This is a genomic window from Mesorhizobium sp. M0077, assembly GCF_040322955.1.
In the GTDB taxonomy this organism is placed as follows: domain Bacteria; phylum Pseudomonadota; class Alphaproteobacteria; order Rhizobiales; family Rhizobiaceae; genus Mesorhizobium.
Genome location: NZ_JAMYUL010000005.1, coordinates 1 through 57267, shown reverse-complemented (window position 1 = coordinate 57267; position 57267 = coordinate 1). Strand labels below are relative to the sequence as shown.

Genomic DNA, 57267 nt, shown 5'->3' with positions numbered 1-57267 from the left:
ATCCGCCGATCGGCAATGCCGATCCTGGCGATCGCGATCGCCGCCTCGCTTGCCGGTTGCGCTAAGCGCGACAGCATCACGGTTGGGGCGATTCCCGATGATTATCGCACCACGCATCCGATCGTAATTGCTGAGAAGAACCAGAAGCTCGACCTCCCGGTCGGCGCCGGCGATCGCGGCATGACCGGCTCGCAGCGCGACACGCTTCTGGGCTTCCTCGACGGTTACGACAAGAGCGCTGCCCCGGCGCTGACGATCGCAACCCCGATCGGCTCGGCTAATGAGGTCGCGGCGACTGCCGCGGCGCGCGATTTCGCAAGGCTGGCGGTTGCCAGCGGCATCAAGCTAAACCGGATCGTGGTGACCTCCTACCAGTCGGTTTCCCCGGAAGCGTCGGCGCCTATCCGCGTTTCCTATATTTCGGTGAGAGCCCAGACCGACAAATGCGGGCGCTGGCCCGAAGACATCCTCGAAACCTCCGAAAACAAGCACTACGCCGATTACGGCTGCTCGTCTCAAAACAACCTCGCCGCGCAACTCGCCAATCCGACCGATCTGCTCGGGCCAAGAAAGTCGTCCGACATCGACGCCGAGAACCGCGGCGCGGTGATCGACGTCTACCGCGGCAGAGGTATTTCGGACGAGTTCCTCGGCAATTCGGAAGTGACGTACTAGGAGCGCCGGTCCCGCGTAGAGACCGGAAGAGAAGTCACGGAAAAGAGCATGACAATGAGCAATCTTGCCTACGATACGCCCGTAGACGGCGGCGACAGCTCGCAATTGGATATTGCCGCGATGCAGGCGCTGCGGCCGGTTCCGCGTATTTCCATCCAGGCATTTTGCGAGACGGAAGGTGTCGCGCATCCGGTGGAGCGGGCCGGCGAGGATCGCCGCATGGCCAAGGCGCATCTGAAAGTGCATATGGGCGGCATCGCCACGGCGATCGAATTCTACCAATCCGCGCCGACGCCGAACCTCATCCTTCTGGAGTCGCGCAGCGAACCGAAGCAGTTGCTGGAGCAGCTTGCCCAGCTTTCAGAATATTGCGATCCCTCCTCTAAAGTCGTGGTGATCGGCCACTACAACGATGTCGGTCTTTACCGCGAACTCATCCGCTTCGGTATTTCCGAATACGTCATCGCGCCCGTGTCGATGGCCGATATTGTCTCGGTGGTTTCGTCGATCTTCGTCGATCCGGAAGCCGAGCCGATCGGCCGCTCGATCGCCTTCGTCGGCGCCAAGGGTGGCGTCGGCTCCTCGACCATCGCCCACAATGTGGCGTGGGCGATGTCATCGCTGTTCAAGTCGGAAGTGGTCGTAGCCGATCTCGACCTGGCTTTCGGGACGGCCAACATAAACTTCGACCAGGACCCTGCGCAAGGCATCGCCGAGGCCGTGTTTTCGCCCGAACGCGTCGACGAGGTTTATCTCGACCGTCTGCTTGCCCAGTGCGCCGAACATCTGTCGCTGCTCGCCGCGCCCTCCACCCTCGAACGTGTCTATGATTTCGATCCCGATGCCTTCACGCAACTCATCGATACCGCCCAGCGCAGCGTGCCGCTGCTGGTGCTCGACGTCCCCCATATCTGGACGGGCTGGACCAAGAACACACTGATCAAGGCCGACGAGATCGTCATCACTGCGACGCCGGAATTGGCCAATCTGCGCAACACCAAGAATCTGGTCGATATGCTGACGCGGCTTCGCCCGAACGATCCGCCGCCGAAACTGATCATCAATCAGGCCGGCGTGCCGAAACGGCCCGAGATTTCCGCTTCCGACTTCGCCGAGCCGCTCAGCCTCACGCCGATGTCGGTCATCGCCTTCGACCCGTTGTTGTTTGGAAATGCCGCGAACAACGGCCGCATGCTGGGCGAGATGGATCCCAAGAGCCCGGTCGTCGGCATGATCAACGAAATCGCGCACGTGCTGACCGGTCGCAGCGAAATCAAGGCCAGGAAGAAGGCAGGCCTTGGCGGCCTCCTCGGCAAGCTCTCGCGTAACAAGAAATGACGCTTCTCAAGCGAAATTGGTAGTCGATCATGTTTGGAAAAAGAGGCTCCGACGACGGCGGCCGGTTCACCCCGGAGTTCCGTCAGCCAGCGTCAGCGGCGCCGGCTGCTGCAACGCCTGCGGACATGGCAGTACTTGCCCGACCCCCGGCAGCGCCGCCGCCGGGAGCGCTGGCAACGCCGCCAACTCGCCGTGCCGTTGAGGCGCCGTCGATGGCGCCGGAGCCGCCAAAAAAGATCCAGCGCGAAAAAAGCGAAACCTACTACGACACCAAGAGCCAGGTCTTCTCCGCGCTCATCGACACCATTGACCTGTCGCAACTTGCGAAACTCGATCCCGAGAGCGCGCGCGAGGAAATCCGCGATATCGTCAACGACATCATCGCCATCAAAAATTTCGCAATGTCGATCGCCGAGCAGGAAGAGTTGCTCGACGACATCTGCAACGATGTGCTAGGCTACGGGCCGCTGGAGCCGCTGCTCGCCCGCGACGATATCGCCGACATCATGGTCAACGGCTCCAAGAACGTCTACATCGAAGTCAACGGCAAGGTCGAACAGACCGGCATCCGCTTCCGCGACAATCAGCAGCTGCTCAACATCTGCCAGCGCATCGTCAGCCAGGTTGGCCGCCGCGTCGACGAATCGAGCCCGATCTGTGACGCCCGTCTTCCTGACGGGTCTCGCGTCAACGTGATCGCGCCGCCGCTCTCCATCGACGGCACCGCGCTCACCATCCGCAAGTTCAAGAAGGACAAGCTGACGCTCGATCAGCTGGTCAAGTTCGGCGCCATCTCGCCGCAGGGCGCCGAGATACTCAAGATTATCGGCCGCGTCCGCTGCAACATCGTCATCTCCGGCGGTACCGGCTCCGGCAAGACGACGCTGCTCAACTGCTTGACCAACTATATCGACCGCGAGGAACGCGTCATCACCTGCGAGGACTCGGCCGAACTGCAACTGCAGCAGCCGCACGTGGTACGTCTCGAAACCCGCCCGCCCAATCTCGAGGGCGAAGGCGAGGTGACCATGCGCGACCTGGTCAAGAACTGCTTGCGCATGCGGCCCGAACGCATCATCGTCGGCGAAGTGCGCGGACCGGAGGTTTTCGACCTGCTGCAGGCGATGAACACCGGCCATGACGGGTCGATGGGAACGATCCACTCCAACAGCCCGCGCGAATGCCTGAACCGTATCGAATCGATGATCGCCATGGGCGGCTATTCGCTGCCGCAGAAGACCGTGCGTGAAATCGTCGTCGGCTCCGTCGATGTCATCATCCAGGCAGCACGCCTTCGCGACGGCTCGCGCCGCATTACCCACATCACCGAGGTGATCGGCATGGAAGGTGACGTCATCATCACGCAGGACATCGTGCTCTACAACATCAAGGGCGAGGACTCGAACGGAAGGCTGCTTGGCGAGCATGTGTCGACCGGCATCGGCCGTCCGCATTTCTGGGATCGCGCCCGCTACTATGGCGAGGAACAGCGCCTCGCCAATGCTCTGGAATCGATGGAGAAACGCGCTGACTAACGCATATCCAGGCTTGGGGACTGAGGTCGATGTTCGGAATTGATACCACCGTACTGGCCTTCATCGTGCTCGCCGGCTTCAGCGCCGGTGCGGTCGCCTATGCCTTCCTGTTCACCAAGATGAGCAACGAGAAGCAGGCCGGCAAGCGGCTCGAGACGATCAAGGCCGCCGAGACCGATCGTTCGGTCGTCAAGGCTTCGCGCGACCGTGTCGCGGAGGCGGTCAAGCGGCGTAAATCTGTCCAGGACACGCTGAAACAGCTCGACGAAAAGCAGAAAACCAACGAACTCGCCGTCAAGAAGCCGCCGTTGAAGGCCCAGATTCGTCAGGCCGGCATGCAGGTCTCGATCGAGCGTTTCTATATCTACTCCGTCATTTGCGGCATCGCGCTGACGGTGCTCGCCTATCTCGCCGGCGCGCCGCTACTTGTCCTGCCGGGTACGCTTCTGGCCGGCGCGCTCGGCCTGCCGCGCTGGTTCGTCTCGTTTCGCCGCGCGCGCCGGGTCAAGGCGTTCCTCAACGAATTTCCCAACTCCCTCGACATCATCGTGCGCGCCGTCAAATCCGGCCTGCCGCTCAACGACGCCATTCGCCTGATCGCCAATGAATCGCCGGAGCCGGTCAAGACCGAGTTCCGCCGGATCGTCGATTCGCAGCAGGTTGGCATGTCCATCCCCGACGCCACCTTGCGCATGGCTGAGACCATGCCGTGCAGCGAGGCAAGTTTCTTCGGAATCGTTATCCAGATCCAGTCACAGGCCGGCGGTAATCTCTCCGAGGCGCTAGGCAACCTTTCGCGCGTGCTTCGCGATCGCAAGAAAATGAAGGCCAAGGTCCAGGCGCTGTCCATGGAAGCGAAGGCGTCGGCCGTCATCATCGGCGCGCTGCCTATTGTCGTCGCCCTTCTCGTCTATCTGTCGAGCCCGAACTACATCATGCCGCTGTTCACCACCAGCACCGGCAATCTGATCCTTGGCTGTTCCGGCGTGTGGATGTCGATCGGCATTCTGGTGATGCGCAAGATGATGAACTTTGAAGTTTAGGCCCACCTTGGAAAGCTCGAACGAAAAGACTGAAAACGGATGACCGACCAAGTCGTAAAATCGCTGACCGATCCTGCCTTCCTGATCGCATTGCTGGTCGGCGTTGCGGTGTTCGCGACCGTCTTCACGTTGCTGCCGGCGCTTGGCGGCAATCAGCTCAAGGCGCGCATGAAATCGGTGGCGCTGGAGCGTGACGAATTGCGCGCCAAGCAGCGCTCGCGGCTTGCCAACGAAGCCGATCGCCGCCGCAAGGGGCTGCGCGAAGAGCAGTCGATCGGCATGCGCAACATCGTCGACAGGCTCGACCTGCGGCGTGCGTTGGCCGATGAAGGCACGTTGCAGAAGCTCAAGGTGGCGGGCTTTCGTGGCCAAAACCCGCTGACGCGCTTCCTGTTTTTCCGCCTGATCCTGCCGTTTGTGGGTTTCGCGCTGGCAGCGATCTATCTGTTCGTGCTCGGCGGACTGCCTGACCGGCCGGCCTTCGCGAAACTGTTCGTCTGCATTCTCGTCGCCTACGCCGGCTTCTACGCGCCGATCCTTTACGTCAACAATCGTGCCGCCAAGCGCAAGCAGTCGATCCAGGCGGCGTGGCCGGATGCGCTCGACCTGATGCTGATCTGCGTAGAGTCGGGCATGTCGGTCGAGGCTGCCTTGCGCAAGGTCTCCGAGGAGATCGGTTCGCAATCGGTGGCGCTGGCGGAGGAATTCGTGCTGACCAATGCCGAACTCTCTTACCTGCAGGAACGCAAGCAGGCTTATGAAAACCTGTCGGCTCGTACCGGCCTGGAATCGGTGAAGTCAGTGTCCCAGGCACTGGTCCAGGCGGAACGCTACGGCACACCCGTGGCGCACGCATTGCGCGTGCTGGCCGCGGAAAGCCGCGACATGCGCATGAATGCAGCCGAGAAGAAGGCCGCCGCCCTGCCGCCGAAGCTTACCGTGCCGATGATCCTGTTCTTCCTGCCGGTTTTGTTCGCCATCATTCTGGGCCCAGCCGGCATTCAGGTCAGCCAGCGCGGCATCTTCGGCGACCAGCACAATTCCTCAAGCCAGTAGGCCTCGTTGCAGCCATACAAAGAGCCGCACTGCCAATGCAGTGCGGCTCTTGGTTTTCAGCGTTGATGCGTGGACGGATTTTGCGCTGTGCGGAGCCGGCGCCCATGCGGCGCTCAGTTGGTCGCCGCCTTTGCCTTGTCCTGATCCTTGAGCTGGCTCCAGGCGTTCTGCTGGGCAAGCATCTGGCGAAGATAGGCTACATTGGCTTGCGCCTGTTCCGGCGAAAGCTCCTGCGAGGCGATCTTCTCGGCCTCGTCGAAGCGGCCCTGCAGTCCCACGACCAGCGCAAGGTTCTGGCGCACCCGGCTGTCGGCATTCGGTTGCTGGGCTGCCGAGCGCATATAGGTCTCGGCGGTGCGCAGATCGCCTTCCAGCACATAGGACATGCCGAGATTGGAAAGGATCGAGGGTTCGTTCGGCTTGAGGTCCAGCGCCTTGCGGTAGTTCTGGCGCGCTTCATCCTTCTGGCCAAGCTGGTCGAGAATGGCGGCCTCGGCCGACATCAGCCGCCAGTCCGGATATTCCGGCGTCTGCGCCCGGCGCACGGCGTCGAGCGCCGGCTCGAACTGGCCGTTGGCGGCCAGCGCCTTGCCGTAGGCGGCAAGCACGTCGCGATCCTTGGGGTAGGCGATCGCCAGCTTGCGCATCACGGCAAGCGACTGGTCGGCATCGCCGTCCATCTGGAGCGCCGCCGCAAAATTTGTCGCCAGCCGCTTGTCGTTGGGGTTCTTTGCGTAGGATTCGCCGAGCCGCCCGGTCGCCCCGTGCAACTCGCTGGCCGACATGGTTTCCAGCGGTTTGCCGCTGGTGCGCCCGATCGAGCCGGTCGTGAGCTTGCTGGTTCCGCACCCCGCAGCACCGGCCGCCAGCGCCATCAGCAGCGCTGTGGTGACCAACCGTTTGCCCGTGACGTTCATCCTTCGGCTGGTGGGCATCGGCACGGGGCTCTCCATTCTGGGCGTGGCCATTCACGTGGCCATCTTCATCCCTGCAGAAATATTCTGTTAACCCTAACGGACAGTTAAAAAGCGAGCCGTCGGATCGGTGAACGGCCCGCCGAAAGCCACTGACCTGGCACGTCCCATGCCCGGCTCTGTGTATAGATGTTGAAATCATTCGACGTCCCTGTCACTTGACTGAGGACGATCTGCAAGCCTCCCGGAGACCATCGAATGCCCGTCGAACTCGTCGAGACACTAAACACTGCCTTGCCGATCCATCTGGTCGCGAGGGATGGACTGGAGGCCTTGGGGCTTTCGCCTTCCACGATCGCATGGGCGGCCGCCAACGGCTTTTCCGGCGAAGCCGGCAGGACGCTCGCCGTCCCGGGCGACAACGGTTCCCTTGCTGGCGCCTTGTTCGGCGTCGGTGACGGCGAGGGCGCGCTGGCCGTCGGCATGCTGGCGAGAGCCTTGCCGGAAGGCGACTGGCATTTTGCCGCCGCTCCAGCCGAGCCGGAACTCGCGGTCATAGCCTTGGTGCTCGGTGGTTACGTCTTCACTCGCTACGGCAAGAAATCAGGCAAGGCGCTGCGTTTCGCGCTGCCGCTCGGCGTAGATCCAGGACGTGTCCGGGGCATCGCCGACGGCGTCTTCCTGGCGCGCGACCTGGTCAACACGCCGACCAGCGACATGGGACCGGACGAGTTGGAGAAGGCGGTTCGGACCCTGGCGGCCACTCACAAGGCCGAGGTGTCGGTGATCAAGGGCGATGATCTCCTGAAGCAGAATTTCCCGATGATCCATGCGGTCGGCCGCGCCTCGGTCGGAGCGCCGCGACTGATCGACATGGTTTGGGGACCGGAAGGCGCGCCGAAGGTGACGCTGGTCGGCAAGGGTGTCTGTTTCGACACTGGCGGCCTCGACATCAAACCGTCGTCGGGCATGCTCTTGATGAAGAAGGATATGGGCGGCGCCGCCAATGTGCTGGGCCTGGCCTCGATGATCATGGCTGCCGGGCTGAAGATCCGGCTGCGCGTCCTGATCCCGGCGGTCGAGAATTCGATTGCCGGCAACGCCTTCCGGCCTGGAGATGTACTGACCAGCCGCAAGGGCCTCACCGTCGAGATCGGCAACACCGACGCCGAAGGGCGGCTGGTGCTGGCCGATGCGCTGGCGCTGGCCGATGACGAGGAGCCGGAACTGCTGATCGACATGGCGACGCTGACCGGGGCAGCGCGTGTCGCGCTCGGTCCCGATCTGCCGCCTTTCTACACTGGCGACGAAGCGCTGGCGTCCGAACTGGCTGCGGCCTCGGTGGCCGTCGAGGATCCGTTGTGGCGCATGCCGTTGTGGCGGCCCTATGACGCCAGGCTGGCGTCGAAGATCGCCGACATCAACAACGTCACCACCGACGGCTTCGCCGGTTCGGTCACCGCGGCGCTTTTCCTCAAGCGCTTTGTCGAACGGACAACGGGCTGGGCGCACTTCGACATCTTCGCCTGGAACCCGTCCGATCGCCCCTACGGACCCGCCGGCGGAGAGGCGCAAGGCATCCGTGCACTGGAGCGGGTCATTTCGAGGCGCTATGCCTGACGCCCTGAGACGGCCACCAAAACTGAAACGGAACCGAAACAATTTGCCGTCATGCTCGGGCGATGTCGATTTCGATGCGTCCGAGCCAGGCGATGCGGCTGTGGCAGCAGGTGATGCTGTCGCAGGTGCGCGCCGGCGCGCCAGATCTCACCATGCGCCAGACGGCGATCCTGTTCACCATCTATCTCGACCCGCCGCCGCACACGGTGCGCGGTCTAGCCGCCCGCCTCAATGTCACCAAGCCGGTTATCACCCGCGCGCTCGACACGATGGGTGCGCTGAAACTGGTGTCACGCCATCGCGACGAGCTCGACAAGCGCAATGTGCTGATCCGGCGCACGGTCGAAGGCGCGCTCTTTGTCGAGCGCTTCGGGGATGGTATCGTTGCCAGGGCTCATGAACTGCCCATCTGATCAATCCATGAATTAGAGCGAGTACCGATTTGACTGCCAGGGATGCCCGCCTCCACGCCTTCCGTTCCGACCTCGCCGATGCAAGGCTGAAAGGGGAGGTTTCGGCCGACCGCTTCGTCACCGGCCGTCCGGCTCGGATCACGGCCTCCGTGGCTGACGTGCGCAAGGCACCGCGCCCGGATGCCGGCGTCAACACGCAGGTACTGTTCGGCGACGATGTGCTTGTCTTCGAGGAAGCCGAGGGCTGGGCCTGGGTCCAGGCCGAACGCGACGGCTATGTCGGCTATGTCGGCGCCACCATGCTGGGCGCACGCGAGCATGCGCCAACCCACATCGTCACGGCGCCGCGCACCTTCCTCTATCCTGGCCCGGATCTGCGCTTCCCGATCAGCGGCCAATTGTCGATGGGCTCGACGGTGACGGTAACCGGTGCCGCCGAAACGCGCGGCACGCACTATGCGCTGTTGCCCTCCAGCGAGGCGCTGATCGCCGGCCATATTTGCCCGGTCAGTGACATCGCCGCCGACTATGTCTCGGTCGCCGAGATGTTTCTCGGCACGCCCTATCTCTGGGGCGGCACCTCCGGCTTCGGCATCGACTGTTCGGGCCTCGTGCAACTGGCCATGCGCATGGCCGGCCGCAATGTGCTGCGTGATTCCGACATGCAAGCGGCAGGCCTCGGCGAGCCGCTCGATCCGGGATTCGATTATGCCGGACTGAAACGCGGCGACCTGGTGTTCTGGAAGGGCCATGTCGCGATCATGACCGACGCCGAGACAATGATCCACGCCAACGGCCACACCATGCTGGTCTCGCGCGAAGGGCTGAAGGATGCGGTTGATCGGATTGGGTATCTGTATGGCGGGCCGACTGGGTTTCGGCGGCCCTAGCGCCTCTTCCTCGCCCGTTCACGGGGAAAGGTGCCCGAAGACGGATGAGGGGCGACGCCAGCGACTGAAAGGTCGCGCTGCGCCTCACCTGCCTGCCGGCATCCTCTCCCCGTAAACGCGGCGAGGGATAGCTCACCCGATCACCTTTTGTTCCGATTTTCCTTGGCGATCGCGCGCCATCGCGCTAACTCTTTCGCGTGACCGAGCAGCCGCGCCTTGCCAAACAGAATGCCGCCGTCCTTCTGCCCGAGCCATTCATCAGATGGTTTGGCGAAAAAGGCTGGTCGCCGCGCGCTCACCAGATCGAGCTGCTGGCGAAGGCTCAAGCCGGGCAATCGGTGCTCTTGATCGCACCGACCGGCGCCGGCAAGACGCTGGCCGGCTTCTTGCCATCGTTGACCGAACTGGCCAACCGCCCCAGACGCAAAGCCGGTATGGCACGGCGCGGCATCCATACGCTCTACATCTCGCCGCTGAAGGCGCTGGCCGTCGACATCGAGCGCAACCTCGGCAAGCCGGTGGAGGAGATCGGCCTGCCCGTCACCATCGAGACGCGCACCGGCGACACGCCTTCCCACAAGCGACAGCGCCAGAAGCTGGCGCCGCCCGATATCCTGCTCACCACGCCCGAGCAATTGGCGCTGCTGATTGCGGCGGGCGATGCCGGGCGCTTCTTCGAGGATCTGCGCTATGTCGTGCTCGACGAGCTGCATTCGCTGGTGACATCGAAACGCGGCCATCTGCTGGCGCTCGGGCTGGCGCGGCTGCGCAGCATCGTGCCCGGCCTGCAGACGATCGGTCTGTCGGCAACGGTGGCCGAGCCCGACGAATTGCGGCGCTGGCTGGTCAGCCAGAATCCACCGGGAGACATGGCTGAACTCATCGTCGTCACCGGCGGCGCGAAGCCCGAAATCTCGATCCTCGATTCGGAAGAGCGCGTGCCATGGGCCGGCCATTCGGCGCGCTATGCGACGCCGGAAATCTATCGCGAGATCAAGCGCCACAAGACCACCCTGCTGTTCGTCAACACTCGCAGCCAGGCCGAGCTGCTGTTTCAGGAATTGTGGCGGGTCAACGAGGATACCTTGCCGATCGCGCTGCATCACGGCTCGCTCGATGTCGCCCAGCGCCGACGCGTCGAGAAGGCGATGGGGGAAAACGCGCTCCGTGCCATCGTCGCCACCTCGACGCTCGACCTTGGCATCGATTGGGGCGATGTCGATCTGGTCGTCCATGTCGGCGCGCCCAAGGGCGCCAGCCGGCTGGCGCAGCGCATCGGCCGCGCCAATCACCGCATGGACGAGCCGTCGAAGGCGATCCTGATCCCGGCCAATCGTTTCGAGGTGCTGGAGTGCCGGGCAGCGCTGGACGCCAACTACCTCGGCGCCCAGGATACGCCGCCGCTGGTCGATGGCGGGCTGGACGTGCTGGCGCAGCATGTGCTGGGCTGCGCCTGCGGGGCGCCGTTTCGCGCCGACGATCTCTACGAGGAAGTGCTGACAGCAGCGCCCTATGCCAGCCTCGACCGGCCGACATTCGACCGCGTCATCGATTTCGTCGCCACCGGCGGTTACGCACTGAAGAACTACGAGCGCTACGCCCGCATCCGCCTCAACAAGGACGGCATGTGGCGGGTCTCCAATCCCCGCGTCGCGCAGCAATATCGGCTGAACGTCGGCACCATCATCGAGGTGCCGGCGCTCAATGTGCGTTACGTCAAGGCCGGCAGCAAAGGCTCGGCTTCGCACGGCGGCCGGGCTCTGGGCAAGATCGAGGAGGCCTTCCTCGAAACGCTGACGCATGGCGACACCTTCATGTTTGCCGGCAAAGTCCTGCGCTTCGAAGGCATCCGCGAGAACGAATGCTTCGTCTCGAATGCGCCGGGAAGCGACGCCAAGGTGCCTTACTATGGCGGCGGCAAATTTCCGCTTTCGACTTACCTCGCCGAGCAGGTGCGCGCCATGCTGGACGACCCACAGCGCTGGAAGAAGCTGCCCGAGCAGGTGTCGGATTGGCTGCGTTACCAAGCCGACAAATCGGTATTGCCCAAACGCGACGACCTCTTGATCGAGACCTTTCCGCGCGGCAACCGTCACTATCTCGTCGCTTATCCTTTCGAGGGCAGGCTGGCGCACCAGACGCTGGGCATGCTGCTCACCCGCCGCCTGGACAGGGCCGGTGCCAGGCCGCTTGGCTTCGTCGCCACCGACTACGCATTGGCCATCTGGTCGCTGGGCGATATGGGCGCGATGTTCAAATCGCGGAAACCTTCGCTTGGCGCGCTGTTCGACCAGGACATGCTGGGCGACGACCTCGAGGCTTGGCTGGCCGACAGCTGGCTGCTCAAGCGCACCTTCCGCAACTGCGCGCTGATTTCAGGCCTGATCGAGAAGCGCCACCCGGGACAGGAGAAAAGCGGCCGTCAGGTCACCGTCTCGACCGATCTGATCTATGACGTGCTGCGCAGCCATGAACCCGACCACATCCTGCTGCAGGCGACGCGCGCCGACGCGGCGACCGGTCTGCTCGATGTCAGCAGACTTGCCGACATGCTCTCGCGTATCCAGGGTCGAATCGTGCATAAGGCACTCGAACAGATATCGCCGCTGGCCGTGCCGATCATGCTCGAAATCGGCAAGATGCCGGTGAATGGCGAGGCCGACGAAACGCTGCTGATGGATGCCGCGACTTTGGTCGAGGAAGCCATGGGTCCTGGGATGGTTGAGGAATGAATTTTTCGCTGGCGCGGGCATCGCTGATCGCCGAGGCCGATTTTGTCGGCATCGCGGGCGAGCGCGCGGTCTGTGATTCGCGCGGCGTGCTCTATTTCCCCGATCTCAGGCTGCTCGCGGTCTCCGACCTGCATCTGGAAAAGGGCTCGTCCTTCGCCAGGCGCGGCGCACTGATCCCGCCCTACGATACCGGCGCCACTCTGCTCCGGCTGCAGGCGGTAATCGCGGACTACCAGCCGGCCATCGTCATCAGCCTGGGCGACTCCTTCCACGACGGCGGCGGCGCCGAGCGCATGCATCAAACCTTCCGCGATCGGCTGGAAGCATTGATGGCCGGCCGCGACTGGTTCTGGGTCGCCGGCAACCATGACCCGGAAGCGCCGGCGGATTTGCCAGGCGAGACGGTGCGCGAACTCGCCATCGGCTCGCTGCTGTTCCGCCACGAGCCGTCGAAGGTAAGAACCGAGGGCGAAGTTGCCGGCCATCTTCACCCTTGCGCCCGCATCGTCCAGCAGGGCCGCTCGGTGCGGCGGCGCTGCTTTGCCGGCGATGGCGGCCGCATGATCATGCCGGCCTTCGGCGCTTATACCGGCTCGCTCAACGTGCTCGACCGCGCCTATGCCGGCCTGTTCCGCCGCGAGACGTTGATAGCCTATATGATGGGCGCCGCGCGCATCTTCGCCATTTCCGGTTCGATGCTGCGGCCGGGCTAAGTTTCTACGGTATAAGCACGGTTGCGCCTGTCGTCTGCCGTGCTTCGAGCCGGCGATGCGCCTCCGCCACTTCGGCAAGCGGCATGCTTGTGTGCACCGGGATTTTCACTGCGCCGCTGAGGACGACGCTGAACAGATCCTCGCTCATGGCGACGACGTCCTCACGCCTGGCGAGATGATGGAACAGCAACTGCCAGGTGGCGAACAGCGATCCTTTCTGCATCAACAGCATGATATCGAAGGGTGGGATCGATCCCGATGCCGTGCCGTAGCTGACGAAGGTGCCGAACGGCCGCAGGCAGTCGAGCGAGCCCGGGAAGGTCGCGTTGCCGACGCCGTCATAGACGACGTGGCAGCCTTCGCCGTTGGTGACCTCTTTCACCCGTGCGGCGAAATTCTCTTTGCTGTATTCGATGACATGGTCGCAGCCATTGGCGCGCGCAAGTTCGGCCTTTTCGGGTGAACCGACCGTGCCGGTGACGGTCGCGCCGAGATGTTTGGCCCATTGCGTCAGGATGAGGCCGACGCCGCCCGCCGCGGCATGCACCAGGATGGTATGGCCCGCCTCGACGCGAAACGTGCGGCGCAGCAGATATTGCGCCGTCAGCCCTTTCAGCATCATCGCCGCACCCGTCTCGAAATCGATGGCGTCGGGCAGATGCACGACGAAATGCGCCGGCACGATGCGTTCTTCGGCATAGGCGCCGAGCGTCTCGACATAGGCGACTCGGTCGCCAGGCGCGAAGCCGCTGACGCCTTCACCGACGGCGACGATTTCGCCGGCGCCTTCATTGCCGGGAATGAATGGCAGAGCGGGCGGCGCGTATTCGCCGGTGCGAAAATAGATGTCGACGAAGTTGAGGCCGACCGCCCGGTTGCGCACGCGCACCTCGCCCGGTCCGGGCTGGCCGATGTCGACATCTTCGTAGGCGAGCACATCTGGCCCGCCATGGCGGTGAACACGGATCGCTTTCATGGTTTTCTTCCCTGCGCTGTTCTCTTGAGTGTGAGATAGCGCGTGGCGGGATATCATTGTAGACCGATACCGATGACATCAGAGTTCAAACAAGATGATATCTGAACAGATCGGCCTCGACCTTCTCCGCACCTATGTCGCGGTCTGCCGGCAAGGTAGCCTGAGCAGGGTCGCCGCGCAGACCGGCAAGACCCAATCGGCGCTGAGCATGCAGATGCGACGGCTGGAGGGCCTGCTCCAACGGCATCTGTTCCAGCGCACCGGCCGCGGTGTCGTACCAACTGCGGAGGGAGAGCTCTTTCTGGGATACGCGACCCGCATCCTCGCTCTCGGCGATGAAGCGGTGGCGCGTCTGCAGCAGGCTGGCATTGGCGGCGGCGTGCGTATTGGTCTTGCCGAAGAGGTCACCACGGCCGCGCTTTCGGCCGCGCTTGGGCGGCTGCATCGCACATATCCCGACATCAGCCTCGACGCGATGGTCGAGCACAGCGTCGCGCTGGGACGGCTGTGGAGCGAGGATGCGCTGGATGTCATGATTGCCCCGACATCCGTCGTCGCGGCCGATGCAGTGACGACATGGAACGTCGAACTGCAGTGGGTCTGCGCCCAGGACTATGTGCTGGACCATGACCGGCCACTCGATCTCGCCGCCTTCGGCGCAACCTGCCCTTGGCGCAGGCGTATGATCGAGGCGCTGGTCGCCGCCGGCCGGCAGTATAGGATCGTCCTGTCGTGCCAGAGCGTCACCGGCCTGCAGGCGGCGATCGAGAACGGGCTCGGCGTCGGGCTGCTTCCGCCGGAATCCGTGCGCGCCGGCTCAATGCGCGTCCTGAAGACATCGGTGCCCGAGCCCCTGATCGTCCAATACGGTCTCTACGTGCATGACCGCAGGACAGCCGTCGTCGATGCCGCGATCGAAATCCTGCTTAAGGATTTGCCGGCGGCGCCACGAGCACGGACCGCCTGACGGCGGGACGCTCTACCGGCCGTAATAGAGGGTGACGGTGTGCTTGGCCTCGGCGAAGAACAGCCAGCGCTCGACCAGCATGCCGGCGAACTGGACGATTGCGGCAAGCACCGACAGCGCCGCTGCGAACGGCCAGGGCAAAGCGAATGCAACAGCTAGCAGCAGGGCAGGCAAGGCGAAAGCCAGCACCTGCGTGATACGACGCAGCCTGGCGCCGTGCTTGCGCGCGATGCGAAAGCCCATTTCCTTGAGCAGGTAGTTCTCTTCGGTGTGCGGCCATTCCAGTGAGCGCACTGTACCCCCGGCGAGCCCCGTTGCCGTGTTGGCGGTGCTCGCAATCTCTAGCGCGTCATTGTATCGCCACGTCGCCAGCTTCCAGCCCCAGCCGAGCAAGGTCAGCAGCAGAGCGGCTACCGCAACGGCGGTCGAGCCGATGGCGAAAGCCTGCAGCAGCGCGTTCAACAGCACGCTGCCGGACATCGCCGAAAAGATGAGATAGCCCGGCAGCGTATACGGGCTATGCCACTGCGCGATCGGCTTCAGCGAGGCATAGATCATGCCGGTGGTGCAGACGGTGACGATTGCGCCGATAGTTGCGAGAAGCCCGGCGATGGCCATCCAGCCTCCGGTGCGGCCAAAAAACACCCAGCCGATGCCGAACAGCCCGGCTGGAATGAAGGTTGCGACCGACGATACACCCTCGCGTGACAGCCAGGAGCTACGCCATTGCGAAAAGGCGCGCCAGGCGCGTTCGGGCCGGCCGAGATGGCCGGTCGACGACAAAAGGCCGGCGGCAATCAGGCCAAGCGCCAGCCCCATGCCGATAAGGCCGAGCCAGAAATGGGCCGGGATAAAACCCAGTCCGCCAAGCACGCCGAGCAGCGCCAGCAGTCCATAGCCCGCTCCTGTGGCAGTGGTGAAGAAAACGACGGAAAAGGCTGGATGCATTGGTCAGCTCGAAAGCATGCGGTCGATCCAGCCAAGAAAACCGCCTTCGACCGTGACTGGCTCGAGCCTTGGCGCCGGCACCGATGCGGCGCGCTGGGCGCGCGGCGGCAGATATTTGTTGGTCGGCTTGTAACCCATCTCCGGCATCAGGTCGACGCCGCCACGCTCCGCCACCAGTTGCGACACCGCCGAGGTGGGATCGCCGAGGTCGCCGAAATGCCGGGCGCTGGTCGGGCAGGCGGCAACGCAGGCCGGCACGCGGTCTTCCTCGGCCAGATTGTCGTTGTAGATGCGGTCGACGCACAGCGTGCATTTCTTCATCACGCCGACGTCGGTATCGAATTCGCGCGCGCCATAGGGGCAGGCCCAGCTGCACAGTTTGCAGCCGATGCATTTGCTTTCGTCGATCAGCACGATGCCGTCCGACGCCCGCTTGTAGGACGCGCCGGTCGGGCAGACAGTGACGCAGGCAGGCGTCTCGCAATGCAGGCAGGAGCGCGGAAAGTTGACCGTGCGCCCGCCCGCCTCGGTCGTGTGCTCGTAGCTGTGCACGCGGTTGAACCAGACGCCGTCGACATGGCCGCCATAGGGGTCGATGTCGGTCAGCGGCGCCATGTGGCCGCCGGTGTTCCACTCCTTGCAGGCGGTGACGCAGGCCTGGCAGCCGACGCAGGTGTCGAGGTCGATGACCAGGCCAAGCTTCTTGTCTGTATGGGCGGGAAGGCAGGTCATTCCACAGCTTCCCTATGGACGCGGAACTCGGCGCCGAAGCGAAGGATGTCGGGCGATGGCTCGACATTTGGCGGCTGGCTGAAGCGCTCGAATTGCGGCTCGGTGAAGCCGGCTTCTTCGGAGGCGCATTTGACGATGCGAACCCTGAGATCGAACCACGCCGCCTGGCCGGTGACCGGATCGGAATTCGAATAGCGTTTACCGTTCGCATCGGCCGAGGTCTGGTCGCCGATGATGTGGTTGAGCAGGAAGCCGCGATTGCTCTCGGCGGCGTTGTCCTTCAGCCCCCAGGCGCCGCGCCTTTTGCCGATGGCGTTCCATGTCCAGACCGTATCCGCATTGACGCCGTCGACCAGCTTGATCTGCCCCTTCACCCGGCCGTTGATGCTTTCGATCCACACCCAGTCGTCGTCGGCCAGGTCGAGAACTGCCGCGGTCTTGTGGTGCACGAACAGGCGGTTCTGGCTGGTGATTTGCCGCAGCCACGCATTCTGCGAGCCCCAGGAATGATACATGTGCATAGGCCGCTGCGTCAGCGCATGCAGCGGGTATTTCTGCGGATCGACCGCGGCCTCTTCGAACGGCGTAAACCAGAACGGCAGCGGATCCATATAGGTCTCGATGCGCTGGCGTTCGCTCTCGGGCGGCTGGACGCGACCATGACCGCGCGCGGCGAGGCGAAAGCGCTGCATCGGTTCGCAATAGAGCTGGAACACGATCGGCTCGGCCTTGGGGATGAACCCCATCTGCTCCGCGAAGTCGAGATAGGAGCGGTTGGCCATCTTGTAATAGCGCTGGTCCTCAGCAAAGTCCTGGTGCCAGAAGCCGCCATTGTCGATGTAGCGCTGCAGCTGGTTTGGGTTGACCTCGCCCTTGCCTGCAGACGTGCCGTCCTTGCCGCGCCAGCCTGCGAGCGGGCCGATGCCGGGCGTGCGCTCGTGATTGACGATGTAGTCGGCATAGTCGAGGTATTTCGCCACCCCATCGTCGTTGACGAAGCAGGGCAGGCCGAGCCGGGCGCCGAGTTCGATCAATACTGACTGGAACGGCCTGACGTCGCGGTTGGGTTCGACGACGGGATGGCGGATGGCATCGCCTGGTCCGTCGGCATGGCTGATCGGCCGGTCGAGCAGGCTGATGCAGTCGTGACGTTCGAGATAGGTGGTGTCGGGCAGCACCAGGTCGGCGAACGGCACCGTCTCGGAATAATAGGCGTCGGAATAGATGATGAAGGGGATCTTGTAGTTGCCCGCTTCGTCATGGTCGGTGAGCATGGCAATGGTCTCGACGGTGTTCATCGAGGAATTCCACGCCATGTTCGACATGTACATCATCAGCGTGTCGATCGGGTATGGGTCGCCGGCCCACGCATTGCGGATGACCGTATGCATCAGCCCATGCGCGGCGAGCGGCGCATCCCAGGAATAAGCCTTGTCGATGCGGAGCGGCGTTCCGGCCTCGTCGACCAGGAGATCGTCCGGCCCGCAGACGAAGCCGAGCGGCATGCCGTCGAGCGGCGTCATCGGCTTGACCACCTTGCCGGTCGGCTTCGGTCCCGGCGGCGCCGAGCGCGGGTAGGGCGGCTTGAAACGGAAGCCGCCGGGCACGTCCACCGTGCCGAGCAGCACCTGCAGCAGGTGGATGGCGCGGCAGGAGTGAAAGCCGTTGGAGTGGGCCGAGATGCCGCGCATGGCATGCATCGACACCGGCCGTCCCTTGATCGTCTCGTGCCGCCGTCCGGCCCAGTCGGTCCACGCAACCGGCAGTTCGATCGTCTGTTCGAAGGCGACGTGGGCGAGTTCGGCAGCGATCCGGCGGATGGTGTCGGCCGGAACGCCGCATCGCGCCGCGACCGCATCGGGTGCGTAGCTGTCGTCCATGTAGCGGTCGGCGATAAGCTGGAACACCGGCACGCAACGGCGGCCGGCGAACGTGAAGCTGCCGGTCAGCGCCGGTTTCGCATCCGCATCGGCTGCGTTGACGGTTGTCTTCGCCACTCTGTCCCAGGCGAGAAGATTGTTGTCGCTGTCGCGCAGGAACAGCCCGTCGTCCGCCGCACCCGGCTCCTGGACGACTAGCACATGGGCGTTGGTGTAGCGCAGCAAATAATCGAGATCGGCGCGGCCTGCCTTCAGCAGTTCATGGATTAGGGCTAAGACGAAGAGGCCGTCGGTGCCGGGCCGGATCCCGATCCAGTCGTCGGCAATGGCGTTGTAGCCGGTGCGACAGGGGTTGATCGACACCACCTTGGCGCCGCGCGCCTTGAGTTTACCCAAGCCGATCTTGATCGGGTTGGAATCATGGTCCTCGGCGACGCCGAACAGCATGAAGTATTTCGTGTTGTTCCAGTCCGGCTCGCCGAACTCCCAGAACGAGCCACCGATTGTGTAGAGTCCGCCGGCCGCCATGTTGACCGAGCAGAAGCCGCCGTGGGCGGCGAAGTTCGGCGTGCCGAACTGGCTCGCCCACCAGCCGGTCAGCGATTGTGACTGGTCGCGCCCGGTGAAGAAGGCAAGCTTTTTGGGATCGGTCCGGCGGATATGCGATAGCCGCCCGGTCGCAATCGAAAGGGCTTCCTCCCATTCGATCTCACGGAATTCGCCCGAGCCGCGCGGGCCGCTGCGCAGCAGCGGCTTCTTCAGCCGCGCCGGGCTGTAGTGCTGCATGATGCCGGAGCTGCCCTTGCCGCAGATCACGCCGCGATTGACCGGGTGGGCCTTGTTGCCGTTGATGTAGCGGACCTTGCCGTTCTTGATATGGACGTCGATGCCGCAGCGGCAGGCGCACATATAGCAGGTGGTCTTGGCGATGCTGTCGGAGACATCGGGCGAGGTGTCGACGCCGTCGCCTTCATCCGGCGCGCGCGTGTCGGCAAGCGACCGTTGCGACGGTGCGGAATTGGCCCCGCGCGGCGCAGCTGGGTTCATGATGCCGGCGTGCTTTTGCTACCTGCGAATTTGGCCCGCGTCTTCGGTCCGGGGCCACGCATATAGTGTTCTTCAGGATGATAGCGGTCGCCGGCCAGCCGCCGCCTGAGGCCACGGGTCCAATGCGCAAACAGGGATCTGAACCGCCCGATCATTTTGTTGGATGCGATTTGTTGGCGAATTTTTTCTAACTTTGGCAGAAAAAGTAGAATAAAGCTATCGATCCGTCCAATCAGTTGTTCTTGTAAATTCGATCGGAATTGGTTCTTAATGCACACATGACGCTGGACCAGTTGCGCATTTTCGTTGCCGTTGCCGAACGCGGCCATATGACCAAGGCGGCAGAGCTTTTGGGCATCTCCCAGTCGGCGGCGTCGGCCGCCATCCGCGCGCTCGAAGAGCAGCATGGCGTTCATCTGTTCAACCGTGTCGGCCGCAACATCGAGCTGGCTCAGACCGGCCACCGTTTCCTGCCCGAGGCCAAGGCGGTGCTGGAACGCGCCGCCGCCGCCCGAAATGTGCTGGAGCATGTCTCGCAGACGGTCGCCGGCAGTCTGTCCATCGCCGCCAGCCTGACCATCGCCAGCTACTGGCTGCCGCGCCGGCTGGCCTCTTTCCACGAGGCCTACCCGGCGGTGCGCTTGAGCGTCAGCATCGGCAACACCAGGCAGGTCGAGGCCAACGTGCTCGATGGCACCGCCGATCTCGGTCTGGTCGAGGGGCGCACCGAGTCAGACATCCTCCGCCGCACCAAGGTCGACGTCGACAGGTTGATGCTGGTCGTCGCCGCCTCGCATCCCGAAATCGCCGAGATCGCGCCGGGCCGCCCGGATATCAGAGGGCTGCGCTGGATCATCCGTGAGGGTGGTTCGGGCACGCGCGAGGTGCTGGAGGACCTGGCCCGCCGCGAGGGGATATCGCTTGGCGACCTGCAGATATTTCTGGTGCTGCCGAGCAACGAGGCGGTTCGCCAGGCGGTCGAGGCCGGCGCCGGCGCCACCATCATCTCGGACCTCGTCGTCGGACGCGCCGTCGCCGAGGGCAGTCTCCGGTCGGTGCCGCTCGAGCTGCCGAAGCGCGACTTCGCCATGATCACCCATCGTGACCGCCAGGCAAGCCTGGCCCAGATGGCGCTCAAGGCGCATCTCGGCGCTGAGGGCGGGAACCGCATCGTGAGCTCTAGCTAAACTTCCGCTGTGCATCCAGCGCCAGGCCAAGGCCGACCGAACCGAACATGTCGCCCTCGATAACGGCGGCTTGCGGCACCAGCGACAGGATTTCGCGCCGTGCCAGCGGGATGGCGGTCGAGCCGCCGGTGAGGAACACGGCGGTGATGTCGGACGCTTTCACGCCAGCATCGGCAATCGTCTGCCGCACCGTCGCGGACACCCGCTCGATGTCGGCGGCAATCGTCTCTTCCAGGCCGTCTCGCGTGATCTCGGCGGCAAAACCCGCGCCGGGCAGTGCCACCGTCACATCAGCCGAAGCCTGATCTGTCAGCGCGATCTTGGCTCGTTCGACCAGGCCGGCCAGCGCATGGCCGTAACGGTGCTCGACAATATGGATGAAGCGGTCGACAAGGTCGGCGCGGACGGCCTCGAAGCGGATCTGCCTCAGATGCGTCATCGCCTTGGCGGTGTAAACGAGGTTGATGCGTTGCCACGTCGCGAGATCAATGAAATAGCTCGCCGGCAGGTTGCGCTTGCCGTCTTTTGTGGGCGAGAGATAGCCGAGCTTGGGCATGACATGGGCGATGCTGAGCAGCCGGTCGAAATCGGTGCCGCCAATATGAATGCCTCGGTTGGCGAGGATGTCGTCCTTGCGGTCGCGTGAGCGGGCGCGTTGCGGCGAAACGCGCACGATCGAGAAGTCGGACGTGCCGCCGCCCATGTCGACGATCAACGCCAGTTCCTCGCGCTTCACGTCCTGCTCATAGTCGAGTGCTGCCGCAATCGGTTCGAACTGGAAGGCGATGTGCTTGAAGCCTTGCGCGCGCGCCGCTTTTTCAAGCTCGCTTTGCGCCTTGGCATCGGCTTCCACATCGTCGTCGACAAATTGCACCGGCCGGCCGAGCACAACGTTCTCCACCGGAGCGCCGGCATCTTCCTCAAGCCGCTTCTTCAAATGGCCGACGAACATGCCGACAATGTCGATGAAACCGATCTGCCGGGCCTTGATCCGCGTCTTCTCATGCGCCAGCGAACTGCCGAGCACGCTCTTCAGCGACCGCATCAGCCGGCCTTCGATGGCATCGGTGTAGTCGGCAATGGCGCGGCGGCCGAAATAGGTGTGACCGTCCTCGAAGTTGAAGAAAACCGCGCTTGGCAATGTCGGCTGTTCGCCTTCCAGCGCCACCAGCCGTGCCTGGCCGTTGCGGATCACGCCCACCGTAGAATTGGACGTGCCGAAATCGATGCCGCCAAATGCCTGGTGCATTGCAGCCTCCTGTCATTGGGTCGTCGCTGTGGCAGGCGTCCGCAAGGCGCGCGCCGTCCAGAGGCCTGACCGTTCTGCCGAATGATTGTGCGTGTAACCCGAGGGTTGGGAGGCGGCGGTCTATCGCAAGACTGAGAAAAGGGGAACCCCCTTTCCCCGGAAATGGGTCGTGCGCGTCAATCCCTGCGGAAGATCAGCCTGCCCAGCCAGCCGGTGATCATGGCCAGCGACACGGAGAAGACGCCGTAGAGGAAGGAGTAATCATGCGCGACGCGGAAGATCGACTGTTCGAAACCCGATTTGCGGATTTCGAGCTGGGCCGAGCTTTCCTTGAGGAACAGGCCGCTCTTGAACAGGAACGCGCGGGCTTTATGCGTTCCAACCGGGACGTTGGGCGCCAGCCGCACCGTGGCGCGAAACAGGTTCTGCGACAGGAACTGCACGCCGCCGACATTCTCGCTATAGAGGCCGGTCGCCGCCTTGCGCTCGCGCAGCGCCACGGTGAATTCCTCGATCGTCGCCGGACTGTCGGTTACCTCGGCCGGCTGCATGTAAAGGTTGGAGGCGCCGAGCGACAGCTGCTTGTAGCTGTTGGGTTCGGTGATGTCCTGCAGCGGCCGCGTCGTGGCGACGGAGTAGGATACCGGCACGTTCTCGAAGGTCTCCGATTCCAGGTTGACCCAGACGCCGAGCACGCGGTCCTTGCGGCGCACCACCACCGGCCGCGGCGGGCCTTCGAGCACGACGATGACGTCGTAGCGCCCCTGTCGCGCGACCAGCGGGTCGGGGTTTTCCAGCGAACCGAAAATGGTCAGGTCGGCGCCGGAAAAACCGGCGGTGATCGACACGGCGTCGGTGGAGAGACCGATCTGGATGCCTTCCGGCAAGGGGTTCGGCGATTGCGCTGCGGCCGGCAGAGCGACGGCGATAAGCAAAGCGGCGGCCGAAAAAATCCCCCACTGCGGCATCAGTTCAGGCCCGCGGCGGTCAGCGAATAGAGGTTTAGCGGCGTGACGAAGAGATCGATGGCAAGCCGGATGGCAACCGCCAGCACCAGCAGCGCCAGCAGTGCCCTGAGCTGTTCGCCGCGCAGCTTCTGTCCTGCCTTGGCGCCATATTGCGCGCCGGCAACGCCGCCCGCCATCAGCAGGAAGGCAAGCATGACGTCGACCGTCTGGTTGGTGGTGGCGTGGACAAGCGTGGTGTAGGCCGAGGTGAAAATGATCTGGAACAGCGAGGTGCCGATGACGACGTTGGTCGGCACTTTCAAGAGATAGATCAGCGCCGGCACCATGATGAAGCCGCCGCCGACACCCATGATCGACGACAGGAAGCCGATGCCGGCGCCGAGCCCCAGCACCGGAATGACGCTGACGAACAGCTTCGAGGCCCTGAAGCGCATCTTCAGCGGCAGCCGGTGGATCCAGTTGTGCTGGCCGGATTTCTTCAAGACCGGCGCCGCACCGCTGCGCGTGGCGCGCAGCGCATTGACGCTCTCGACCAGCATCAGCCCGCCGACGGTGCCGAGCAGCACGACGTAGAGCAGCGAAATGAACAAATCGAGTTGGCCGAGCCGGCGCAGGAAGGCAAAGACAAAGATACCACCGGTCGAGCCGACGATGCCGCCGGCCAGCAGCACCCCGCCGAGCTTGAAGTCGAGCGTGCCGCGCTTCATGTGCGACAGCGCGCCGGAGAAGGAGGAGGCGATAACCTGGTTGGCGCCAGTGGCAACGGCGATTGCCGGCGGGATGTTGTAGAAGATCAAGAGCGGCGTGATCAGAAAGCCGCCACCGACCCCGAACATGCCCGACAGGAAACCCACCGCCGCGCCCATTGCCAGCAGCACGAAGACGTTGACGGAAATTTCCGCGATCGGGAGATAGATGCCCACCCGTCAGTCTCGATCAGTTTGCCTGTCGGCGATTGCAGCCATTCCAGGGCATTGTCGCACCGAAAAGCCAATTCTTTCTTGCACCGCCGGGGCAGTGGGATCAAACCCCGCCGCCCTACCGAAACAAAAAACATCTCAAGCAGTTAACAGGCAAATGTATGGCAAGGGCGTCGCGTTAGCGACGCATCTGCCGTTATTTGTGCGCCAGCAGCGCCTTCACCAGCTTTTCGTCGATTTCGCCGGTCGCCTGCATCTTGTTGTCGGTCTGGAAAGCCATGATTGCGGTCTTGGTCTTGCCGCCCATCACGCCATCGGCGCCGCCGGCATCGTAGCCGTTCTTGTTGAGGATGAGCTGGATGTTCTTGACCGCCTTCTTCATGTCGACGCTGGCGGTGGTCTGCGGCGTGCCTTCCTGCCAGGATTCAGGAATGTCGGCCGAGTTGGACGCCGGGTCGAGCGGCTTCGGCTTCCACAGTTCCGTGGCGGCGCGCGCCCGCTCCAGCTGTTCGGGGCGCAGCGCAGTGGCGACCTCGTCGCGCTTTGCAGCCGCATCCTTGTCGCCGGTCTTGGCGACGAGCGCGAACCATTTGTAGGATTCCTCCAGGCTCTGCTTCATGCCGACGCCCTTTGCCGCCAGGATGCCGAGATTGAACTGGCTGTCCTTGACGCCGACATCGGCCGCCGCCTGAAACCAGTGCGCGGCCGATTCATTGTCGGTCACGCCGTCGGCGGCCATGGCAAACAGAACGGCCAGGTTGTGCATGGCGCTGGCATTACCCTGCGCGGCGGCGAGCTGGTAGAAGGTCTTTGCTTTCTTGACGTCGCGCGTGACGCCGATGCCCTTCTCGTAGAAATTGCCGATGCGGTATTCCGCCGGTGCGAAGCCGAGCTCGGCCGACTTTTCGTACCATTTGGCCGCTGCCGCCATGTCTTCCTTGACGCCGCGCGATTCAGCATAGCGCGAACCGAGCTCGAACAGCGCCTTGGCGTCACCGCCGGCAGCCGCGTCGCGCAAGGCTTGCGGTCCGGCATCGGCCGGAACGTCTATCTTGGCCATGACAGGTGCTACCGCGGCATCAGCCGGCGGAACGGCGCCGGTAGTATCCGAGGCCGTCGTATCCGAGGCCGAGGGCGCCATGACGGCGGCCGCAGGCTGCGCGTCGGCAGCCGCCGGTTCCGCAGTGGCGGTGGTCGGCAGCATTGCATTTGGCGCGGGGGCCGGATCGGCCAAAGCCATCGGCGCTGGCGCGGGCTCCACCGCCGGCACTTCGGGCCCAGCGACCGAGGCCGCATTCATTGGCGCATCGTTGCCAGCTGCCGGTTCCGTGGGCTCCGCCTGCCTGACGATCCGGGCCGGCACGTCCTGCACGGCCACCTGCTGTTCTGCCTTGGGTTGGCTGGCAGCGTTGACCGAGGCAGTCTCGACCGGCTGCGAGGCGACGATCGGCGCTGTATCGTTGCTTGCGACCTCGACCGGGTCGGCGAAGAAGGCCTTGCCCAACTGGAGGCCGGCAAGCGCCAGCATGATCGCGACCGCTCCCATCAGGATCGGCTTGCGCCGCGCCTTGAGCAGGTCGCCGATACGAAGCGCCTTGACCGGGCCCTTCATGGTAGACTGGCGTTTCAACGCGTCGGCCTCGGCGGCCGCGGCCTGCGCCGCGCGCCTGGCCGCGGCAATGAAGTCGGATTTCGACGCATCGCCGGAGTTTTGGCGCACCGGCGGGCCGCGCTCGTCGCGCACGCGCTTCATGATGGCGTTGAGGTCGGGCGCGCCGGAGCCCGGCTCCAACGGTCGGTTGGCGAGCTTCGGATCGAGCGGCTCGTCGAGATCGACGCTCGGCATGTCGACATTAGGCCCCGAGCCGGCAAGCGGCGGCATGTCAGCCGGCTTCTTGCCCCTGAAGGCGCGCGCCAATCCTCCGAACAGCGACTTCTTGGCCGTGCCTTCGCCTTTCTCGGCAATCCTGTCGGAACCGAGCGCTGCCTGGGCAGCGGCCGCGGCAGCTTCGGCTGGCGAGCGCCGCACTGGTTCGCTGCCCATGACCGGGTCGCTACGCGTACCCAGGTCGCTACGCGTACCCGGGTCGCTGCGCATATCCGGCTCGCTGCGCATGATGGCGGCGGCGCGGCCGTCGAGATCGGCCATGTCTCCGGTCAGCGGCAGCGGCTGGTCGATATCCATCGATGGCGCGTCCTGCACCGAAATCTTGGAGGCGCGTGCAGCGCGGGCCCGCCGCGCCGGCTCGGCCTGGGCATCCAGAAGCTCGCTCACCGCCTCGGCCGGTTCGCTGGTCTCCAGCGAGCCCAGACGATCGACGATCTTGAGCAGCGTGTCGTGGATCGCCTCGAATGTCCGTGAATTGCGCTCGTCCGAACGGCGCGTCAGCGCTTCCAGCGTCTTCAGATCCTGGGCAAGGCCGGTAACGGCCGCGGTGTTGGCGTTGGAATCTGCCAGCGAGCGCACGGCGCTCTCGGCTGCTTCGCGTGCCGCGCCCATGATGGATTCGCGGGTTCCGGCCAGCGACTTCTCGATTTCGTTGAGGCGCGGGCTGATGTCCTCGAATTCCGGCAGCGGCGTGCCGGGCTTCGACAGATGCGCCGATAGGCTGGAGACCTGCGCCTCAAGGCTGCGGATCAGTGCCGGATCGATGCCGGCGACCTGCGCGGCCGACGATTCCAGCCGGCTTGAAATGTCTTCGAGCCGGCTTTCCAGGCCGCGGATCGCCGCCTCGTTGGCAGGATCGGGAATGCGCGTCTCCATGCGTTGGGCGAGCGCGGTGAAGCGTGCATCGATGGCGTCCATGATGCCGGCGCTGTCAGCCTGCGGCTGGCGCTGGTCCAGCCGGTCGGCAACCTCGTCCAGCCGCCGCTCGAGATCGCGAAACAGCATGTTGCCCTGTTCGATGGCATCGCCCTGCCGACGTTCCATCATGCCCGACAGCACGTCGAAGCGCTGTTCCAGACCCTGGAAGATATAGTCGGCGTCGGGCATGGCCGGGGCGCGGTCGATCTTGTCGGCGATCATCGCGATCTGCTTGCCGAGGCGCTCCATCGCCTGTTCCGGCAGATTGGCGCGGCCGGCAAGCTCGTCGACCCTGTTCGACAGCGTGCTGAGACGGTCGAGAACCTCGCCGCTCGGACGAACCTGCACGACTTCCTCGATCTGCTGCGCCAGCGAGGCGATCCGCTTCTCGATGCGTTCAAAGGGTTCGGGGTCGAAGGAATTGGCCTGTGCGGCGACGGTCGAGGCGACGATGGCGCGCGAAATCTCGTCGAGCCGTTCGTCGATCAGGCCAAGCGTGTCGCCGCCGCGGTTGCTCTGCTGGCTGACGAAATGATCGACGGCGCCGGCAAGCGTGCGGACCTTTTCTTCCATCGAGCGCAGCGACAGCGATTCCGGCAGATTGTGGACCGCATTGCTGATCTGTTCGAGCCGGTCGGTCAGGGCCGAAAATCCGGGGCCGTCGGCGCGGTTGCGTTGGTCGGCGTCGACACGGTCCTCGAACGCGCTCCAGCGGCGGTCGAAATCGTCCCAGCGGCGGTCGACCTTGAGCACGCTTTCCTCGCGCGCCAATGTGTCGAGCGCCGTCTTTACCTGCTCGAGCTCGAGCCGCAGCATGTTGACGCTTCGGTCGTCGCTCTTCTCGGCCAGCGTCTGGATGGCGCCGGACAGCCGCTCGAATTCGACGCCGAGTTCGGCGCTGCCCTTGCCGGGCAAGCCGCCTGCCTGACCACCCGATTGGTTGCTCGCCTGGAAGGCCCGTTCGATGTCCTTGCGCAACGCGGCGAACTCGCGCTGCAGGCCGGCGGTCATCTGATGGCGCAGTTCCTCGCGCAGGCCGCGCAATTCGCCGGCGATCTTGCCGACCACGGCGACGCTGTCTTCCTGGCCGCGCACGCGGTCGATGTCGCGGGCGATCGCCTGATAGTTCTGGTCGAAGCCGGCCGGCGCCGCGCCTTTCGGCCGCGGCGTGGGCTGCGGGTCCTCGTACCAGCGCGGCGGGGCGTAGGGCTGGGCGCTTGCGTAGCGCGGCTCCGGGGCGGGCCGGCGCGGATCGAAGCGCTCGGCGGCGTCCTCGCGCTTGCGCTCCAGCCGCTGCTCCAGCGTTTCCAGCGAGCGGTTCAATTCATCGAGCGTGGTGTTCGGCCTGCGCGGCCTGCCGGCGTTGAGTGTATCGAGATAGGACCGCTTGCTGTTCATCGATGCGTCCGTTTTTCAGAATGGCCGGCTTGCTGCCAGTTTCCCAAGTCCTTGTCGGGAACGAAGGCGGCCGCGCGGCACTGCTGCGGCGAAAGACGAGCTTCCCGGGCCAGGCCCGCTCTCCGAAAAACCGTGAAAAATTCGCTACAGGATAAACACGGGTGACCGACATCCGCACATTTCACCCATCGTGGTAAACAAGGTGTTAACCAAGCTTAAGAAGTTACGGCATTGCTGAAATACAGACGGTGCCCGTTCGGACCCGGCGCCGGGGGTGCGGCATAAGGTTTCGCAATCCCAGAACGCCCTTGCGTCATGCGGCGGCTATCGATATAGAATTGACGTAAACGTAAGAGGGGCGCCGTTCGTGCCTTTTGCGATGAATTAGTTGAAACCACGACTGGAAGCATGCCCCCGCTTCCACTCAGGCGTTGCAAGGTCCGAGACCGCGATGCCACGACAGGGGAAAGCCAGTGACTATGAAACTTGTTTCGCCCGGCGAAGCCGCGGCCAACACCAACAATATGTCTGCCGAAGCCAGTGAGGAGCTCGTGCGCATCGGCGAGATGGCCAAGAAATACGGCGTGACGCTGCGCACGCTGCGTTTCTATGAAGACAAGGGCCTGCTCAATCCGAAACGCGATGGGGCAACGCGCCTCTACACGCGCCGCGACAAGGCGCGGCTGAAGCTGATCCTGCTCGGCCGCAAGGTCGGGTTCTCGCTGCGCGACGTCAAGCAGATGATGGATCTCTACGATCCCACGGGATCCAACACCAAGCAATTGCGGCTGGCTCTCGACAAGTCGGAGAAGCAGCTAGCCCGCCTGCAGAAGCAGCGCGCGCTGATCGACGACGCCATCAACGAGCTGAGCGGCTCGATGTCGGCCGTGCGCCAGATGCTGTCCGAGCGTTCGGCCCCGGCCAGCGCCGCCAGCTGATTTTGCTCCGCAGCTCCCGGCGAAAGCTTTGAACTTAAGAGCCGCGCGGCCGCCCGCGCGGCTCTTTTTGTTTGACCCCCCTCGCTTTGCACAAAGCCATGCACCGCTCGTGCGACAGGCTGGCATAGGTAAATTTTGTCCCGGCGACAAAATTGACGTTTACGCAAACGTCAATTTTTGCTATGTCGCTTTCGACATTGGCCGGCGTGCCGCCCCAAACCTCAGGTTCGGGGCCCGATCTCGCGGCCAACACCCGCATGGTGGAGGAACACATGCCGATCTACAGGGCGCCGGTCCAGGACACGCTGTTCGTGCTCAACGAAGTGCTGGGTTATCAGCGATATTCCAACCTTCCCGGATTTGCCGACGCGACGCCCGACGTTGTCGAGGCGATCCTCGCCGAAGGCGCCAAGCTCGCCGAAAACGTTATGCATCCTCTGAACCGCGTCGGTGACATGGAAGGCTGCGTGCGCCATGAGGACGGCTCGGTGACGACGCCGAAGGGCTTCAAGGAAGCCTACGACCAGTATCGCGAAGGCGGCTGGATGGGACTGGCGGCGCCCGTCGAGTTCGGCGGCCAGGGGCTGCCCTATGCCGTGCACACCGCGGTTGCCGAATACATGGTTTCGGCCAACATGGCGCTGATGATGTATCCCGGCCTGACGCAAGGCGCGATCGCTGCGATCATCACACACGGCACCGACGAGCAGAAGGCGACATGGCTGCCGAAGCTGGTCGAGGGGTCCTGGACCGGTACCATGAACCTGACCGAGCCGCATTGCGGCACCGATCTTGGCCTGCTGCGCACCAAGGCGGTGCCGAACGGCAACGGCACCTACAAGATCTCAGGCCAAAAGATCTTCATCTCGGCCGGCGAGCACGACATGTCGGAAAACATCGTCCATCTCGTGTTGGCCCGTATCGAAGGCGCGCCGGCAGGCGTGAAGGGCATCTCGCTGTTCATCGTGCCAAAGCTGAAGCTCGATGCCTCGTGCAATCCGGGCGAGAAGAACACGCTCTCCTGCGGTTCGATCGAGGAGAAGATGGGCATACACGGCAATTCGACTTGCGTCATGAATTATGACGAGGCCGAAGGCACGCTGCTCGGTGAGGCCAATGGCGGCCTGAAGGCGATGTTCACGATGATGAACGAAGCCCGCCTCGGCGTCGGCCTGCAGGGCCTGTCGCTGTCCGAGATCGCCTACCAGAACGCGGTCTCCTACGCCAAGGACCGGCTGCAGGGCCGCTCGCTGTCGGGCGCCAAGGCGCCGGACAGACAAGCCGATCCGATCATCGTTCATCCCGACATCCGCCGCTCGCTGATGACCATGAAGGCCTTCAACGAGGCCGGCCGCGCGCTGGCGCTGTGGACGGCGATCAAGTCCGACATCGCCCACCGCTCCGCCGACGACAAGGATCGCCAGGCGGCCGACGACTATACCGGCCTGCTGACGCCGGTGATCAAGGGCGTGCTCACCGACAAGGGTTTTGACCATGCCGTCATGGCGCAGCAGGTGTTCGGCGGCCACGGCTACATCGAAGAGCACGGCATGAGCCAGTTCGTGCGCGATGCCCGCATCGCCATGATCTATGAAGGCGCCAACGGCATCCAGGCGCTCGACCTCGTCGGCCGCAAGCTTGGCCTGAATGGCGGCCGCGCCGTGCAGGCCTTCTTCAAGGACGTCGGCGAGTTCTGCGAGGAGAACCGCGCCGACGAGAAGCTGGCGCCTTTCACGAAGGCGCTGAAGAAGGGCCTCAACGATCTGCAGGCGGCGACCATGTGGCTGGTGCAGAACGGCATGGCCAAGCCCGACAATGCCGGCGCCGCGTCGACCGATTACATGCATCTCTTCGGCCTGGTGGCGCTGGGCTACATGTGGGCGCAGATGGCCAAGGCCGCGCTCGGCAAGACCGGCGCCAATGGCTCCCAATCTGTCCACGAAAATGGGGCTTTTTACGACAACAAGGTGGTGACGGCGCGCTTCTTCATGGAGCGGATCATGCCCGAGACATCGGCACATCTCGCCCGCATTTCCAGTGGTGCGGACACGCTAATGGCGCTGCCTGCGGAAGCGTTCTAGAAATGGCTGGCGTCCCCCTCCCCCTTGAGGGGAGGGTGGCCCGAAGGGCCGGGAGGGGTCCTTGCGTGCAGTGCGCCGGCTGGTTGGCGCTTTGGTAGGAGATGATCGCAATGCCCCAAACCCGCGTCAATTCCGAAGATAAGGTCCAGCACGTCATCGGCGACCCCACCCGACCGCTTCGCGGCCACCCTCCCCTCAAGGGGGAGGGGGACGTTGGCGCGGGAGAAACAGCATGACAAATCCAGCCGAAGTGCTCTCCTTGCCGAAGCCCGCCTGGGCGGCGGACGAGGTCGGCATGCTCTACGACATGGCGCACCGCTTCATGTCGGAAGAGATCGCGCCGCGCTACGACGAGTTCGAGAAGAACGAGATGGTCGACCGCGAGAGCTGGCGCAAGGCGGGTGCCGCCGGCCTGCTCTGCGCCTCTATGCCGGAGGAATATGGCGGCTCCGGCGGCACCTTCGCGCATGAGAGCGCCATCATCGAGGCGATCGGCCATGTCGGCGTCGACGGTTTCGGCATCGGTCTCCACAACGCGATCGTTGCTCCTTACATCCTTCACTACGGCTCGGAAGAGCAGAAGAAGAAATGGCTGCCGAAACTGGCGACCGGCGAACTGATCGGCGCCATCGCCATGACCGAGCCGGGCGCCGGCTCCGACCTGCAAGGCGTCAAGACGCGCGCCGAGAAGGACGGCAACCAGTACAAGATCAACGGTTCGAAAACCTTCATCACCAATGGCCAACTGGCCAATTTCATCATCGTCGTCACCAAGACCGATCCGGCCAAAGGCGCCAAGGGCACCTCGCTGATCGTCGTCGAGGCAGACGAGGCCGAAGGCTTCGAACGCGGCCGCAACCTCGACAAGATCGGCCTGAAGGCCAACGACACGTCGGAGCTGTTCTTCAATGATCTGCGCGTGCCGACCTCGAACCTGCTTGGCCACGAAGAGGGACAGGGCTTCATCCAGCTGATGCAGCAATTGCCGCAGGAGCGCCTGCAGATCGGCACCGGCGCGATCGCCATGATCGAACGCGCCCTGGCGCTGACCATCGACTACGTCAAGGATCGCAAGGCCTTCGGCAAAGCGATCATCGAGTTCCAGAACACCCAGTTCAAGCTCGCCGAACTCAAGACCGAGGCCACCATCGGCCGCGTCTTCTACAATGATTGCGTCACCCGCCACATCAATGGCGGGCTGGATCCGGTGACGGCGTCGATGGCGAAATACTGGCTCTCGGACCTGCAGGGAAAAGTCGTCGACGAATGCCTTCAATTGCATGGCGGCTATGGCTACATCAATGAATATCCGATCGCCCGCATGTTCCGCGACGCCCGCGTCCAGCGCATCTACGGCGGCACCAACGAGATCATGAAATTGCTGATCGGCCGCTCTCTCTGAGAGCGACGTCGGCAAAGCAAGGAGCAAGCAAATGGCTGAAGCTTATGTCTATGACGCCGTGCGCACACCGCGCGGCAAGGGCAAGAAGGATGGCTCGCTGCACGAGGTGCCGGCGGTGCGGCTTGCGGCCAGGACGCTTGAAGCGTTGCGCGACCGCAACGGCCTCGACACTGCAAACGTCGACGACATCATCTTCGGCTGCGTCGATCCGGTCGGCGAAGCCGGCTCCGTCATTCCGCGTGCCGCCGCCTTCGAGGCCGGCTACGACAACAAGGCGCCGGGCATGCAGATCTCGCGCTTCTGCGCCTCAGGCCTCGACGCCATCAATTTCGGCGCCGCCAAGATCGCTCAAGGCGCCGACGAGATCGTCATTGCAGGCGGCGTGGAATCGATGTCGCGCGTCGGCATGGGCGCCTCGGGCGGCGCCTGGTTCATGGACCCGTCCGTCGGCCTGCCCGGCTGGTTCGTGCCGCAAGGCATATCGGCCGATTTGATCGCCACCAAGTATGGTTTTTCGCGCGACGACGTCGATGCCTATGCGGTCGAGAGCCAGAAGCGCGCCGGCAAGGCCTGGGCCGATGGCCGTTTCAAGAACTCCGTCATACCGATCAAGGACCAGAACGGCCTCACCATCCTCGATCATGACGAGCATATGCGGCCGTCGACCGACATGCAGTCGCTGGCCTCGCTCAACCCGTCCTTCGTCATGCCTGGTGAAATGGGCGGCTTCGACGCGGTCGCCGTGCAGAAGCACCCTGAGGTGGAAGAGGTCAATCACGTCCACCATGCCGGCAATTCGTCGGGCATCGTCGACGGTGCCGCCGCAGTGCTGCTCGGCTCCAAGAAGGCCGGCAAAACGATGGGCTTGAAGCCACGCGCGCGTATCCGCGCCTTTGCCAACATCGGCTCCGAGCCGGTGCTGATGCTTACCGGTCCGGTCGACGTCACCGAGAAGCTTCTGAAGCGCGCCAAGATGAAGCTGTCGGATATCGACCTGTTCGAGCTTAACGAGGCCTTCGCCTCGGTGGTGCTGCGCTACATGCAGGCATTCGAAATCCCGCACGACAAGATCAACGTCAATGGCGGCGCCATCGCCATGGGCCATCCGCTCGGTGCCACCGGCGCGATGATCCTGGGCACGGTGCTGGACGAGCTCGAGCGCCGCGATTTGAACACCGCTCTGGTGACGCTCTGCATCGGCGCCGGCATGGGCACCGCAACGATTATCGAACGCGTCTGATTTTCGGCCGGAAGGAGAGAGACATGACTTATACAAACTTCACGGTCGACACCGACGCAGACGGCATCGCGCTGGTCACCTGGAACATGCCGGACCGCTCGATGAACGTCTTCACCGAAGAGGTAATGAACGAGCTCGACAAGATCATCGACCAGGTGGTGGCCGACGCCGCCATCAAGGGCGCGGTGATCACCTCGGGAAAGGACAGCTTCTCCGGCGGCGCCGACCTGACCATGCTGCAGAAGATGCTGGCCGTATTTGCCAAGGAGAAGACCAAGGACCCGGAGAAGGCGGCACAGCTTTTGTTCGACAATGCCGGCCGCATGGGTGGCTTGTGGCGCAAGCTCGAAACGTCGGGCAAGCCTTGGGTCTCGGCGATCAACGGCACCTGCATGGGTGGCGCGTTCGAGCTGTCGCTGGCCTGTCATGGCCGCGTTGCCGCTGACTCCGAAAAGGTCAAGATGGCCTTGCCGGAAGTCAAGGTCGGCATCTTCCCCGGCGCCGGTGGCACCCAACGCGTGCCGCGCCTGACCGACCAGCAGCAGGCGTTGCAGATGCTGACCACCGGCCAGACGCTGTCGCCGCAGAAAGCCAAGGCGATGGGGCTGATCCACGAGATCGCCGAACCCGGCAAGCTGATCGAGACCGCCAAGGCGATGATCAGGAACGGCCTGAAAGCCGTCCAGCCCTGGGACGAGAAGGGCTTCAAGCTGCCTGGCGGCCAAATCTATACGCCGGCCGGCTTCAATCTGTGGCCGCCGGCCATCGCCATCCTGCGCCGCGAGACCTACGGCAATTATCCGGCCGCCGCGGCGATCCTGAAATGCGTCTATGAAGGCCTGCTGGTGCCGTTCGACACCGGTCTGCGGATCGAACAGCGCTATTTCACCGAAATCATGCAGTCGAAGGAAGCAGCAGCGATGATCCGCTCGCTGTTCGTCTCGCTGCAGGAGCTCAACAAGGGCGCCCGCCGCCCGGCCGGCGTGCCGGAGACCAAGTTCAAGAAGATCGGTATTCTCGGCGCCGGCTTCATGGGCGCCGGCATCGCCTTTGTCACCGCCAAGGCTGGCATCCCGGTCGTCCTGCTCGACCGCGACATGGCGTCGGCCGAAAAGGGCAAGACGCATTCCGACAGCCTGATCTCCGATCAGGTCAAGAAGGGCCGCGTCAAGCCCGAGGAGAAGGACAGACTTCTGTCGCTGATCACGCCGTCGGCCGACTATGCCGATCTCGCCGGCTGCGATCTGGTGGTCGAGGCGGTGTTCGAGGATTCGGCCGTCAAGAAGGCTGCCACCGAGCAGGCCGAAGCCGTGCTGAAATCGTCGGCGATCTTCGCCTCCAACACCTCGACCATCCCGATCACCGCACTGGCCAAGAATTCGGCGCGGCCGAAGAATTTCGTCGGCATCCACTTCTTCTCGCCGGTCGACAAGATGATGCTGGTCGAGATCATTTTGGGCAAGAAGACCGGCGACAAGGCGCTGGCCACCGCGATCGATTTCGTGCGCGCCATCAAGAAGACGCCGATCGTCGTCAACGACACGCGCGGCTTCTACGTCAACCGCTGCGTGCTGCGCTACATGTCGGAAGCCTACAAGATGCTGATCGAAGGCGTTCCGGCGCCGATGATCGAGAACGCCGCCAAGGCCGCCGGCATGCCGGTCGGCCCCCTGGCCCTGACCGACGAGACGGCGATCGACCTTGCCCAGAAGATCATGAAGCAGACCATCAGGGACCTCGGGGACAAGTCTGTCGACCCCAGGCAGATGGCGCTGATCAACACGCTGGTCGACACCCATGGCCGCTTCGGCCGCAAAAACGGCAAGGGTTTTTACGACTATCCCGCCAAGCCCGCCAGGAAGAAGCTGTGGCCGGGCCTGAAGGATCTCTATCCGCAGCTGGAGGCCGAGAAGGTCGATTATGAGGAACTGCAGCAGCGCCTGCTGGTCACCATTGCGCTGGAAGCGGCCCGGGTGATGGAGGAAGGCATCGTCACCGATCCGCGCGAGGCCGATCTCGGGTCGATCCTCGCCTTTGGTTTCGCGCCATTCACCGGCGGCGCGCTGTCCTATATCGACGGCATCGGCGCCAGGGAGTTCGTCAGAATAGCCAAAGGCCTGCAGAAGAAATACGGCGCCGAGTTTAAGGCGCCAAAGCTGCTGCTCGACCTGGCCGAGAAGGGCGAGACCTTCTACCAGCGCTTCGATCCCTATGCGAAAGGCGAGGTGAAGAAGGCCGCTTGAGCTAGCGCCCCATGTACGTCTGAGGGCGCCTTGCTTGCATGATGGCCACGACAAGGCGCCGTGGCCCTTACGCGGTCGGCAGCGAAAGTCGGCTGGCTTTTCGCTGCCTGCCGACATCGACTTCAACCTCCATCTCAACAACGCCCGCTACATGATGCTCGCCGACCTCGCGCATGACCCCGAAAATCGGAATCGATTTTCGGAAAGGATCATGCGCCAAATCAAAATGCTACAGCGTCCTTGGCGCGTCCAATAGGACGCTTGCCCGCTCCGTTCAACCGCGACCGCCGACCGAGGCCGAGCGGGTTTGCATGACCTCCCACCAGGGATTGCGCAGCCTGCCCAAGGCAGTTTGAGGCATCCATGACGACTTCGCCGCACGCAGCTTTTTGAGAGATCGGGCCGCGCGCCGGTGGACAATCGGATAACCGCGCGTTAGAAGGAAAAGGTATTTTTTCCTGTTTTGAGGAGAGCGAATTGCTCTCGCATGACCGAGTTTGGGCAGCCATCGACGCTCTCGCCGAGCGCTATTCGTTGTCGGCCTCCGGCCTGGCCCGGCGAGCTGGTCTGGACTCCACCGCTTTCAACAAGTCGAAGCGGCTGTCCTCGGATGGGCGGCCGCGCTGGCCGTCGACCGAATCGCTGGCCAAGATCATCGAGGCGACCGGCGCTTCGCTCGACGAATTCACCGGACTGGTCGAAGGCCGCGCCGGGACAGCTTCGGGCTCGTTAGCCCCGCAGCGTTCGGCGGTGCCGCTGCTCGGCTTCGCCCAGGCCGGCGCCGGCGGCTTCTTCGATGATGCCGGCTATCCCTCAGGCCAGGGCTGGGACCTTGTCGAGCTTCCGGCACGGGCGACCGAAACCTCCTATGCGTTGAAGGTGCAGGGCGATTCCATGCTGCCGCTCTACCGCAATGGCGATGTGCTGATCGTCGAGCCGGGCGCCGCTACCCGCAAGGGCGACCGCGTCGTCGTCAAGACCAATGCCGGCGAAGTCATGGCCAAGGTGCTCGACCGCCAGACGACGAAATCGATCGTGCTGATTTCGCTCAACCCCGACCATCCGGACCGCGACATCGCGATGCGCGATGTCGAATGGGTGGCGCGGATCGTCTGGGCAAGCCAGTAGGTCTCGCGGTGCGTCTGCTTCAAATCCTCATAGCCCTCCTGGCGATCCCGGTGATGGTCGCCATTGTCGTCGCCGGCGGTCGCGCGCTGCATCGCGACGGCCCCGCCATTACTGTCGACCAGATCGACCCGGACACCGAGGCCGTGCCCGAGGAGCCGGCGACGTCGGCGATCCCCGAGGTCCAGCCCGTCAAGCCTCCGATGCACTCGCCTCAGGTGCATTCGAGGGCGATCGATCCCGAGGCCATCGCTCCGCCGCCGCTGCTGGTAGAAGAACTTGAACGGGTTGAGCCACGCGCGCCGCTGAGCGACCTGGCGCTGGCCGGGCCGCCCAAGCCGCGTGGGCGCAGAGCGGTCGACGACTGGGGAGGAACAAAACTGTTCCAGCCGGTCGCGGCCGCCGCCGGCCTGATCGAAGCCAATGGTTATTCCGTGACGGTCTCCGGCATCGACATCGTCAGGCAAGACGAGACCTGCACCGAGGGCGGCAAGTCCTGGGCTTGCGGTATCAGGGCGCGTACCGAGTTCCGGTCTTTCCTGCGCGGCCGGGCCGTTGCCTGCAAGGTGCCGCCGGAGGCCGACCGTGCGCTGATCGCCGCCGAATGCCGCATCGGCAAGCTGGATGTCGGCCAGTGGCTGGTCGAAAACGGCTGGGCGCGCGCCACGGCAGGCGGCCCCTATGTCGAAGCGGGCGACAAGGCGCGCGCCGCCAAGAAGGGCGTCTTCGGCGCCGCGCCCGATCTTGGCGGCCTGCCACCGGCGCCAACGCCTGTTGCGGCACCGACGGCGTCGCAACCGATCCTCGATGCCCCGGCGATAGACACGCCGCCGGCCGGGACGGAAATTACGCCGCCAGCTGACCAGCCAGCGCCCGCTCAATGAGCGCGCGGGTTTCGGCGATGCCGTAGAGGGCTGCGAACGAACCGAAGCGCGGTCCGCGTTCCTGGCCGATCAGCACCTGGTAGATCATCTGGAAGAAAGCGCCCGAGACACCAGGGCCGCCGTCCGGGCTCTTCTTCGAATGGTCCTGATAGCGTTCGATCTTGCGCGCCACGTTGAGCGAAGCGTTCTGGATCGCTTCGCCGTCGGCGCCGGCCGGCAGGCCAGCAAGCGCGTTGCCAAGCGCTTCCAGCGCCACGCGTTCGACATCGTCGGCCGGCCGGAAGGTCTTCGTCGGCTTCACGAAATCGTCGAAGTAGCGGATGGCGAAACCGACCAGCTGGTCGAGTTCGGGATGCGTCGCCGGCGTCACGCCAGATGCATGGCGCGAGATGAAGCCCCACAGCACATCCTTGTTTTGCGCGTTGGAGGCGCTGACCAGGTTGAGCAGCAGCGAGAACGGCACCGGCATGTCGATGGAAGGCGGCTTGCCGTCATGCATGTGCCAGACCGGATTGCCCAGCCGCTCCTTCCAGTCCTGGCGCGGATAGGCGTTGAGGAAGGTGTAGTACTCGTCGACGGCGCGTGGGATGACGTCGAAATAGAGCTTTTTCGCCTGCCTTGGCCGCTGATACATATAGAGGCCGAGGCTTTCGGTCGGCGCGTAGCGCAGCCATTCGTCGATGGTCAGCCCGTTGCCCTTCGACTTCGAGATCTTCTGGCCGTTCTCGTCCAGGAACAGTTCGTAGACGAAATGCTCGGGCGCGCGCCCGCCGAGAATGTTGCAGATGCGGTCGTAGATCACCGCGTTCGTCTGGTGGTCCTTGCCGAACATTTCGAAATCGACGTCGAGCGCTGCCCAGCGCATGCCGAAATCCGGCTTCCACTGCAGCTTGACCTTCCCGCCGGTCACCGAAAGTGTGGTCTCGGTGCCCTCATCGTCGAAGGTGATGGTGCCGGCCTTGGCGTCGACATGCTTCATCGGCACGTAGAGCACGCGCCCGCTCTTCGGCGAGATCGGCAGGAACGGGCTGTAGGTTGCCTGCCGCTCCGGCCCCAGCGTCGGCAGCATCACCGCCATGATCTGCTCGTAGCGCTCGGCGGCGCACACCAGCATCGCATCGAAACGGCCGGCCTTGTAGTACTGCGTGGCGCTGGCGAATTCGTAGTCGAAGCCGAACGTGTCGAGGAAGCGGCACAGCATCGCGTTGTTGTGGTCGGCAAAGCTCGCATAGTCGCCGCCGAACGGATTGGGCACCGACGAAAGCGGCATATGAAGATAAGGCTCGAGGGCTGCGCGATCCGGCACATTGTCGGGGATCTTGCGCATGCCGTCCATGTCGTCGGAGAAGCAGAGCAGCTTGGTCTTGACCTTGTTCCCGGTCAGCACGTGAAAGGCATGGCGCACCATCGAGGTGCGCGCGACCTCGCCGAACGTGCCGATATGCGGCAGACCCGACGGGCCGTAGCCGGTCTCGAACAGGACGGTCTCGGGAAAGTCGCCGCCTTTGTAGCGCTCGATGATCTTTTTGGCTTCCTCGAACGGCCAGGCCTTGCTTTCGGCGGCTGCCGCAAGCATTTCGGGGTTGAGATCGGCGATGTTTGATCCCGTCATGTCAAAGTTCCAGTCATGGGCCGGCTTCGCGGCTGGTAAGATTTTTCAACCGGGTCTCTAGGCGCGACAGGGCGGAGCGTCAACGATATCAGGCGTTTTCGTTGCGACGGCGCCGTGGCGTCCCTACCTTCGACCCTCACTATCAAGGAGTTTTGAATGCCGTTGCCGTCCACCCATGAAGCCCTGATCTACCTGATGGTCATCACCTCGGCTTCCGATCGCAACATGACCGATATCGAACTGGCGCGCATCGGCGACGTCGTCCGCAGCTGGCCGGTGTTCGAGGATTTCAAGCAGGACAGGCTGATCGCCATTGCGCAGGACTGCCAGAAGATGCTGCATGAAAAGGATGGATTGGAAGGCGTGCTCGAGCGTGTCGCCGAGACTTTGCCCGAGCGGTTGCGCGACACCGCTTATGCCGCCGCCTTCGAAGTTGCCGCCGTCGATCTCGAAATGCGCATGGAGGAATTGCGGGTGCTGCAGTTGATCCGGCGTGAGCTCGATCTCGACACGCTGACCGCCGCAGCCATCGCGCGCGGGGCGAAGGCCCGCCTGCGCACGCTGACCTGATCCAGCCCCTAGAGGAAGCTGACCGGGACCGGATCAGAAAAAGCTGACCGGGAAATAGCGCAGGTAGAATTCGGCGAAGGTGCCTTTCACCGATATCTCCTGCAGCGCGTAGTCCATGGCTGCGGCCAGCGCTGGGTCGCTGGCCCGGGTGGCAATGGTCATGCCGGACCCCAGATATTCCGGCGCCAGGTAGGGTCCACCGGCGAAGCGGCAGCAACCGGCGGCGTCCGTGCCGCCCAGCCAGAAGGAAAAGCGCATGCCGTCGCCGAAGGCGGCATCGATCTTGGCGCTCTTCAAGTCGCTGTAGAGGTCTTCCGGCCGTTGAAAGCGGATGATCTGCACGGTGCCGAAATAATCGCGCAGCATCTTTTCATGCGCCGAGCCGGCCAGCACGCCGACCCGCTTCGAGCGCAATTTGTCGAGGATCGGCTCGGCGAAGGCCTTGGTCTTCGGCATGATGAAGCGCGCCGGAAACTGTAGATAGGAGCGCGAAAAGCTGTACTTCGCCCGCGTCTCCGGCGTTGCGGCGATGCCGGCGATGATCGCCTCGCCTTCGCCCTTCTGCAACGCGTCGTCGAGTTCGGCCCAGGGCAGCGCCTGGATCTGGCATTTGTCGGCGATGTCGAGTTCGGCGCAAATCGCCCGCGCCAGGTCGATGTGGAAGCCGGACAGTCGGCCCGTGCCGTCGAGAAAATTGAAGGGCGGGAAATCGGTTGTGGTGAGGAACCTGAGCCTCGGCAGCGCCGCAAGGTCCGGCTTCGGCAGCCGCTCCTTGGCATCCCAAAGCACCGGCACCTGCGGTTCCGCTGCCCGCACAGCGCCGGCAAACGGCTGCACTCCGATCAGCATCGACAGCAAGGCGATGGTTATCCAGCGTGATGTCACAAAAAACTCCGCCCGTCTTGGCCGTTGGCTTGTGATACGAAAACGGCGCAGGCACAATTGTTTTTGATTTCAAAGGGCAAATTTCGGGTTATGCTTTGGCGAGGTTGCAAATAGCCGCACAGAGTCGGCCCGGGGTTGGCGGTCGCTGGCGTTAGAAAAGCTAAGGATGTGGCTTTGCAATCCGGGGTTGATGGCTAAGTGCGGGGCAGGCACGTAGCATCGGTCTCAAGAGCGGTAGGCAACATGGGGTAGATGTTGCGATGGGTTATTTTGACCGGACACTTGAATATATTGACCGGGTGCAGCGTGCCGACACGTCGGCTGCGGTGTGCGAGCAGCTACTTAGTGTCACCTCGAATTTCGGATTGACGGCCCTGATAGCCGCAACGGTGCCGCAGCCCGGTACACCAAGCAGCCAGACGAAGGACCATGTGCTGCTCTGCGATTGGCCTAGCGAATGGCTGGAGCGTTACTTATCGCGCAACTACGTCGACCACGATCCGGTCGTCAGCCATTTGAAGCAGTTTCGGGCGCCATTCCAATGGCGCGATGCCGTTCAAAGCATGCCCGCCGACAAGAGCAGCGCCGAGGTAATGCGCGACGCCCGCCAGTTCAAGCTGCGTGACGGCCTCGCCTTCCCGCTGATCACGCTCGAAGGCCAGATCGCGCTGGTCTCGCTGGGCGGTGAGGCGGTCGAACTGTCCGAAGCCGAATTCGCAATGGTCTCGCTGGCCTCCACCTATGCCATCGGCCGCGCCATGCAGCTTCAAACGACGGCCGGCAAATCTATCGATCACATTGAATTGACGCCGCGCGAGCGCGAATGCCTGCAATGGGCGGCGGTCGGAAAATCCGAGTGGGAGATTTCGCAGATCCTCGGCATCTCGGAGCATACCTCTGAGAAACACCTTCTCAACGCCAAGAGCAAACTAGGCGCCGCCAACCGTGTGCAGGCAGTCGCCGAAGCAGTCAGGCACGGCTATATCAGCTAGGCCGGTTCTGGCGGCCCGAAATTTATGGCCGCATTGTTGGCGTCATATCTTCAGAAAAGACCGGCCCCTGTCGTCCTCTTGAGACGGCTAATGCTTTCTTAACGCCAAAAGCAGACTCGGCGTCGCCAACAGGGTGCACGCCATCGCGGAGGCGTTTAGACGCAGCTATATTAGCCATGTCGGCTGTGGCAGCCTGGAAATCCTTGCCAACACCTTCGCGCAATTTTTTCGGGAAAGCCCGGCCGTATCTTCCTCTTAAGCCCAGGAGACGGCTAATGCTATTTTCCCTTACCACTCAACAACTGATGGAACGTCCCGACCTATGGGAGGCCGTCCATCGCCTGCGTCACAAGGTCTTCGTCGATGAGATGCGGTGGACCGATCTCGATCGCCCGGACGGCCTCGAAATCGATCAATTCGACCATGATGAGGCCGAACACCACCTTGTCATACGCAATGGCGAGCTTGCAGGCTATCATCGGATGCTGCCGACCACACGGCCGCATCTCCTTAGCGATGTGATGCCGGAACTCTGCGAGGGAAAGCGCCCTTCGGGACCGAATGTCTGGGAGCTAACCCGTTACGCGGTGGCGCCAGGCTTTCGCGATGGCAAGCGCGGCGTGTCTACGGTCGGCACCGAACTGATCGCCGGCTTCGTCGAATGGGGCCTTGCTCGCAATGTCGATCAGGTCATTATCGAGGTCGAGCCGGTGTGGGTGCTGCGGACGCTGCAGTTGCACTTCCTGGCGACGCCGCTCGGTTACCAGCGCACCTATGGCAACCAGCAGGTCGTCGCCACACTGCTGACCTTCAACGAGCATACGCTGGATGTCGTGCGCTCGCGCCGCAACCATCACGCCCCGGTGTTGGCCAGGGGCACCCCCCACATGCTCGGCATGCGGCAGGCGTCGTGAGACTGTCTTCACCCGACGCGCTTTAATGCATGTCGCTCAAAGTGGCCCCGGTTTTGAGAGAACGACATGCATGAAACAAAGACCTAAAGCGCGTCGCGTGAATCCGTTCAAATGCGATGCGCTTTAGACAATGGCCACAGAGCCCACCTCCGTGTGGGGGTGGGCTCTGTAATTTCAGCCTCTGCCTATCGAGGCCAGTCTCTACTTCTCGAGAAACGACGGCCCTTCGCCGACGATCTTCTTATCTTCCTTGCCGATGGCGTCGAGATCGCGCCCATCATAGGGCAGTGACAACAGGATGCGCCGCATGACGGCCAGCCGCGAGCGTCGCTTGTCATTGGCCCGCACGATGATCCAGGGCGCGAACTGTTTGTGCGTGCGCTCGACCATCTGGTCGCGCGCCTTGGTGTAGTCGTCCCATTTGGTGATGCCGGCAATATCGATCGGCGAGAACTTCCAGTTCTTCAGCGGCGACCAGCGGCGGTCGTGAAACCGTTCGAGCTGGGTCTCGCGGCCGATGTTGAGCCAGAATTTGAAGAAATAGATGCCCTCATTGGAGATCATCCGCTCGAAATGCGGCGTCTCGTCGAGGAATTTTGCATGCTGTTCCGGTGTGCAGAAGCCCATCACCGGCTCGACGCCGCCGCGGTTGTACCAGGACCGGTCGAAGGTGACGAATTCGCCCGATGTCGGGAAATGGGCGACGTAGCGCTGGTAGTACCATTGCCCGACTTCGGTCGGGGTCGGCTTGGTCAGCGCCACGTTGCGCGCGGTTCGAGGATTGAGATACTGGCGCAGCACCGAGATGGTGCCGCCCTTGCCGGCGGCATCGCGCCCCTCGAACAGCGACATCAGTCTGCTGCCGGTCGCCTGCAGCCAGGCCTGCGCCTTGACCAGTTCGATCTGCAGCCGCTCCAGAGTCTCGTCATACTCCTCGCTCTTCATTTTCTTGTCGTAGGGGTAGTCGCCTGCGGTCAGTTTGTGGTCCTCGATCCAGCTGGGAAGCTCGGGGTTTTCGATGTCGAACTCCCGCTCCTTGCCGTCCACCTTGATCTTCAGCGGCCCCTTTGCCGGCTCTGCGGCGGGACTTTCCTTGGCTTTTTTCATCGAGACGAACCTTTCCAGCTTGCGGACTCATGCTATGGGGGGCCTCAAACCCGGTCCAGCGGAAGTTTCGGCGGGACCGGCGCAGAAGCACGGAAAGCACGAATGGCTGACACCGGCGCAGAGCGGACAACCACGGGGCAGGCCGTCGCCGGCCGGCTGTGGAACAGCCGATGGCTGCTTGCCGCCGGTGCGATCGCCATCATGGCCGTTTATGGGTTTGCCGGTATCTCCGCCTATGTTGTCCTGGCTGCGTTGACGGTGCTGCTGGCCGCCGCGCTTCTGCCAACCGGTGGCGCCAGCCGGTCTGCTGAGACCATTACCACGGTCGAGGCGAGCGGGCTGCAGCGGCTTTCCGGCGAATATCTTGCGGCTGCCGTTGCCGATCCGCTGATCATCTTCGACCGCACCGCCACCATCGTCCACGCCAATGCCGCCGCCTATGCCGCCTTTGGCGGCATCGCGCCCGGCCTGTCGCTGTCGCTGAAATTCCGCGCCCCGGAAATGCAGGCATTGCTGGACGGCGTACTGTCGGGAGCCGTCGCCTCCGATGCCGTCGACTACACCGAGAAGCTGCCGGTGGAACGCGCCTACCGGGTCAGCGCGTCCTCGGTCGGCCACGCCACCGATCTCTATGTGCTGGTATTCAAGGACCAGAGTGAGACGCGCCGCATCGACCGCATGCGCGCTGACTTCATAGCCAATGCCAGCCACGAGTTGCGCACCCCGCTTGCTTCGATCTCGGGCTTCATCGAGACGTTGCGCGGCCCGGCCCGCAACGATCCGGCGGCGCGCGAGCAGTTCCTGCAGATCATGCAGAACCAGACCGGCCGCATGGCGCGCCTCATCGACGATCTCCTGTCGCTGTCGAGGCTTGAAATGAAGCCTTACCTGAGGCCGGGAACCGAGGTCGATCTGCGCCAGACCATCGACAGCGTCATCGATTCACTGGGCCCGCTCGCCAGCGAGAACGGCGTCGTCATCGAACGCGACTACGCCGAGGGGCCGCTCGACGTGCCCGGAGACCGCGACGAGCTGTTCCAGGTGTTCGAGAATCTCTTGGAAAACGCCTGCAAATACGGCCAGCCTGGCGGACGCGTCACGGTGTCGATCGCGCGGGGCGAGGCCGGCCCGGAACCGGGCATCGATGTCACCATCAGGGACTATGGCCCGGGCATCCCGGAAGAGCACATACCGCGCATTACCGAGCGCTTCTATCGCGTCGACGTGGAGAGCAGCCGCACCCAGAAAGGCACCGGTCTTGGCCTGTCCATCGTCAAGCATATTCTGACGCGCCACAACGCCCGGCTTTCGATCAAGTCGGAGGTTGGCAAGGGCGCGGCGTTCACGGTCCATTTGCCGGCAGGCTGAGGCGGTACTATCTGCTAACTGCCTGTTTCTTCTTTCTGTCATCCGGCTAGCGTATCAGCACAGGGGTCGAGGAAACGACGCAAAAGGCCAAAGATTTAAGGAAGGCATTTCGCCCATGCAGTCCGTACACATTGTCAGCGCCTATGACGAAGAGCTGAAATACCTGGCGAAGCGCATCGCTGCGATGGGCGGCCATGCCGAGCGCATGGTCGAGCAGGCGATCCAGGCGCTGGTCAATGCCGATCCCGGCCTCGCCCAGAAGGTCATCCGCGACGACATCGTGCTTGACGATGGCCAGCGCGAAATCGACGACAAAGCCATCGTCATCATCGCCAAGCGCCAGCCCATGGCGACGGATCTGCGCGAGATCGTCGGCGCCATCCGCATTTCGGCCGACCTCGAACGGGTCGGTGACCTCGCCAAGAACGTCGCCAAGCGTGTGGTCAGCGTCATTGACGGCCGCCAGCCGACCAGCCTGTTTCGCGGCCTCGAGGCGCTGGCCGAACTCGCTTTGACCCAGCTCAAGGAAGTGCTCGACGTCTATGCCTCGCGCTCGGTCGAGAAAATAGGCTTCGTTCGCGACCGCGACGACCAGATCGACGCCATGTACACCTCGCTGTTTCGCGAGCTTTTGACCTACATGATGGAAGATCCGCGCAACATCACGCCGTGCACGCATCTGCTGTTTTGCGCCAAGAACATCGAGCGCATCGGCGACCACGCCACCAACATTGCCGAGACGATCTACTACATCGTCACCGGCGAGCAGTTGCCGGCCGAGCGTCCAAAGGGCGACAAGACCGACAAGGTTGCCCTGCCGGCGCTGCCGGTGAAGTGATCGCGCGCCCCTCGAACGCTTAATCATATTGCGCTAAACTGCCCGGATGTTAGCGTCTCGGTTCCTGGCCAAGGCCAGGCGCTCAGGAGGCTGCGATGGAATATGTCCGAGAGTTCAAGCCGGCGCCGGCATCGTCCGGCATCATCGCGTCGAGCGTCTACACCGCCGGCAAGCGGATCGCCGACATTCCGATCGAGGAAGCCGGTGAATGGGCCAAGAAGTCGGGCCATGTCGTCTGGATCGGGCTGCTCGAACCCGACCGCGAGCTTCTGCTGCGCGTCAAGGCGCAATTCCATTTGCATGAGCTGGCGATTGAAGACGCCGAACATCCGCACCAGCGGCCGAAGATCGAGCAATATGGCGATGCGCTGTTCATCGTTGCCCGCACTGCACAGCTGATCGACGGACGCGTCACCTTCGGCGAGACGCATCTGTTCGTCGGCTCAGGCTATATCGTCAGCGTCAGGCATGGTCCCTCGACCTCATACGCCGCCGTGCGCCAGCACTGGGAAAGCTGTCCGCACTCACTGGCCAAGGGCGAGGATTTCGTCCTCTACGCCATTCTCGACTTCATCGTCGACAACTACATGCCGGTGCTCGAGCAGATCGAGGACGAGGTCGAGGCGATCGAGGACAGGGTGCTGCTGAAGCCGATGACCGGTCCCGACATCGAGCGGCTCTACATGCTGCGCCGCGATCTGTTGCGCCTGCGCAATGCGGCGCTGCCGCTGGTCGAGGTCTGCCGCCGGCTGACCAGCGCCGACCTGCCGCAGATCCATACCGCCATGCATCCGCTGTTTCGCGATGTCACCGACCATATCCGCACCGTGCAGGAAAAGATCGACAGCCTGCGCGAGGTTCTGGCGTTCGCTTTCGAAGCCAGCCTGCTGGTCGGCCAGAGCCAGGAAACCGCGAACACCAAGAAGCTGGCCTCATGGGCGGCGATCCTGGCGGTGCCGACGGCGCTCGCCGGCATTTACGGCATGAATTTCGACGACATGCCGGAACTGAAGATGCAATACGGCTATCCCGTCGTATTGGTCTCGATCGCGCTGATCTGCTCGTTTTTGTATTGGCGATTTCGGAAGAGTGGGTGGCTGTGAGGGGGCAGTAGGCAGTAGGCAGTAGGCAGTAGGCAGTAGGCAGTAGGCAGTAGGCAGTAGGCAGTAGGCAGTAGGCAGTAGGCAGTAGGCAGTAGGCAGTAGGCAGTATAAGGTAGCGCCTCACGAGCGCTACCCCATTCCCTACTGCCCAGTCCCCAATCCCTATTCCTAACTACCGGCTTCTGCGCCGCTCTGAAGCTGGCTGGAACGCCACCCTTGCGTGGTACTTGCAGTAAGGTCCGGTTTCAGCCGCCTCGTTGCCGCAGAAGTTGAAGTCTTCCGACAGCGGGTCGCCATTCGGCCATTTGCAGGTGCGCTCGGTGAGATCGGTGAGCTGCAGATGCCGCGAGATCGGCACGACGACGTTTTCGACCGGGCGGATGTAGTGGCGCGCCACTGGCTCGGCGTCGAACTGCGCCTGCAGCGCGTTCGCCCCGATCGACGTCGTGACATGGCGCTGCGTGGTTGCGGCGCGAGGCACCGATTTCTGGATCGAAGATCCCTGCGTTGTCTTCTTCTGACGCGCCGGCGTCGCGGTCGAGCGTCCGCGGCCCGACAGCTTCAGCCGGTGCACCTTGCCGATGACCGCGTTGCGGCTGACCCCGCCGAGTTGTGCGGCGATCTGGCTTGCGCTCAAGCCCTCCGACCACAGTTTCCTGAGAAGTTCGACCCGCTCGTCAGTCCAGTTCATGAGACCGCGCTCCTGCTAAGTGTGCGGCAGCCGGAATCCATTCCCGACCCGGCAATCTTTGCCGGGGCAGACACCACATATATTAGGTGATTAGGTCCGCCGCACGAAATCTAGTTATTTCCCGACTACAATTACCTCATGTGTTGACTCGGTGACAAGAGTCCCAGGTGCAACACGAATCGGTTTTTTAGGTTTTCCCCAACTTGCCCGGTCGCTTATGAGCCGGCGTCTCGTCGGGAGCTTGCCGCGCGCCTCTGCGCGACGTTTTCGTTGACTTCATGGCCGAAAAACACGATAAGCCGCAAAGGCCGCCGCTTTGGCGGCTTTTTTGATTTTTCCGGTACCGGAGACGCATATAATGAGCGGTTCGGCGCTTTACGAGACCTTTGCCCGCGCCCCTTTGGCCTTCGACCATGGCGAAGGCACCTGGCTGGTTACCGACAAGGGCGAGCGATATCTCGATTTCGCTGGCGGCATCGCGGTCAATTCGTTGGGCCACAGCCATCCGCATCTGGTCTCGGCGCTGACCGAACAGGCGGCCAAGCTCTGGCACGTCTCCAATCTCTACGAGATCCCGGGGCAGGCCCGGCTCGGCGAGCGGCTGGCTGACGCCACCTTCGGCGACAAGGTGTTCTTCACCAATTCCGGCGCCGAGGCGCTCGAATGCGCGATCAAGACGGCGCGGCGCTACCAGTTCGTCAAGGGCCATCCCGAGCGCTTCCGGGTCATTACCTTCGAAGGCGCCTTCCACGGCCGCACGCTGGCGACCATCGCCGCCGGCGGCCAGTACAAATATCTCGAAGGCTTCGGCCCCAAGGTCGAAGGCTTCGACCAGGTCGGCTTCGACGACATCGACGCCGCCGAGAAGGCGATCACACCAGAGACCGCCGCGATCCTGATCGAACCGGTACAGGGCGAGGGCGGCATCCGCCCGGTGCCGACGCAATCCTTGAAGCGGCTGCGGCAGCTCTGCGACCAGCATGGCCTGCTGCTGATCTTCGATGAGGTCCAGTGCGGTATCGGTCGCACCGGAAAGCTGTTCGCGCATGAATGGACCGGCGTGACGCCAGACATCATGGCGATTGCCAAGGGCATTGGCGGCGGCTTCCCGATGGGCGCGTGCCTCGCCACCGACGACGCTGTCGTCGGCATGACGGCAGGCGTGCATGGCACCACTTTCGGCGGCAATCCGCTGGCCATGGCGGTCGGCAACGCTGTGCTCGACGTCGTGCTGGAAGACGGCTTCCTCGAAGACGTCCAGCGCAAGGCATTGCTGATGAAGCAGGGCCTGGCGGCGGTCGCCGACGAATTTCCCGATGTCATCGAAGGCATCAGGGGCAGCGGCCTGATGCTTGGCCTGAAATGCGCCATGCCCAACACCAAGGTCAACATGGCGCTGCGCGACCAGCATCTGCTGGCGGTGCCGGCAGGCGACAACGTCATTCGTCTGCTGCCGCCGCTGACCGTCACCGACGCCGAGATCGGCGAAGCGCTCGATCGCATCCGCGCCGGCGCCAAGGGCCTGACCGACGCCATCGCCGCGGCCGCCGCGAAGTAATCCCGAGAACCATTCCCGATGAGCCTTCGCCATTTCACCGATCTTTCCGCCGTTTCCGAAGGCGATCTGCGCCTGATGCTGGACGATGCGGTGGTGCGCAAGGCGCGCCTCAAGGCCGGCGAACGGACCAAACCGCTCGAAGGCAAGGTGCTGGCCATGATCTTCGACAAGCCGTCGACGCGCACGCGCGTGTCCTTCGACGTCGGCATGCGACAGCTCGGCGGCGAGACCATCATGCTGACCGGCACCGAAATGCAGCTCGGCCGCTCCGAGACCATTGCCGACACCGCCAAGGTGCTGTCGCGCTATGTGGACGCCATCATGATCCGCACCACGTCGCATGAGCGGCTGCTCGAGCTGACCGAGAATGCCACGATTCCGGTCATCAACGGGCTGACCGACGACACCCATCCCTGTCAGCTGATGGCCGACATCATGACCTTCGAGGAGCATCGCGGTCCGGTTGCCGGCAAGACCATCGCCTGGACCGGCGACGGCAACAACGTGCTGCATTCGCTGCTCGAGGCCTCGGCGCGGTTCCGCTTCAACCTGAACGTCGCAGTGCCGGAAGGCAGCGAGCCGGCGCAGAAGCACATCGACTGGTCGAAGACCAATGGCGGCAAGCTGCACTTCACCCGCTCGCCCGAAGAGGCCGTCGACCAGGCCGACTGCATCGTCACCGACTGCTGGGTGTCGATGGGCCAGGAACACCGCGCCCGCGGCCATAATGTCTTCTCGCCCTATCAGGTCAATGCGGCGCTGATGGCGAGGGCCAAGCCCGACGCCCTGTTCATGCACTGCCTGCCGGCGCATCGCGGCGAGGAAGTCACCGACGAGGTCATCGACGGTCCGCATTCGGTGGTCTTCGACGAAGCCGAGAACCGGCTCCACGCCCAGAAGGCGGTTTTGGCCTGGTGTCTGGGCGCTTGATCTCCAGGCGCTTGATCTCCAAGCGCTTGATCCGGGGCGGCGCGATGCCTATTTGCGCCCCATCACGCAAATCAAGCGCGTTTGGACGCATGCACCCCTCCGGGCCGCATGGCCGCGCCCTGGAGCTTTGTCATGTTGGAAACGCATCAAGTGACTGAACATCACCCCAAACTCGGCGAGTTCGGCTATGCCGGCGACGATCATGTCGTACCCTTCGAGGTCGGCCCGCTCGACGTGCGCGGCCGCACCGTGCAACTCGGGCCGATGCTCGACGCCATCCTCAACCGTCACGACTATCCCGAGCCGGTCGCCCGCCTGCTCGCGGAAGCCTGTGTGCTGACGGTGCTGCTCGGCACCTCGCTCAAATTCGAAGGCAAGTTCATCCTGCAGACCCGCACCGACGGCCCGGTCGACATGCTGGTCGCGGATTTCTCCACGCCTTCGGCATTGCGCGCCTATGCGCGTTTCGACGCCGACCGGCTGGAGGCCCTGGTGGCCGCAGGCCAGACCTCGCAGCAGACGCTGCTGGGCAGCGGCGTTTTGGCGCTGACCATCGACCAGGGCGCGCACACGCAGCGCTATCAGGGCATCGTCCAGCTCGACGGCGAGACGCTGGAAGACGCCGCGCGCACCTATTTCCGCCAGTCGGAGCAGATCCCGACCGACCTCAGGCTGTCGGTGGCCAAGCTGCTGACGCCCGGCCCCGGCGGTGCGCGCGAGCAGTGGCGCGCCGGCGGTATCCTGGCGCAGTTCCTGCCGCAGTCGCCCGAGCGCATGCGCGTGCCCGACATTTCGGGGGGCGACGGCGATCCGCGCGACGTGATGAACGAGCCGGCCGACAATTCTTGGCGCGAGCTGGTGGCGCTGCTCGGCACCATCGAGCCGACCGAGCTGATCGACCCGACCATCGGCGCCGAGCGGCTGCTCTACAGGCTGTTCCACGAACATGGCGTGCGCGTCTTCGGCGGCGTGCCGGTTGCCGACCAATGTTCCTGCTCAAGGGACAAGATACGCGGCATCCTCGAGGGGTTTTCCGCGCAGGAAATCAAGGACAGCACCGAAGATGGCGGCATCCACGTCGCCTGCGAGTTCTGCTCGAAGCAGTACGACTTCGACCCGGCGGAATTCGCAGCTCAGTGAAGTCTTTTCCTTCTCCCCGTTCACGGGGAGAAGGTGCCCGAAGGGCGGATGAGGGGCAGCGCGAACTTTGGTGAATGGCCGCGCATAGCCTAGGTCATGTGCGTGGAAGATAACCTCATGAGTCTGGCGCTGCCCCTCATTGCCCTGCCGGGCATTTCTCCCCGTATAGTGACGGGGAGAAAACCCCTAATTCACCGTCCGTCGGGTCCCCGGCAGATCCAGCGAAAACGCGGGAATAGCGACGTCGAACGTCTCGCCCTTTTTGTTGCGCATGGTGTAGTGGCCGACCATGAAGCCGGACGGCGTCGAGAGCGGGCAGCCTGACGTGTATTGATAGCTGTCGCCGGGATTGAGCTCAGGCTGGTCGCCGACCACGCCGGCGCCGCGCACTTCCTCGACCCGGCCGCTGCCGTCGGTGATGTGCCAGTAACGCGACATAAGCTGCACGAAATCGTCCGACTGGTTGTCGATCGTGACCTGGTAGCCCCAGACATAACGGTTCTCCGCCGGGTCCGAGCGGTCCTCCAGGTAGAACGGTCTGACCTGCACTTCGATGTTGCGCGTGACGGCGCGATACATGGGCTGCTCCGGTTGCGCAGCAGGGAACATTTGTCGCGCCATGCGGTTTGATACGCGCAGAGCGGCATGTCCTGCCAGCCTCAAAGCGCAGGTGCCGACAAACAATGTCATTTAAGTGACATATGACAATGTTGGTGTGCGCAAACCTTGCCGGCGACTCAAGGCCCATCTGTCGACTGACAAAGCAGCCGTGAGCGGCCTTTCCGGAGTGACCAGATCTCGATGGAACCAGCTCTCACAGCCGCCTTCGCTTCCTCCGCTTTGCTTCTTTCCAATCTCGCCAGCATCCTGCTTGCATCGTCGAAGCTGAAAGCGCGCCGTCTCATCCCTCCGCCGTCCAACGAGCAGCCGCCGGTCTCGATCGTCGTGCCGTCGCGCGGCGTGGAGCCGTTCACACAAGAGACGCTGCAGCGAGCTTTCTCGCTCGACTGGCCGCGCTACGAACTGATCTTCTGCGTCGCTCACGCCGACGATCCCGTCGTCAAACTGATAAACAGGGCGATCGTCCTGTTTCCCAAGGTACCGGCTAGGCTGCTGATCGGCGACGACCGCGTCAGCAGCAACCCGAAGCTCAACAACTGCGTCAAGGGCTGGGAAGCGGCGCACTTTCATTGGGTTATTCTCGCGGATTCCAACGTGCTGATGCCTAGGGATTACGTCCAGCACATGATGGCGGCCTGGCGGACCAATACCGGGCTTATCTGCTCGACGCCGATCGGCTCTCGGCCGGATGGCTTCTGGGCCGAGGTCGAATGCGCGTTCCTCAACACGCTGCAGGCGCGCTGGCAATATGCCGGCGAGGCGCTTGGCCTCGGCTTTGCCCAGGGCAAGAGCATGCTGTGGAACAAGCCGATGCTCGATACCAATGGCGGTATCCGCGCGCTGGCCGCCGAGATCGCCGAGGATGCTGCTGCGACCAAGCTGGTCAACGGACTGGGCCTGCGCGTCAATCTCGTTGCCTCGCCTTTCGAGCAACCACTGGGGCAGCGCCGACTTGCCGACATCTGGTCGCGTCAGGCGCGCTGGGCGCGGTTGCGCCGCGTCACCTTCCCGCTGTTTTTCGCACCCGAGATCCTGACCGGCGTCGCCGTGCCGTTGGCGTTGGCGCTGGTGGCGGCAGCAAGTGCCGGCGTCAGCCTGCCGGCCACGGTGTTGGCCGTGCTGGCGGCGGCCTACATTCCCGAATGCGCGCTGGCCGCGGCCAAGGGCTGGCACCTGTCGCTGCGCATGGTCCCGGCGATGATGGTCCGCGACATGATGCTTCCCGCCATCTGGGCGCGCGGCTGGCTGAGCGGCGCCGTCGACTGGCGCGGCAACACCATGATCATCGGCACCAAGGCAGCCGAGCTGGAAGAGGCTTCGTCGGGAGCGTGACGCCTCGCGGCCTACCCGGCTGCCTTCAGCGCCTGCGCAACGTCCTCCAGCAGATCGTCCGTGTCCTCAAGGCCGACCGACAGCCTGAGCGTTCCCGGCCCGATGCCGAGCTCGGCGCGAGCTTCGTCGCTGAGGTTCTTGTGCGTGGTGGTCGCCGGATGGGTGATCAGGCTCTTGGCGTCGCCGAGATTGTTGGAGATCAGCACGATGTCGAGCGCGTTCTGCAAGGCGAAGGCCGCCTGCTTGCCGCCCTTGACGTCGAGGCAGATCAGCGTCGATCCGCCTGTCATCTGCTTCTTGACGATGTCGGCCTGCGGGTGGTCGGCGCGGCCGGGATAGATGACGCGGGCGATTTCCGGCCGTCCTGCCAGGAAATCCGCGATCTTGGCCGCGCTTTCCGTCTGCTGGCGCACCCGAACCGGCAGCGTCTCCAGGCCCTTGAGCAGCGTCCAGGCGTTGAACGGCGACAGGCTCGGGCCGGTGTGGCGGAAATAGTCGTGCAAATTCTCGTCGATCCATTTCTTGTCCGACAGGATGATGCCGCCGAGACAGCGTCCCTGGCCGTCAATGTGCTTGGTCGCGGAGTAGACGACGATATGGGCGCCGAGCTGCAAGGGCTTCTGCTGCAAGGGCGTGGCAAAGACATTGTCGACGATCAGCCTGGCGCCGATCGAGGTGGCGAGCGCCGCCACCGCTGCGATGTCGACCACTTCCAGCGTCGGATTGGTCGGGCTTTCCAGGAAGAACAGTTTCGTGTTCGGCCGCACCGCCTTTTCCCAGTTGGCGATGTCGGTGCCGTCGACCAGCGTTGCCTCGATGCCGTATTTCGGCGCCAGCGTCTCCACCACCCAGCGGCAGGAGCCGAACAGCGCGCGCGCCGCAACGATATGGTCGCCGGCCTTGGCGCTGCACAGGAGCGCTGCCGTCACCGCCGCCATGCCGGACGCCGTGGCGCGCGCATCTTCGGCACCCTCCAGCGCGCACATGCGCTTTTCGAACATGTCGACGGTAGGGTTGGCATAGCGCGAATAGATGAAGCCCGGCTCCTCGCCCTTGAAACGGGCCTCGGCAGCCTGCGCCGTCTCGTAGACATAGCCTTGGGTGAGGTACATCGCTTCGGACGTCTCGCCGAACTGGGAACGCAGCGTTCCCCCGTGCACGAGTGCGGTCTGAGGTTTCCAGTTACGCTTCTTGGTGCTCATCGCTTTTGTTCCAGACACAAAAAAACCGGCCGCGAAAGTCGCAACCGGTCCATATGGCCTTGCGGCCCGACGGTCCTTTAGCGACTTGTTTAACGTGGCTGCAAGCCGACCGGCCAAATCACCACGGGATAACGACCCTTTAGACCTCACCTGCGCTTGCGTCAATTGCCGGCTTCATTAAGAGGTTTGTACCAGGCAGGTTCCGCAATAATATCCAGCGGTTTTGCGGCAAGAACCTGCCACAAAGAGACCGACCTTGGAGCGGAGCCAGCCTTTTGCGGCAGACAGGCATTCTTCCCGATCAGGACATTTCCGCGCTGTTTCAGTCCGGCGCGCTGAAGTCGCCGCGCGCGCTCGATGTCGACCAGGTGCAGCCGGCGAGCCTCGATCTCAGGCTCGGCGACAAGGCTTTTCGCGTGCGCGCCTCCTTCCTGCCGGGTCCCGATCATCTGGTGGCCGACAAGCTTCACCGGCTGAAATTGCATGAGTTCAGTCTCGCCGAGGGCGCGGTGCTGGAAACCGGCTGCGTCTACATCGTGCCGCTGCTCGAAAGCCTGGCGCTGCCCGCAAACGTGTCGGCCTCGGCCAACCCGAAGAGCTCGACCGGCCGGCTCGACATCTTCACCCGGGTGATGACCGATCGCGGCCATGAGTTCGACAAGATCGCCCCCGGCTATCACGGGCCGCTTTATCTCGAAGTCAGTCCGCGCACCTTCCCGATCGTCGTACGCGCCGGATCGAGGCTGTCGCAGATCCGCTTTCGCACCGGCAACGCGCTGTTGTCGGAGGCAGAACTGAACGAATTGCACCGCGCCGAGATGCTGGTGGCGACCGAGCCGCCCAACATTTCCGGCGGCGGCATTGCGCTGTCGATCGATCTTGACGGCGACCAGAACGGCCTGGTCGGCTATCGCGGCAAGCATCACACCGGCTTGGTCGATGTCGACAAGCGCGCCGTCCAGGATGCCGTCGATTTCTGGGAGCCGCTCTATAAGAGCGGCGCCGGCGAACTGGTGCTCGACCCGGACGAGTTCTACATCCTGGTCAGCCGCGAAGCCGTGCACGTGCCGCCGCTCTACGCCGCCGAGATGACGCCCTTCGATCCGCTGGTTGGCGAATTCCGTGTTCACTATGCCGGCTTCTTCGATCCGGGCTTCGGCCATTCGGCCTCAGGCGGCACCGGCAGCCGGGCGGTGCTCGAAGTGCGCAGCCACGAAGTGCCGTTCATCCTCGACCACGGCCAGATCGTCGGCCGGCTGGTCTACGAACACATGCTGAAGCGGCCGCAGGCGCTTTACGGCACCGATCTCGGCTCGAATTACCAGGCGCAAGGCCTCAAGCTCTCCAAGCATTTCCGCCCCGCCGGCTGAACCTTCGATCACCGTCAGGCAAAATACTTGCCTGCGCTGCCTCACCATGCTTGGCTGCCTTTCGGTGGCCGGCAAGAGAACGGCGCGCAAGGGGAACCGAAATGCAGATTTCAAGATGGATCATATCGGCAGCGAGCGCTGCCATGCTGGTGATATCGGCCGGCTCGCTGGCTGAGGCGCAGGAGAAATTGAAGATCGGCACCGAGGGCGCCTATCCGCCCTTCAACACCATCACCGCGGACGGCAAGATCGAGGGCTTCGACATCGACATTGCCAATGCGCTGTGTGCGCAGATGAAGGTCGAGTGCGAGATCGTCACCCAGGACTGGGACGGCATCATCCCGGCGCTGCAGGCGAAAAAGTTCGACGCCATCATCGCCTCGATGAGCATCACCGAGGAGCGCAAGAAACAGGTCGCCTTCACCAACAAATACTACACGACGCCGCTGGCGCTGGTGGCGCCGAAGGACAGCGACCTCACTTCCACCGAACCGGCAGCCCTTGCCGGCAAGACGGTGGGCGCGCAGGCCTCGACCACTCAGGCCGACTATGCGCAGGACGCCTATGGCAAGGCCGGCGCCGAGGCGAAACTCTACCCCACCCAGGAAGAGGCGATCACCGACTTGCAGAACGGCCGTCTCGACGCCGTCATCTCCGACAAATTCGTGCTGATGGACTGGCTGAAGAAGGCGAGCGACGGCTGCTGCAAGCTTGTCGGTGACGTCAAGGGCACCGAGACGCAAGCCGGCATCGCTGTCCGCCTGGAGGACACGGCACTTCGCGACAAGCTCAACGCGGCGATAGACGCCATCGTCGCCGACGGCACCTACAAGAAGATCCAGGCCAAGTATTTCGACTTCGATATTTATTGAGGTTGGAACTGCCAAATCTCCCCCCTTGAGGGGGAGATGGCCGGCAGGCCAGAGGGGGTCGCTGCGCATAGAATGCCAGCGCCTCTCAGCCGCGGAAGACTTTAGCGCTCCACGCGCAACGACCCCCTCTGTCGCCTTCTGTCCAGCCGATAGATGGGTAACACTTTGAACCGGATACATAGGTGACACTTCTCTCCCCCTATGCGTCCGCCGCAGCGCCAAGCGGATTGGTTGGCGCGGCG

The 57267-nt window shown here is 63.5% G+C and carries 48 protein-coding genes, 1 pseudogene and 1 riboswitch (1 of these 50 only partly in view); of the genes and pseudogenes, 32 read left to right on the top strand and 17 right to left on the bottom strand.

Features of this window, described 5'->3' with window-relative positions; genetic code table 11:
- The 5 genes in view from NKJ57_RS12405 to NKJ57_RS12385 are tightly spaced (at most 54 nt apart) and all read left to right on the top strand, a layout consistent with a single transcriptional unit that may run on beyond the window.
- Positions 1-675, top strand: partial view of a CpaD family pilus assembly protein gene (locus NKJ57_RS12405; protein WP_352510959.1) — the 3' portion only. 63 nt of this gene lie to the left of the window's left edge; only the last 675 of its 738 coding nucleotides appear in the window; the start codon falls outside the window, past its left edge; the stop codon is at positions 673-675.
- 54 nt (positions 676-729) lie between these two features.
- The gene (locus NKJ57_RS12400) at positions 730-2013 is read left to right on the top strand and encodes a CpaE/TadZ family protein (RefSeq protein ID WP_023681982.1); all 1284 of its coding nucleotides are present in this window, start codon (positions 730-732) and stop codon (positions 2011-2013) included.
- A 29-nt stretch (positions 2014-2042) separates the two neighbouring features.
- Positions 2043-3548: a TadA family conjugal transfer-associated ATPase gene (locus tag NKJ57_RS12395; protein WP_023738191.1), complete on the top strand. Its 1506-nt coding sequence runs from the start codon at positions 2043-2045 to the stop codon at positions 3546-3548.
- 29 nt (positions 3549-3577) lie between these two features.
- Entirely contained in the window at positions 3578-4591 is a 1014-nt protein-coding gene (locus tag NKJ57_RS12390; RefSeq protein ID WP_023703461.1) for a type II secretion system F family protein, read from the top strand.
- Between the two features lie 39 nt (positions 4592-4630).
- Positions 4631-5647 carry a type II secretion system F family protein gene (locus NKJ57_RS12385; RefSeq protein ID WP_023703460.1) on the top strand — a complete coding sequence of 339 codons (1017 nt, stop codon included), beginning with the start codon at positions 4631-4633 and terminating at the stop codon, positions 5645-5647.
- A gap of 113 nt (positions 5648-5760) precedes the next feature.
- On the opposite strand, the gene NKJ57_RS12380 is transcribed toward NKJ57_RS12385, so the two are convergent.
- On the bottom strand, positions 5761-6582 hold the full coding sequence (locus NKJ57_RS12380) for a tetratricopeptide repeat protein (RefSeq protein ID WP_352510958.1): 822 nt from the start codon (positions 6580-6582) through the stop codon (positions 5761-5763).
- 237 nt (positions 6583-6819) lie between these two features.
- On the opposite strand from NKJ57_RS12380, the gene NKJ57_RS12375 reads away from it, so the two are divergent.
- The 3 genes from NKJ57_RS12375 to NKJ57_RS12365 all read left to right on the top strand — a co-directional run bounded on the left by NKJ57_RS12375 (position 6820) and on the right by NKJ57_RS12365 (position 9484).
- Entirely contained in the window at positions 6820-8181 is a 1362-nt protein-coding gene (locus tag NKJ57_RS12375) for a leucyl aminopeptidase family protein (protein ID WP_352510957.1), read from the top strand.
- Between the two features lie 62 nt (positions 8182-8243).
- On the top strand, positions 8244-8594 hold the full coding sequence (locus NKJ57_RS12370; RefSeq protein ID WP_023669596.1) for a MarR family winged helix-turn-helix transcriptional regulator: 351 nt from the start codon (positions 8244-8246) through the stop codon (positions 8592-8594).
- Positions 8595-8623: 29 nt separating this feature from the next.
- Positions 8624-9484 carry a C40 family peptidase gene (locus tag NKJ57_RS12365; RefSeq protein ID WP_352510956.1) on the top strand — a complete coding sequence of 287 codons (861 nt, stop codon included), beginning with the start codon at positions 8624-8626 and terminating at the stop codon, positions 9482-9484.
- A gap of 140 nt (positions 9485-9624) precedes the next feature.
- On the opposite strand, the gene NKJ57_RS12360 is transcribed toward NKJ57_RS12365, so the two are convergent.
- Positions 9625-9819, bottom strand: coding sequence for a hypothetical protein (locus tag NKJ57_RS12360; RefSeq protein ID WP_352511137.1), 195 nt, complete (start codon positions 9817-9819; stop codon positions 9625-9627).
- Between NKJ57_RS12360 and NKJ57_RS12355 the strand changes: the two genes are divergently transcribed.
- A complete protein-coding gene (locus NKJ57_RS12355) occupies positions 9727-12216 on the top strand; it encodes a ligase-associated DNA damage response DEXH box helicase (RefSeq protein ID WP_352511128.1) in 2490 nt (829 codons plus the stop codon). The two genes, NKJ57_RS12360 and NKJ57_RS12355, sit on opposite strands and share 93 nt — an antisense overlap.
- Positions 12213-12929: a ligase-associated DNA damage response endonuclease PdeM gene (gene pdeM, locus NKJ57_RS12350; RefSeq protein WP_352510955.1), complete on the top strand. Its 717-nt coding sequence runs from the start codon at positions 12213-12215 to the stop codon at positions 12927-12929. The genes NKJ57_RS12355 and pdeM overlap by 4 nt, the downstream gene beginning before the upstream one ends.
- A gap of 4 nt (positions 12930-12933) precedes the next feature.
- On the opposite strand, the gene NKJ57_RS12345 is transcribed toward pdeM, so the two are convergent.
- Positions 12934-13905, bottom strand: coding sequence for a quinone oxidoreductase family protein (locus tag NKJ57_RS12345; RefSeq protein ID WP_352510954.1), 972 nt, complete (start codon positions 13903-13905; stop codon positions 12934-12936).
- Positions 13906-13999: 94 nt separating this feature from the next.
- On the opposite strand from NKJ57_RS12345, the gene NKJ57_RS12340 reads away from it, so the two are divergent.
- On the top strand, positions 14000-14872 hold the full coding sequence (locus NKJ57_RS12340; RefSeq protein ID WP_352510953.1) for a LysR substrate-binding domain-containing protein: 873 nt from the start codon (positions 14000-14002) through the stop codon (positions 14870-14872).
- A 12-nt stretch (positions 14873-14884) separates the two neighbouring features.
- Here the strand turns inward: NKJ57_RS12340 and NKJ57_RS12335 are convergent, their stop codons facing one another.
- Genes NKJ57_RS12335 through NKJ57_RS12320 form a run of 4 tightly spaced genes read right to left on the bottom strand, consistent with a single transcriptional unit; the run spans position 14885 to position 19808 of the window.
- Positions 14885-15820, bottom strand: a complete 936-nt coding sequence (locus NKJ57_RS12335) for a dimethyl sulfoxide reductase anchor subunit family protein (RefSeq protein ID WP_352510952.1) — start codon at positions 15818-15820, stop codon at positions 14885-14887.
- Positions 15821-15823: 3 nt separating this feature from the next.
- The gene (locus NKJ57_RS12330; protein ID WP_352510951.1) at positions 15824-16552 is read right to left on the bottom strand and encodes a 4Fe-4S dicluster domain-containing protein; all 729 of its coding nucleotides are present in this window, start codon (positions 16550-16552) and stop codon (positions 15824-15826) included.
- Positions 16549-19479, bottom strand: a complete 2931-nt coding sequence (locus NKJ57_RS12325; protein WP_352510950.1) for a molybdopterin oxidoreductase family protein — start codon at positions 19477-19479, stop codon at positions 16549-16551. Before NKJ57_RS12325 ends, NKJ57_RS12330 begins: the two co-directional genes overlap by 4 nt.
- Complete coding sequence (locus tag NKJ57_RS12320; protein ID WP_352573712.1) at positions 19476-19808, bottom strand: hypothetical protein; 333 nt, start codon at positions 19806-19808, stop codon at positions 19476-19478. Before NKJ57_RS12320 ends, NKJ57_RS12325 begins: the two co-directional genes overlap by 4 nt.
- Here NKJ57_RS12320 and NKJ57_RS12315 point away from each other — a divergent pair.
- Positions 19758-20666: a LysR substrate-binding domain-containing protein gene (locus NKJ57_RS12315; protein ID WP_023696707.1), complete on the top strand. Its 909-nt coding sequence runs from the start codon at positions 19758-19760 to the stop codon at positions 20664-20666. The two genes, NKJ57_RS12320 and NKJ57_RS12315, sit on opposite strands and share 51 nt — an antisense overlap.
- Here NKJ57_RS12315 and NKJ57_RS12310 read toward each other — a convergent pair.
- The 4 genes from NKJ57_RS12310 to NKJ57_RS12295 all read right to left on the bottom strand — a co-directional run bounded on the left by NKJ57_RS12310 (position 20659) and on the right by NKJ57_RS12295 (position 28007).
- Positions 20659-21915, bottom strand: coding sequence for an Hsp70 family protein (locus NKJ57_RS12310; RefSeq protein ID WP_023823733.1), 1257 nt, complete (start codon positions 21913-21915; stop codon positions 20659-20661). The two genes, NKJ57_RS12315 and NKJ57_RS12310, sit on opposite strands and share 8 nt — an antisense overlap.
- A 176-nt stretch (positions 21916-22091) precedes the next feature.
- Positions 22092-22883: a TIGR02186 family protein gene (locus NKJ57_RS12305; RefSeq protein ID WP_352510949.1), complete on the bottom strand. Its 792-nt coding sequence runs from the start codon at positions 22881-22883 to the stop codon at positions 22092-22094.
- Complete coding sequence (locus NKJ57_RS12300) at positions 22883-23806, bottom strand: sulfite exporter TauE/SafE family protein (RefSeq protein ID WP_352510948.1); 924 nt, start codon at positions 23804-23806, stop codon at positions 22883-22885. The genes NKJ57_RS12305 and NKJ57_RS12300 overlap by 1 nt, the downstream gene beginning before the upstream one ends.
- Positions 23807-23999: 193 nt before the next feature.
- Positions 24000-28007, bottom strand: a complete 4008-nt coding sequence (locus NKJ57_RS12295) for a peptidoglycan-binding protein (RefSeq protein WP_352510947.1) — start codon at positions 28005-28007, stop codon at positions 24000-24002.
- A 479-nt stretch (positions 28008-28486) separates the two neighbouring features.
- Between NKJ57_RS12295 and NKJ57_RS12290 the strand changes: the two genes are divergently transcribed.
- The 8 genes and pseudogenes from NKJ57_RS12290 (at position 28487) to NKJ57_RS12260 (ending at position 37920) form a co-directional block, all read left to right on the top strand.
- Positions 28487-28945 (top strand): MerR family transcriptional regulator, encoded by a 459-nt coding sequence (locus NKJ57_RS12290; RefSeq protein WP_023669610.1) that lies wholly within the window; start codon positions 28487-28489, stop codon positions 28943-28945.
- A gap of 272 nt (positions 28946-29217) precedes the next feature.
- Positions 29218-31026, top strand: a complete 1809-nt coding sequence (locus tag NKJ57_RS12285; RefSeq protein ID WP_352510946.1) for an acyl-CoA dehydrogenase — start codon at positions 29218-29220, stop codon at positions 31024-31026.
- A 232-nt stretch (positions 31027-31258) separates the two neighbouring features.
- Positions 31259-32428 carry an acyl-CoA dehydrogenase family protein gene (locus NKJ57_RS12280; RefSeq protein WP_352510945.1) on the top strand — a complete coding sequence of 390 codons (1170 nt, stop codon included), beginning with the start codon at positions 31259-31261 and terminating at the stop codon, positions 32426-32428.
- A 31-nt stretch (positions 32429-32459) separates the two neighbouring features.
- Entirely contained in the window at positions 32460-33668 is a 1209-nt protein-coding gene (locus tag NKJ57_RS12275; protein WP_023669613.1) for an acetyl-CoA C-acetyltransferase, read from the top strand.
- Positions 33669-33691: 23 nt separating this feature from the next.
- Positions 33692-35911, top strand: a complete 2220-nt coding sequence (locus NKJ57_RS12270) for a 3-hydroxyacyl-CoA dehydrogenase NAD-binding domain-containing protein (RefSeq protein WP_352510944.1) — start codon at positions 33692-33694, stop codon at positions 35909-35911.
- 38 nt (positions 35912-35949) lie between these two features.
- Positions 35950-36080: pseudogene (locus NKJ57_RS30900) on the top strand (thioesterase family protein); the annotation flags it as partial.
- A gap of 308 nt (positions 36081-36388) precedes the next feature.
- Positions 36389-37039, top strand: coding sequence for a S24 family peptidase (locus NKJ57_RS12265; RefSeq protein WP_352510943.1), 651 nt, complete (start codon positions 36389-36391; stop codon positions 37037-37039).
- Between the two features lie 8 nt (positions 37040-37047).
- Positions 37048-37920, top strand: coding sequence for a thermonuclease family protein (locus tag NKJ57_RS12260; protein ID WP_352510942.1), 873 nt, complete (start codon positions 37048-37050; stop codon positions 37918-37920).
- Here the strand turns inward: NKJ57_RS12260 and NKJ57_RS12255 are convergent.
- Positions 37883-39532, bottom strand: coding sequence for a lysine--tRNA ligase (locus tag NKJ57_RS12255; RefSeq protein WP_352510941.1), 1650 nt, complete (start codon positions 39530-39532; stop codon positions 37883-37885). The genes NKJ57_RS12260 and NKJ57_RS12255 overlap by 38 nt on opposite strands.
- A 156-nt stretch (positions 39533-39688) precedes the next feature.
- On the opposite strand from NKJ57_RS12255, the gene NKJ57_RS12250 reads away from it, so the two are divergent.
- Positions 39689-40102 (top strand): tellurite resistance TerB family protein, encoded by a 414-nt coding sequence (locus NKJ57_RS12250; protein WP_352510940.1) that lies wholly within the window; start codon positions 39689-39691, stop codon positions 40100-40102.
- Between the two features lie 33 nt (positions 40103-40135).
- On the opposite strand, the gene NKJ57_RS12245 is transcribed toward NKJ57_RS12250, so the two are convergent.
- Positions 40136-40951 (bottom strand): ABC transporter substrate-binding protein, encoded by an 816-nt coding sequence (locus NKJ57_RS12245; RefSeq protein WP_050586840.1) that lies wholly within the window; start codon positions 40949-40951, stop codon positions 40136-40138.
- A 296-nt stretch (positions 40952-41247) separates the two neighbouring features.
- On the opposite strand from NKJ57_RS12245, the gene NKJ57_RS12240 reads away from it, so the two are divergent.
- Entirely contained in the window at positions 41248-41979 is a 732-nt protein-coding gene (locus NKJ57_RS12240) for a helix-turn-helix transcriptional regulator (RefSeq protein ID WP_023669621.1), read from the top strand.
- Positions 41980-42155: 176 nt separating this feature from the next.
- Positions 42156-42893: an acyl-homoserine-lactone synthase gene (locus NKJ57_RS12235; RefSeq protein WP_352510939.1), complete on the top strand. Its 738-nt coding sequence runs from the start codon at positions 42156-42158 to the stop codon at positions 42891-42893.
- Between the two features lie 201 nt (positions 42894-43094).
- Here NKJ57_RS12235 and ppk2 read toward each other — a convergent pair whose 3' ends face one another.
- Positions 43095-44000: a polyphosphate kinase 2 gene (gene ppk2, locus NKJ57_RS12230; RefSeq protein ID WP_352510938.1), complete on the bottom strand. Its 906-nt coding sequence runs from the start codon at positions 43998-44000 to the stop codon at positions 43095-43097.
- Positions 44001-44102: 102 nt separating this feature from the next.
- On the opposite strand from ppk2, the gene NKJ57_RS12225 reads away from it, so the two are divergent.
- From NKJ57_RS12225 to NKJ57_RS12215, 3 genes are all read left to right on the top strand, one after another.
- Positions 44103-45368 carry an ATP-binding protein gene (locus NKJ57_RS12225; RefSeq protein ID WP_352510937.1) on the top strand — a complete coding sequence of 422 codons (1266 nt, stop codon included), beginning with the start codon at positions 44103-44105 and terminating at the stop codon, positions 45366-45368.
- 115 nt (positions 45369-45483) lie between these two features.
- Positions 45484-46206 carry a phosphate signaling complex protein PhoU gene (gene phoU / locus NKJ57_RS12220; RefSeq protein WP_023692535.1) on the top strand — a complete coding sequence of 241 codons (723 nt, stop codon included), beginning with the start codon at positions 45484-45486 and terminating at the stop codon, positions 46204-46206.
- Between the two features lie 95 nt (positions 46207-46301).
- Positions 46302-47309: a magnesium and cobalt transport protein CorA gene (locus NKJ57_RS12215; protein WP_023669626.1), complete on the top strand. Its 1008-nt coding sequence runs from the start codon at positions 46302-46304 to the stop codon at positions 47307-47309.
- Positions 47310-47481: 172 nt separating this feature from the next.
- Here NKJ57_RS12215 and NKJ57_RS12210 read toward each other — a convergent pair whose 3' ends face one another.
- Positions 47482-48000: a GcrA family cell cycle regulator gene (locus NKJ57_RS12210; RefSeq protein WP_023669627.1), complete on the bottom strand. Its 519-nt coding sequence runs from the start codon at positions 47998-48000 to the stop codon at positions 47482-47484.
- Between the two features lie 358 nt (positions 48001-48358).
- On the opposite strand from NKJ57_RS12210, the gene NKJ57_RS12205 reads away from it, so the two are divergent.
- The 3 genes from NKJ57_RS12205 (at position 48359) to NKJ57_RS12195 (ending at position 51628) form a co-directional block, all read left to right on the top strand.
- On the top strand, positions 48359-49558 hold the full coding sequence (locus NKJ57_RS12205; protein ID WP_352513779.1) for an aspartate aminotransferase family protein: 1200 nt from the start codon (positions 48359-48361) through the stop codon (positions 49556-49558).
- Between the two features lie 18 nt (positions 49559-49576).
- Entirely contained in the window at positions 49577-50488 is a 912-nt protein-coding gene (argF, locus tag NKJ57_RS12200) for an ornithine carbamoyltransferase (protein WP_023681949.1), read from the top strand.
- A 108-nt stretch (positions 50489-50596) separates the two neighbouring features.
- A complete protein-coding gene (locus NKJ57_RS12195) occupies positions 50597-51628 on the top strand; it encodes an Hsp33 family molecular chaperone (RefSeq protein WP_031202777.1) in 1032 nt (343 codons plus the stop codon).
- Between the two features lie 186 nt (positions 51629-51814).
- Here NKJ57_RS12195 and apaG read toward each other — a convergent pair whose 3' ends face one another.
- On the bottom strand, positions 51815-52207 hold the full coding sequence (gene apaG, locus NKJ57_RS12190) for a Co2+/Mg2+ efflux facilitator ApaG/CorD (RefSeq protein ID WP_023738215.1): 393 nt from the start codon (positions 52205-52207) through the stop codon (positions 51815-51817).
- Positions 52208-52429: 222 nt separating this feature from the next.
- On the opposite strand from apaG, the gene NKJ57_RS12185 reads away from it, so the two are divergent.
- The gene (locus NKJ57_RS12185; protein WP_352513778.1) at positions 52430-53581 is read left to right on the top strand and encodes a ceramide glucosyltransferase; all 1152 of its coding nucleotides are present in this window, start codon (positions 52430-52432) and stop codon (positions 53579-53581) included.
- An 11-nt stretch (positions 53582-53592) separates the two neighbouring features.
- On the opposite strand, the gene NKJ57_RS12180 is transcribed toward NKJ57_RS12185, so the two are convergent.
- Complete coding sequence (locus NKJ57_RS12180; RefSeq protein WP_023669633.1) at positions 53593-54783, bottom strand: O-succinylhomoserine sulfhydrylase; 1191 nt, start codon at positions 54781-54783, stop codon at positions 53593-53595.
- A gap of 57 nt (positions 54784-54840) precedes the next feature.
- A riboswitch (SAM riboswitch) is annotated at positions 54841-54918 on the bottom strand.
- Positions 54919-55058: 140 nt separating this feature from the next.
- Here NKJ57_RS12180 and NKJ57_RS12175 point away from each other — a divergent pair.
- Positions 55059-56153: a 2'-deoxycytidine 5'-triphosphate deaminase gene (locus NKJ57_RS12175; protein WP_023740734.1), complete on the top strand. Its 1095-nt coding sequence runs from the start codon at positions 55059-55061 to the stop codon at positions 56151-56153.
- 101 nt (positions 56154-56254) lie between these two features.
- On the top strand, positions 56255-57025 hold the full coding sequence (locus NKJ57_RS12170; protein WP_023699518.1) for an ABC transporter substrate-binding protein: 771 nt from the start codon (positions 56255-56257) through the stop codon (positions 57023-57025).
- The last annotated feature ends 242 nt before the right edge of the window (positions 57026-57267 follow it).

Coding starts and splice junctions, on each gene's coding strand:
- NKJ57_RS12400 (WP_023681982.1), top strand. CDS start 730: ATGAGCAATCTTGCCTACGATACGCCCGTAGACGGCGGCGACAGCTCG.
- NKJ57_RS12395 (WP_023738191.1), top strand. CDS start 2,043: ATGTTTGGAAAAAGAGGCTCCGACGACGGCGGCCGGTTCACCCCGGAG.
- NKJ57_RS12390 (WP_023703461.1), top strand. CDS start 3,578: ATGTTCGGAATTGATACCACCGTACTGGCCTTCATCGTGCTCGCCGGC.
- NKJ57_RS12385 (WP_023703460.1), top strand. CDS start 4,631: ATGACCGACCAAGTCGTAAAATCGCTGACCGATCCTGCCTTCCTGATC.
- NKJ57_RS12380 (WP_352510958.1), bottom strand. CDS start 6,582: ATGCCCACCAGCCGAAGGATGAACGTCACGGGCAAACGGTTGGTCACC.
- NKJ57_RS12375 (WP_352510957.1), top strand. CDS start 6,820: ATGCCCGTCGAACTCGTCGAGACACTAAACACTGCCTTGCCGATCCAT.
- NKJ57_RS12370 (WP_023669596.1), top strand. CDS start 8,244: ATGTCGATTTCGATGCGTCCGAGCCAGGCGATGCGGCTGTGGCAGCAG.
- pdeM (WP_352510955.1), top strand. CDS start 12,213: ATGAATTTTTCGCTGGCGCGGGCATCGCTGATCGCCGAGGCCGATTTT.
- NKJ57_RS12345 (WP_352510954.1), bottom strand. CDS start 13,905: ATGAAAGCGATCCGTGTTCACCGCCATGGCGGGCCAGATGTGCTCGCC.
- NKJ57_RS12340 (WP_352510953.1), top strand. CDS start 14,000: ATGATATCTGAACAGATCGGCCTCGACCTTCTCCGCACCTATGTCGCG.
- NKJ57_RS12335 (WP_352510952.1), bottom strand. CDS start 15,820: ATGCATCCAGCCTTTTCCGTCGTTTTCTTCACCACTGCCACAGGAGCG.
- NKJ57_RS12330 (WP_352510951.1), bottom strand. CDS start 16,552: ATGACCTGCCTTCCCGCCCATACAGACAAGAAGCTTGGCCTGGTCATC.
- NKJ57_RS12325 (WP_352510950.1), bottom strand. CDS start 19,479: ATGAACCCAGCTGCGCCGCGCGGGGCCAATTCCGCACCGTCGCAACGG.
- NKJ57_RS12315 (WP_023696707.1), top strand. CDS start 19,758: ATGACGCTGGACCAGTTGCGCATTTTCGTTGCCGTTGCCGAACGCGGC.
- NKJ57_RS12320 (WP_352573712.1), bottom strand. CDS start 19,808: ATGGCCGCGTTCGGCAACGGCAACGAAAATGCGCAACTGGTCCAGCGT.
- NKJ57_RS12310 (WP_023823733.1), bottom strand. CDS start 21,915: ATGCACCAGGCATTTGGCGGCATCGATTTCGGCACGTCCAATTCTACG.
- NKJ57_RS12305 (WP_352510949.1), bottom strand. CDS start 22,883: ATGCCGCAGTGGGGGATTTTTTCGGCCGCCGCTTTGCTTATCGCCGTC.
- NKJ57_RS12295 (WP_352510947.1), bottom strand. CDS start 28,007: ATGAACAGCAAGCGGTCCTATCTCGATACACTCAACGCCGGCAGGCCG.
- NKJ57_RS12290 (WP_023669610.1), top strand. CDS start 28,487: ATGAAACTTGTTTCGCCCGGCGAAGCCGCGGCCAACACCAACAATATG.
- NKJ57_RS12285 (WP_352510946.1), top strand. CDS start 29,218: ATGCCGATCTACAGGGCGCCGGTCCAGGACACGCTGTTCGTGCTCAAC.
- NKJ57_RS12280 (WP_352510945.1), top strand. CDS start 31,259: ATGACAAATCCAGCCGAAGTGCTCTCCTTGCCGAAGCCCGCCTGGGCG.
- NKJ57_RS12275 (WP_023669613.1), top strand. CDS start 32,460: ATGGCTGAAGCTTATGTCTATGACGCCGTGCGCACACCGCGCGGCAAG.
- NKJ57_RS12270 (WP_352510944.1), top strand. CDS start 33,692: ATGACTTATACAAACTTCACGGTCGACACCGACGCAGACGGCATCGCG.
- NKJ57_RS12255 (WP_352510941.1), bottom strand. CDS start 39,532: ATGACGGGATCAAACATCGCCGATCTCAACCCCGAAATGCTTGCGGCA.
- NKJ57_RS12250 (WP_352510940.1), top strand. CDS start 39,689: ATGCCGTTGCCGTCCACCCATGAAGCCCTGATCTACCTGATGGTCATC.
- NKJ57_RS12245 (WP_050586840.1), bottom strand. CDS start 40,951: ATGCTGATCGGAGTGCAGCCGTTTGCCGGCGCTGTGCGGGCAGCGGAA.
- NKJ57_RS12240 (WP_023669621.1), top strand. CDS start 41,248: ATGGGTTATTTTGACCGGACACTTGAATATATTGACCGGGTGCAGCGT.
- NKJ57_RS12235 (WP_352510939.1), top strand. CDS start 42,156: ATGTCGGCTGTGGCAGCCTGGAAATCCTTGCCAACACCTTCGCGCAAT.
- ppk2 (WP_352510938.1), bottom strand. CDS start 44,000: ATGAAAAAAGCCAAGGAAAGTCCCGCCGCAGAGCCGGCAAAGGGGCCG.
- NKJ57_RS12225 (WP_352510937.1), top strand. CDS start 44,103: ATGGCTGACACCGGCGCAGAGCGGACAACCACGGGGCAGGCCGTCGCC.
- phoU (WP_023692535.1), top strand. CDS start 45,484: ATGCAGTCCGTACACATTGTCAGCGCCTATGACGAAGAGCTGAAATAC.
- NKJ57_RS12215 (WP_023669626.1), top strand. CDS start 46,302: ATGGAATATGTCCGAGAGTTCAAGCCGGCGCCGGCATCGTCCGGCATC.
- NKJ57_RS12210 (WP_023669627.1), bottom strand. CDS start 48,000: ATGAACTGGACTGACGAGCGGGTCGAACTTCTCAGGAAACTGTGGTCG.
- NKJ57_RS12205 (WP_352513779.1), top strand. CDS start 48,359: ATGAGCGGTTCGGCGCTTTACGAGACCTTTGCCCGCGCCCCTTTGGCC.
- argF (WP_023681949.1), top strand. CDS start 49,577: ATGAGCCTTCGCCATTTCACCGATCTTTCCGCCGTTTCCGAAGGCGAT.
- NKJ57_RS12195 (WP_031202777.1), top strand. CDS start 50,597: ATGGCCGCGCCCTGGAGCTTTGTCATGTTGGAAACGCATCAAGTGACT.
- apaG (WP_023738215.1), bottom strand. CDS start 52,207: ATGTATCGCGCCGTCACGCGCAACATCGAAGTGCAGGTCAGACCGTTC.
- NKJ57_RS12185 (WP_352513778.1), top strand. CDS start 52,430: ATGGAACCAGCTCTCACAGCCGCCTTCGCTTCCTCCGCTTTGCTTCTT.
- NKJ57_RS12180 (WP_023669633.1), bottom strand. CDS start 54,783: ATGAGCACCAAGAAGCGTAACTGGAAACCTCAGACCGCACTCGTGCAC.
- NKJ57_RS12170 (WP_023699518.1), top strand. CDS start 56,255: ATGCAGATTTCAAGATGGATCATATCGGCAGCGAGCGCTGCCATGCTG.